This window comes from Rhodococcus zopfii NBRC 100606 = JCM 9919 (assembly GCF_001895025.1).
GTDB classification, from domain to species: domain Bacteria; phylum Actinomycetota; class Actinomycetes; order Mycobacteriales; family Mycobacteriaceae; genus Rhodococcus; species Rhodococcus zopfii.
Genome location: NZ_BCXI01000055.1, coordinates 1 through 42,517, shown reverse-complemented (window position 1 = coordinate 42,517; position 42,517 = coordinate 1). Strand labels below are relative to the sequence as shown.

The window sequence follows — 42,517 nt, the reverse complement described above, 5'->3', positions numbered from 1 at the left end:
TCGACGCTCGGGCGCGACGTCGGTGCCGGTCGGCATCGACGTCGTGTGCGTGGCGGTGCCGCGGTGGTCGAGCCATGACCTCGGAGGTAATCGACACCGCGACTCGTGGGGCCGCAGGCTGGGATCGACCCAGTCACCCCGCACGAGGAGCACGAACGTGACCACAGTCGCCGCACCACTGAGCGCCACGGCCCAGCATTGGATCGACCGGGTGCTCATCAACTCCCCGGTCGCGCAGCACCTCCGACTGCGGACCGTGCACGCACAGGTGGATCGGGTTCAGCTCGGCCTGGACTTCCGGGACGACCTCACCACGGTGCCCGGCGTACTGCACGGAGGTGTCATCGCCACCCTCGTCGACACCGCGGCCGCAGCGGCGTCGGCGAGCGGTATCGACGAGGCGGAGACGGCCACCGGCGGGGCCACCACCCACCTGAACATCACCTTCATCGCGCCGGCCACCGGCCGCCACCTGACTGCGAGCGCCGTCGTGAGCCACCGCACCGGGACGACCACTCACGCAGAGATCACCGTCCGGGACGAACACGACACGCTCATCGCCACCGCGACCGCGACCAGCCGGATCTTCCACTGAGCGCTGTTGCCGCACCGAGGGGCTGGGCGCCGCTGTGCCGCACCGCCGGCCGATCCCGCATACCTTGGTTGAATGACCCGTATGACCCGATCGCTCACCCCCGCGACCGCCGGCGAGGTGTTCGCACTCGTGCGTGCAGGCACCGCGACCACCCGAAGCGAGATCGGGCAGCTGACCGGCCTCTCCCGTACCGCGGTCGCCTCCCGGGTCTCGGCGTTGCAGGCACTCGGGCTGGTCGTCGAATGCGAGGAGGGTCCGTCCACGGGCGGCCGGCCGCCGGCGACGCTGACGTTCGGAGTCGATGCCGGCATCGTCCTGGTTGCCGCGATCGGCCGCAGCCGCACCCAGCTCGCCGTCTGCAACCTCGCCGGCGGGCTGTTGTGCACCGAGGATGTCGAGCAGGAAATCGGCAGCAACCCGGCCGAGCTGATGCCGCTCGTCGTCGCGCGCCTCGCGGCGTTGCGCGACACCCTGGGCCCCGAGCGGCCTCGCACCGTCGGAATCGGTGTCAATCTCCCCGGCACCGTCGACGTCGCCCGCGGCTGCAGCCGGAATTCGCCGACGATGGCCGGGTGGGACGGGGTGCCGCTGCAACCGTATTTCGCCGCGCTCGATGCCGTGCCGACTTTCGTGGACAACGACGCGAACGCCATGGTCCTGGCCGAACGCCTCGGCGAGCGGCGCAAGTTCCGCGACATGCTGCTCATCAAGGCGTCCACCGGGCTCCGTGCGGGCATCGTCTCCGGCGGGGTGCTGCAACGGGGTGCGGTGGGCGCGGTGGGCGAGATCGGCCATACGAAAATTGCTGCGGCACAAGGAGTTGTGTGCCGGTGCGGCAACATCGGTTGTGTCGAAGCCGTCGCCGGGGGCTGGGCACTGGTCCGTGACCTGGAAGCCCTGGGGCGCAGCGTCACCCACATCCGCGACGTCGTCGAACTCGCCGGAACGGGAGACACGGAGGCGCGCAGGTTGATCCGCGACAGCGGCAGGCGCATCGGCGAAGTGGTCGCCGGAGCCGTCAACCTCCTCGACCCCGAGGCGCTCGTCATCGGGGGAGACATCGCCGGGGCCTACGACATCTTCGTCGCGGGCATGCGTGAAACCCTCTACGGCAACGCGATTTCCACAGCAACACAGACGCTGCAGATCCTGCCCTGGGCGTACGGTGACCGGTCCGGGATGATCGGGTGCGCCTCCATGACGCTGGATCAGGTGCTCAGTGTCGGGGCGGTCGACCGCATGGTCGCGGGCCTCGTGCGGCGATGACCGACCGGCGCGTTCAGCTCATTTCGGCGCGCGCCCGATCGCTCAGCTCGATCAGCTGCACGTAGTTGCCGTCCGGGTCCACCACCGTGCCGAACCAGCTGCCGTCGCGGTCCTCGAGGGGCGACAGCCACGTCGCACCGAGGTCGTCGAGCCGCGCCGCGATCGCCGGAGCGTCGACGACCTCGACGTTGAGGATCAGCCGGCCGGGCTGGGGGTTCTCGCCGCCGACGTCGTCACGCCGGTCGAGCATGACGTAGAAGCCGTTGAAGTCGAGCACGTCGTACCCGGGCTCGCCCGGTGTGCGCTCGCACTTCGGCGACAGCGCCGCGACGTACCAGTCGCGCAGCCGTTCGGGATTGCTGCTGGACAGAAGGATGCTGCCGATCGTGGGTGCGCTCATGTCCCCTCCTCGTTTGCACGGGCACGGCCGGATGCCGTGACCTCGCACGAGGAACAGACCGGAGACCGGAGCGGAACTCATCGCGGCGGAGCCCGGGCTGCTCACCCGGAAGCGAACAGCCGCCGCCACCACGGCCTGTGCCCGGGGACGGACGACCCGGGCTGTGCCGTGGGCGGCTCCGCACGCTGTGCCGTGGGCGGCTCCGCACGCTGTGCCGTGGGCGGCTCCGCACGCAGGGCCGACGCGGCACGCCGATCCGCGCGCCACCTCCGCACCGTGTCGTCGGCGTCGACGAGGTGCAGCGGCACGGGCAGCCGGTCGGGTGCGCGCAGGCAGTCGGCGACGCGCCGGTTCAGCTCGGCGACAACTTCGCGCACACCGTCCTCGGTCGGGATGTCCCGCACGACCTCCGGCAGCCGTTCGATCTCCTTGCGCAGTTGCAGCGGGGGCGGCAGCAGCGCCTCGGCGGACAGTCCTTCCCGGCGCAGGTAGTCCTTGACCCACCACAGTTCGTCGTCGTCGTAGTGGGGAATCGGCTTGCCCGCGCCGGGCAGATTGTCGAAATCGCCGCGTTCCTGCGCGACGCGGATCTGCCGCTCGACCCACGACTCGAAGGTGACGTCCGGACGCTTGCGTTCGGTCATGCGGCCATTGTCCGCGCGCACGGCTTCGGTGTGCCCGCACGCGCAGGATCAGTCGGCGATGTCCTGGTATTCGGGATGCTTCTCGATGTAGGAGTGCACGAAGGGGCAGATCGGGACGATCCGCTTGCCGCGGTCGCGCACGTCGTCGAGTGCGAAGCGCACGAGCTTGCCGGACAACCCCTTGCCCGAGTAGGCGCCGTCAACCTCGGTGTGGTCGAACACGAGCTGGACGTCGCCGTCCGGGTGGTACTGGGTGTAGCCGATGACGGTGTCGCCGTCGCGGAGCTCGTATCGCTGCCGGTCCGCATTGTGGACGGCGATCACGGATGAGTCGCTCATCTTCCTCCCTAGCCGTTTCCGAGCAGGTGATTGCGCATCGCGGTGAAGGATTCGCCGAACCGCGTGACGTCTTCCTCGCTGAGCAGGTCGAACATACTCGAACGCACCGCCTCCACGTGGCCGGGGCTGGCCTCGGCGAGCTTGGCGGCACCTTCGTCGGTCAGTTCGGCGAGTGTGCCGCGCTTGTCCTCGGGGCATTCGACCCGGCGGACCCAGCCTGCGTCGACGAGACGGCTGATTGCGCGGGTGGCTCCGCTGCGGGTCGTGACCACGACATCGGCGAGGACGCTCATGCGCATGCGGCGGCCGGGCGCCTCGGACAGGGCGACGAGAAGTTCGAAGTCGGTGAGCGAAATCTTGGAATCGCGCGTCAGTTGCCGGTCGAGGGCCGCCATGAGCAGCCGCGTGGCGTCGAGATAGGCGCGCCAGGCGTGCTGCTCGCTGTCGTCGAGCCACCGCGGAGAATCCATACTGCCAGGATACGCGATATGGTTGCGCAGTCAACGACTGCGGCGGCCCTCGGGTCGGTCACTCCGGCGGGGAAACGTGCACGGAGATGTACAGCGGCTCACCCAGCTGCTCGAGCAGTCCGAGCTGCGTCTCCAGGTAGTCGATGTGTTCTTCCTCTTCGGCGAGGATGGACTCGAAGATGTTCGCCGACGTGATGTCGCTGACCGAGCGCATGTACTCGGCTCCCTTGCGCAGGCGGTCGCGTGCCTCGATCTCCACCTGCATGTCGGCCTCGAACATCTCCTTCACCGTCTGCCCGATGCGGATCGAACCGAGCCGCTGATAGTTGGGCAGTCCGTCGAGGAACAGGATGCGGTCGGTGAGCGTCTCGGCGTGGCGCATCTCCTCGAACGACTCGGCGCGTGTGTGGGACGCGAGCTTCGCCCAGCCGAGGTTGTCCTGCATCTTCGAGTGCAGGAAATACTGGTTGATCGCGGTGAGTTCGGCAGTCAACTGCTCGTTGAGAAACTCCAGGACCTTCTTGTCGCCCTTCACGGCACCTCCCGGGGTGGAACCATCGAGTTCACCGCCGGGTAGGGGCTGGCTACACGGCGGTCTCGAGTTCGATCGTCTCACTCTGACGCGCAGCCCGCAGGATCGCGGAGATATTGCGTACGCAACCGCCACAGTCGGTTCCGGCCCGGCATGCCGCGCTGATTTCCCGGGTGCAACGCGCGCCGGCGGCGATCTCGGCCTCGATGTGATTGTGAGTGAGAGCGTGGCAGCTGCAGACGTACATGGAGGCGACCAATCCGGAGCGACAAATACTTAGGTTCCCCAAACCTTACCGCACTAAGGTCTGGCTATCCTGTGATCGTAATCACATCGCGACGGAGATGCCTCGGCACAATGCCCAGCTCTCACCCAGGTTGGGATCAGAACTGTTGCTGCTGTTGCAGTTGCGACGACACGGAATGATTGATGCGCTGCAGGCCGCTGTTGGTCAGCCCCGGCAACTGCCCTTCGATCATCCGGACCACCGAACTGTCGTCGATCACCTTCTCGCTGGACTGGATGAGCACCGTCCCCGCTCCGGTGAAATCGAACTGCCGCTCCTCACCGGACTGCACACCGAACATGCGCGCCCCGGCCGCGACGTACCCGGTGACCCAGGCCTCGTCGAAGTGGTGGCTCGGCGACGGGCAGTCGGCCCAGCCCACCAGCGCCTCCGGATCCACCCGCAGCGGCGGCTCCGCGAAGATCACCGGCCCGTTCGACGACGCCAGGAATTTCCCCGTTCCGATCAACGTGAGGAAGCCCGGCACGATCGACTGGTTCAGCGACAACCCCGGCTCGAACGCGAGCAGGTTCGCGGCCCGGATGGTCAGGTTGCCGTCGTCGAGGTCGTAGGAGTTGATGTCGTAGCCGCGGTCGCCGAGGATCAGTTTCCCGTAGCCCTCGGCGACCACGTAGTCACCGAGGTGCAGAGGCGCCGAGAACTGCTGGGCCACCATGTGCAGCAGCTGCCCCTGCAGCCCGTGGGTGAGCGCGGTGAACTGGATCTGGCCGTAGTAGGCGATCATCGCGCCCTTCGACAGGAACCACGGGCTCTGCAGATCGATGCAGTACGCGTAGCCGTTGCCGGGCACGTTGTCGTTGCCGACGAGATGCGACGGATTCAGGACGACACTCAAAGCTTCTCCTCCGATGCCTGCACGTAGACGATGCCCTGTCCGGTGCACTCGAGTTGCAGACTCTCGCCGCCGGTGCGGCCGGCGTTGCGCCAGCTCATCGTCGACTTGAGGTCGGTGCGTACCGGGCCCAGCGCCGCGACGAACGATTGCGGATCGACGAACACCGGCGCCGGCCCGCCGACCTGCAGCTCGATGACCCCACCGTGGGCGAGCAGTACAGCCGCGCCGTAGCCGGACAGCTGGGTCGTGAACATTCCTGTGCCCGTGACCATTCCGGTGGCAGCGCCGCGCAGCGCACCGAGCAGGCCGCCGCCACCGCCACCCGCGGCCGCCGGTGCGGCGGACGCCTGCACGACCGCGCTCTGCAGGCCGGAGGTGTGCGCGAGCAGTCGCGACGCCTCGACCCGCAGTTCGCCCCCGGTGGACATGTCCACGATGTGGGTCTCGAGCCCGCGGAATCCGTAGTGCACGACCCCGTTGCCCTGCGCGATCATCGTCGACTCGTGTTCGCCCTGCATCATGCGTCCGGCCATGGACGCGATCCCGCCGAGGCCGCCGGGCATGCCGCCGCCACCGGGCACCTGATGCGGAGTGAAATGAACTGCGCCCGTGTAGAAGAGCATGGCGCCGCGGCGTGCGACGATCGGCCCCGACTGGTTCAGATCGACGCGGACGACCTTGTTGTTGACCTTCGTGAAAGTCATCGTCTTCTACCGTTCTGCCGGTTGAATGGACACGACACCCATCCCGTCCCACTTGAGCGAGAACGCCTCGCCGCTGCCCTGGCCGATCGCGGACCGCCAGGAGACGTCGGTGACGAACGACTGCGTCAACTGCCCCTTCGCGCAGACGAAGGCGTCCGGGTCGACGACGAGCGGGTACTGGGGCGAGACCTCGAGGTGGATCAGCGGCCCGCCCGCCGACAGCAGCGCGACCTGTCCGCTGCCGGTCACCGTCGTGGTGAACAGGCCCTGGCCGCTCATGCCGCCACGGACCCCCGCGAACGTGACGTTGGTGGTGAGGTTCCCGTTCAGCGCCAGCAGCTGCTCGGATTCGACCTGGAGCGTCTCGTTGTTCAGTTCGAGCACGGTCACGTTCCGGGCCTGGTGCGCGAGGTAGACGACGCCGGTGCCGCTGGCCTCCATCAGCGACAGTCCCTCGCCGGTCGCGCGCTGCCGCAGACCCGCGAGCACGCCCTCACCCCCGCCGAACCCGGCCGACTTGAAGGTCACCTGACCTTCGTAGGCCACCATGGACCCCGACAGCGCGCGGATGCTGGTGTTGCTCAATTGGGCCTCGATGACCCGTTTCGATTTCTCGAGCAGTCGCATGGCGCGAAACAATAGCGGGTGCGGCCCGGGTGTGCCCGGTCGGCTCCGTGCTGCCGGATGGACGCGTTGCGACACGACTCGGCCCCGGGCCGCGTGTGGCAGCCCGGGGCCGAATCTCGTCGTCTGCAGTGGGTGGTCTACAGGCCGATGTCCTTGGCGATGATCGTCTTCATGACCTCGCTGGTGCCGCCGTAGATGCGGCTGACACGCGTGTCGGCGTACAGGCGCGCGATCGGGTACTCGAGGATGTAGCCGTAGCCGCCGTGCAGCTGCAGGCACTTGTCGATGATCCGCCCGGCCGCCTCGGTGCCGAACAACTTCGCCCGGGCCGCGTCCGGCACGGTGAGCTCACCGCGGTCGTGCAGTTCGAGCGCGTTGTCGACCATCAGCTGGACCGCCTGCAGCTCCGTGGAGCATTCGGCGAGCACGAACTTCGTGTTCTGGAACGCGGCGACCGGCTTCCCGAACACCTTGCGGTCCTTGGTGTATGCAATGGCGTGCTGCACCGCGGCCGCCGCGGTCGCCGATGCGCCGAACGCGATGGTGAGGCGCTCCTGCGCGAGGTTGTGGGTCAGGTACTGGAAGCCCTTGCCCTCTTCGCCGAGCAGGTCCGCGACCGGGACCTTGACGTCGGAGTACGACAGCTCCGCGGTGTCGGAGGTCTTCAGGCCGATCTTGTTGAGCTTGCGGCCCACCGCGAATCCCTCGGTGGTGGTGTCGACGACGAGGATCGACAGGCCGGCACGCCGGTTCTCCGGATCGAACGGCGAGGTGCGGCACACCGTGAGGATGCGGTCGGCCAGGGCGCCGCCGGTGATGAAGGTCTTCGCGCCGTTGATCACGTAGTGCGAGCCGTCCTCCGACAGCTTCGCCGTGGTGGCGATGTTCGCCAGGTCGGATCCGGTACCCGGCTCCGTCATGGCGATCGCGAACATCAGGTCGCCGGAACAGAATCCGGGGATCCAGCGCTGCTTCTGCTCATCGGTTCCGTACTCCATGAGGTACGGCAGGATGAGATTCGAGTGCACCGAGTACGACCCGAAGGTGACACCGGCGGCCGAGCACTCCTCGGCGACAACCGCATTGAACTTGATGGACGACTCGCCGCCGCCGCCGAACTCCTCCGGCGCCTGGATGCCGAGGATGCCCAGTTCGCCGAGCCGGTTGTAGAACTTGCGCGGGGGATGCCCGTCGGCTTCCCACTCGTGGTAGACCGGTGCGACTTCTTTCGCGATGAAATCGCGCACCGTTTCCCGGAACGCCTCGTGATCTTCGTTGAACACCGTACGCTGCACGGTCGATCTCCCTCTCGTGTGGGCCGTTCGAATGCTGGGTCGAATTACAGTGCGTAGCTGCGCAGTACACCCTTGCTGATGATCGTCTTCTGGATCTCGCTGGTGCCTTCGCCGATGAGCAGGAACGGGGCCTCGCGCATGAGCCGCTCGATCTCGTATTCCTTGGAGTAGCCGTAGCCGCCGTGGATGCGGAAGCTCGCCTGGGTGACCTCCGAGCAGTACTCGCTGGTGAGGTACTTGGCCATCCCGGCGGCGACGTCGTTGCGCTCGCCCGAGTCCTTCAGGCGCGCGGCGTTGACCATCATCAGGTGGGCGGCCTCGACCTTGGTGGCCATCTCCGCGAGGGAGAACGCGATCGCCTGGTGCTGCGCGATGGGCTTGCCGAAGGTGGTGCGCTGCTGGGCGTACTGCGCGGCGAGCTCGAACGCGCGGATCGCGACACCGCACGCGCGGGCGGAGACGTTGACGCGGCCGACCTCGACACCGTCCATCATCTGGAAGAAGCCCTTGCCCGGGGTGCCGCCGAGGACGTCGGTGGCCTTGGCCCGGTAGTTGTCGAAGACGAGCTCGGTGGTGTCGATGCCCTTGTAGCCCATCTTGTCGATCTTGCCGGGGATGGTGACACCCGGGACCACCTCGCCGAAGCCGGCGGGCTTCTCGACCAGGAAGGTCGTCAGGTTCTGGTGCGGCTTGTCGGCACCTTCCTCCGTCTTGACCAGCGCGGCGACGAGCGTGGAGCTGCCCCCGTTGGTCAGCCACATCTTCTGCCCGTTGATGACGTAGTCGCCGTTGCCGTCGCGCTTGGCCTTGGTGCGGATCGCCGCGACGTCCGAGCCGAGCTCGGGCTCGGACATGGAGAAGGCGCCGCGGGTCTCGCCGGTGGCCATCTTCGGCAGGTAGTAGTTCTTCTGCTCATCGGTGCCGTGCTGGCGGAGCATGTACGCGACGATGAAGTGGGTGTTGATGACCCCGGATACGCTCATCCAGCCGCGGGCGAGTTCCTCGACGCACAACGCGTAGGTGAGCAGCGACTCGCCCAGGCCGCCGTACTCCTCGGGGATCATCAGGCCGAACAGGCCCATCTCCCGCATCTGGTCGACGATCGCCTGCGGGTAAGTGTCCGAATGCTCGAGTTCCTGTGCGTTCGGGATGATCTCGCGATCGACGAAGGTGCGGACGGTGTCCAGGATTTCGGTCTGGAACTCGGTCAGGCCGATCGTCTGGGCGAGGCGGGTCATGCGCGATCCTTTTCGTTGATGCGGACGGTGCCGGCGGCGGCGAGGGCGTCGACTTCGTCGTCGGTGAGGCCGAGGTGCTCGACGAGCACGTCGGCGGTGTCGTCGCCGTTGGCGGGGGCGGGGCGCACGGCCGGGTGCACGCCGTCGAACGACATGGGGGTACTCGCCGCGGAGTAGGTGCCGATACGCGGCTGCTCGAGCTCCTGGAACATCGGGTTGCCGGTCACGCGCGGGTCGGCGGCGAGCTCGGCGAAGCTGCGGTAGCGCTCGTGCAGGATGGAGGTGCCGTCGAGTGCGGCCTCGACCTCGGCGCCGGTGCGGGTGCCGAACCACGGTGCGAACAGGCCGTTCAGCACGGCGCGATGCTTGTAGCGTTCGCCTTCGTCGCGGAAGTCGGCGCCGAGCGCGGCTTCGACCGCGGCCACCGCGGCGGTGGTGCCGGTCAGCTCGGTCAGGTCTCGGAAGTGCCGGGGGGTCAGCGCGACGATCATGAACCGGGCCCCGTCGGAGGCGGCGAAGTCGGCGCCGTAGGTGCCGTAGACCGCATTGCCGACGCGGCCGCGGCCGGTCAGGCCCAGTTGCGCCTCGGCGATGTAGCCGAGATTGCCGACGGTTGCGAACGCGACGTCCTCGAGCGGAAGAACGATCTTGGTTCCGGCGCCGGTGATTTCGCGGCGGTACACCGCGGACGCGACGGACAGCGCGGCGTAGAGTCCGCACGCGACGTCCCAGGCGGGCAGCACGTGGTTGACGGGGCCGTCGAGGTTTTCGGGTCCGGTGACCTGAGGGAATCCGGCTGCGGCGTTGACGGTGTAGTCGACGGCGCCGGTGCCGTCGGCACGCCCGAGCACCTGCACGTGGATCAGGTCGGGGCGGATCGCGGCGAGCTCGTCGTAGTCCAGCCACGCGCGGCCGGCGGCGTTCGTGACGACGATCCCCGCGTCGATGATCAGGTCACGGATGAGCTTGTGCGCGTTCGGATCACGGAAGTCTGCGGCGAACGAGCGCTTGCCCTTGTTCAGGTTCGCCCAGTAGATCGACTCGCCGTCGCCGGTCAGCGGCCAGCGCTTGTAGTCGGCGGCCCCGCCGATCGGGTCGATGCGGATCACGTCGGCGCCGAGAGCGGCGAGGGTCATTCCGCACAACGGCGCGGCCACGAAGCTCGACACCTCGACCACGCGCACACCGGCCAGGGGTGCCGTGGACGACGGGAGCTCGTCGGTGGAAGCGGTGGAGTTCATGCGTTGCCTGTCCTCGTCACGAGGTCCGGGCACACGTGTCCCGAACCGATTGCCCCGTCAGAATGCAACACCTTTCGCGTGCGGGACCAGGACCGATCGGCTATCGGACGGTTAGCGCAGACCAATAAGCTGGGTCCCGGCACAGAGACGAGGTGCATACCGATATCAGATTCCGTTGTGGTCTTTCATAGGCAGCGGTGATCGGTCCGTTCACGGACTGCACTTTGCGGTCGGTGAGATGGGTCACGTTCAATGAGTCCGACGCCAGGCGTGACGTTCCACGTAGATGCCGGGGCACGTTCCCCGCGTCGCACCCTCCGAGTTCTGAAGGGACTCTCCAGTGACCACAGGCGAAATTGTGAACGGCAGATCGGGCACCCCCGATGCTGCCGGGGCGAAAGCCCCCGTCTTCAAGGTGACCCCCGGCCGTGCGTGGGGGATGACCGGGCTGGTCATCTTCCTCTACGTCGTCAACTACGCCGACAAGGCCGTGCTCGGCATCATCGCGCAGCCGCTGAAAACCGAGCTCGGACTCACGTCGTCGCAGATCGGCCTGGTCGGTTCGCTCTTCTTCGTGACGTTCACGATCGGCGGGTTCCTCGCGGGTCCGCTCAACAAGTACATGACCCTCCGGTGGGCGCTGCTCGCACTCGGCATCGTCTGGTCGGTCGTCATGCTCCCGCTCGTCGTCTCCGCGTCGCTCGCGATGCTGGTCGTGTGCCGAATGCTCCTCGGCCTCGCCGAGGGACCGAGTTCGGCCCTCATGCACACCGCCACCTACTCGTGGCACCCGCCGGCCAAGCGTGGCCTGCCGGGCGCGCTCCTCGCCGGTTCCGCGTCGGTCGCCAAGATCGCACTCGCACCCGTGCTCACGTTCATCACGGTCCAGTACGGCTGGAAGATGGCGCTGATCGCACTGTCGATCCTCGGTGCGGCATGGGTCCTGCTGTGGCTCACGGGCTGGAAGGAAGGCCCCTACACCGCGACCGCCGTCAAGGGTGGCGGCGCCGAGACCGCGTCGACCGAGCCGTCGGTTCCGTGGAAGAAGATCTTCCTCACCCGCACGTTCCTGAGCTGCGCTGCGCTCATCATCGTCATCTACGCACTGACCACCGTCGTCCTCACCTGGCTGCCGTCGTACTTCCAGGTGGGCCTCGGCTACAGCCAGATGCAAGCCGGCTCGATGTTCGCGTTGCCCTCCGTGATCGGCCTGTTCCTGATGGTGACCTCCGGCACGATCACCGACCGCCTGATCGGCAAGGGCTACAGCTCCCGCGTCGTGCGGATCATCGTGCCCTGCGTCGGCGTCCTCATCTGCGGTTCCGTGCTCATCTTCCTGCCGTACATCGGCACCCCGGCTCTCGCGGTCGCGGCGGTGTCCATCGGTTACGCCTTCGGCGCGATCGTCTTCCCGCTGATCAACGCAGCGATCTCCGAACTGTGCCCGCCGCAGCAGACCGCCGGCACGATGGGTGTGTTCCTCGCGCTCATGGCGATCGGTGGCCTCGTCGCCCCGTACGCGACCGGTGTGATCGTCGACAACGCCGAATCCCCGGCTGTCGGCTATGCCACGTCGTTCCAGGTCATCGGTGTCCTCGGTGCGATCGCAGCGATCCTGGTGCTGGTGTTCGCCAACCCGGAGCGCGACCGCAAGATCATCCGCGGCGAAGCCTGACGGGCACGGGCATAGCTTCCACCTAACGGAAGCTTCCGCCGAAAGACTTTCCCTCACCGGCCGGGTGCGTGGTCTCCTCGATGTGAGGACCACCACCCGGCCGGTCGTCGTTTCCCCTCACGGTTGCCCGGCAACCGTGTCCCGCAACAGCAAAGGACCGATTCGCATGCGCGATGCCGTGATCGTCGACGCCGTCCGGACTCCCATCGGGCGTCGTGGTGGCGCACTGTCCGAGATCCACCCCGTCAACCTGTCCGCACACGTGCTGACGGCGCTCGCCGAACGGACCGGCCTCGACCCCGCCACGATCGACGACGTCCAGTGGGGGTGCGTGAGCCAGGTCGGCGATCAGGCCGGAATCGTCTCGCGCAGCGCAGTGTTCGCGGCCGGATGGCCGGTCACCGTGCCCGCCACCACGATCAACCGCGCGTGCGGGTCGGCCCAGCAGGCCGTGTCCTTCGCGGCCGCGACCGTCATCTCCGGGCAGAACGACGTCGTGGTCGCCGGTGGTGTCGAGTCGATGAGCCGCGTGCCCATGGGCAGCGCCAGCAAGGACGGCCAGCATTTCCCGCAGAACGTGCGCGACCGCTTCGGTGTCGAGAGCTTCAGCCAGGGCATCGGCGCCGAGATGATGGCCGAGAAGTGGGGCTTCTCGCGCACCGCGCTCGACGAGTTCTCGCTGCGCTCGCACGAACTGTCCGCGATCGCCACCGCCGCGGGAGCCTTCGCCGGCCAGCTCGCCCCGGTCGGTGACCTCACCGCCGACGAGGGCATCCGCCGCGGCGGCACCCTCGAGTCGCTCGGCAAGCTCAAGACCGTGTTCAAGGAGGACGGTGTGATCCACGCCGGCAACTCCTCGCAGATCTCCGACGGTGCCGGCGCCCTGCTCATCACCACCAGCGAATACGCTGCGGCGCAGGGCTGGACCCCGCTGGCGCGGATCCACACCGCCGTCGTCGCCGCCGACGACCCGGTCGTCATGCTCACCGGCCCGATCCCCGCGACCGAGAAGGCACTGAAGCGTTCCGGTCTGACCATCGACGACATCGGCGCATTCGAGATCAACGAGGCGTTCGCGCCGGTGCCGCTCGCCTGGCAAGCCGAAACCGGCGCGAAGCTGGACCGTCTCAACCCGCTCGGCGGCGCCATCGGCGTCGGCCACCCGCTCGGCGGCTCCGGTGCGATCCTCCTGACGCGTCTCGTGCACCACATGCGCGACAACGGAATCCGTTACGGCCTGCAGTCCATGTGCGAGGCCGGCGGCATGGCGAACGCCACCATCCTCGAACTGCTCTGACCGACCCCGCATCGACCGAAGGAAATCGAACACCATGGAACTCAAGGGACTTTCGATCGCGATCACCGGTGGCGCCTCGGGCCTCGGCCTCGCCACCGCGCGCCGCGTCCTCGACGCGGGCGGCTCCGTCACCCTCATCGACCTGCCCGGCTCCAACGGCGCGGACGTCGCGGCCGAACTCGGTGACGGTGCGGTTTTCGCACCCGCCGATGTCACCGACGCCGACCAGTTCGCCGCTGCCCTGGACGTGGCGCACGAGCGCGGCGGACTGCGCGGCGTCGTCCACTGTGCCGGTGCCGGCCGCAAGATGCGCGTGCTCGACAAGGAAGGCAAGGCCGGGTCGCTCGAAGACTTCGAGTTCGTGATCCGGCTCAACCTCATCGGCTCGTTCAACGCGCTGCGCCTCGGTGCCGAGCGGATGGCACAGCTCGAGCCGATCGACGGTGAGCGCGGCGCGGTCGTCATGACCGCCTCGGTCGCGGCGTTCGAAGGGCAGATCGGGCAGATCAACTATTCGGCGTCGAAGGCGGGCATCGTCGGCATGACGATCGTCGCCGCCCGTGACCTGGCCAGCAAGGGCATCCGGGTCAACACGATCGCCCCCGGCATCATGGACACCCCGCTGCTCGCCCGTCTGCGCGAGGACGTGCGCGCGTCGCTCGAAGCGACCGTCCCGAACCCGTCCCGCCTGGGCCGCCCCGACGAATTCGGCCGCCTCGCCGCGTCGATCCTCGAGAACGGCTACATCAACGGCGAGACCATCCGCCTCGACGGTGCCATCCGCATGGCACCGCGGTAACGGCTGTATCGCAATGGATCTCGAGACACTCACCGAAAAGCACCTGGCCTACCCTCAGGTGTCCATGGCCGTGTGGGCGCCGAGCATGGGTGCGCGCTACGGGGATCGGCTCGCCGTCGTCGACGGTGACCGCACCTGCACATACCGCGAACTCGACGAGCGGTCCGCGCAGTTCGCGAACGCCCTCGCCGCCTCGGGGGTGCGTCCGCGCGATGTGGTGCTGCTGCACATCGGCAACTGCATCGAGTTCGTCGTCGCCTACTACGGCACGCTGCGGGCCGGCGCGACCGTCACCCCGGTCAACCCGCTGCAGCCGCAGCCGGGTCTGCGCCGCCAGATCGAGGAGACCGGCGCGGTCGTCGGTGTCAGCCAGCCCGCGCAGGCGCAGACCCTGCGGGACGCCGCCGAAGGCACGTCGCTCACGACGGTCGTCGTCGCCGGGGACGGTGTCGTCGCCGACGGCACGGTCGTCGGGTTCGACGCCTTCACGGCGGGGCAGCCCACCCGGTTCGCGCCGGCCGAGGTGACCGGCGACGACGTCGCGCACCTCGCCTTCACCGGCGGCACGACCGGCATCTCGAAGGGCGTGCGGGTGCTGCACCGCAACGTCGTCGGCAACGTCACCCAGATGTGCGCGTGGCGCGCGGGGCACGCCGTGGCGGAGACCCCCGACGGCCTGGTCACGCTCGAGCCGATCGAGGAACTCGACATCTACGGGGTCCAGCCCGGCAAGGGCTCGACGGTCGTGGTGTCGCCGCTGTTCCACGCGCACGCGCTGATCAACACGTCGTTCCTGCTGATGTGCGGGTTGACGCAGGTGATGGCGGGCCGCTTCGATCCCGCGCGCATGCTCGAGCTCATCGAGCGGCACGAGGCGAGCTATGTCACGGGCAGCCCCGCGATGTGGCATTCGCTCGCCACCCACCCGGATGTCGCCGTCCGCGACACCTCATCGGTGCGGGTCGTCTCGTCCGGTGCCGCGCCGATCGACCGCGGCACCCTCGACGCCCTGGTCGCGGCGTTCCCCAACGCGCGCGTCACCGAGGGCTACGGCCTGACCGAGGCGACGTGCGTGGTCACCGCCAATCCGCTGGGCGTCGGCACGGACTACCGCCTCGGCAGTGTCGGCATCCCGATCTTCGACACCGTGGTGCAGATCCGTGCGCAGGGCGACACGACCGAGGTCGTCGGGCCCGGTGAGCACGGTGTGCTGTGGGTGCGCGGACCGCAGGTCACCGACGGCTACCTGAATCATCCCGAGATCACTGCGCAGCAGTACGTCGACGGGTGGCTCGACACCGGTGACATCGCCTACCGGGACGAGGACGGCTACGTGTTCATCGCGGACCGCGCGAAGGACATGCTGATCTACAAGGGCTACAACGTGTATCCGCGTGAGCTCGAGGAGATCCTGGTCTCGCACCCGGCGGTGTCGACGGCGGCGGTGATCGGCCGCGACGTCGGGGCGGTCGGGCAGGAGCCGGTCGCGTTCGTGGTGCCCCGCGACGGCGCCGACATCGACGAGGTCGCGCTCATGGCATTCGTCGCGGAACAGGTGTTGCCCTACAAGAAGATCCGCGACGTCGTGGTGTTGGACGCGCTGCCGACGTCGGCGGCGGGCAAGATCCTCAAGACCGATTTGCGGTCGCGCCTGGCGGAGGTGTCGCAGCCGAGCTGACAGGCGAACCCCTCCCTTGTGCCCGAGCGAAAGGCACGCTCGGTCGGTTGACGGAGACGAACGATACATTCGCTCGGCCGAAGGGAAGGATGACGACAGCAGGATTGCCGGCGTCTCCGGCAGTGGCGGCGTCCCCGGTGGGGCGCCGCCACTCGGCGTCTCCGGGGGTGTTCCCACTCGGCGGAAATTACCGTACATTATTCCTCTAAAGTAAGCCTAAGCTGATTTGGGGACGACATGACCGACGACAACCGCACCGCAGGACCCGGCTCGGGAGAACTCCCACTCGCCGAACGCGACGCCGCACACGTGCCGGGACACTGGCTGCTCGCGCGGCTGGGCAAGCGGGTTCTGCGTCCGGGCGGCAAGGAACTGACCGAGCGGATGCTCGCCGACGCGCAGATCGGCGGGGCCGACGTCGTCGAACTCGCGCCCGGCCTCGGCCGCACCGCGCAGGACATCGTCGCCGCCGGGCCGAAGAGCTACACCGGCGTCGAATCCGATCCGCACGCAGCCGATCTGACCCGCCGCGCGATCTCCGGCAACGGGACGGTCGTATCCGGTGACGCCGCGAAGACCGGCCTCGGTGATTCGTCGGTCGACGTCGTCGTCGGCGAGGCCATGCTGACGATGCAGACGGACAAGCACAAGGCGGAGATCGCCGCCGAGGCGCACCGGGTGCTGCGCGCCGGCGGCCGCTACGTCATCCACGAACTCGCGATCGAACCGGACAGCGTCGACGACGAGGTCAAGACCGAGATCCGAAAGGCGCTGGCGCGCTCCATCAAGGTCAACGCCCGCCCGCTGACCGCGCAGGAGTGGAAGGACCTGCTCGCCGAGGCCGGATTCGAGGTGGACGTCGTCGGCTTCGCCCCGATGAAGTTGCTGGACCCGTCGCGGATCGTCGCCGACGAGGGTGTGCTCGGCACACTGAAATTCGTCTCCAACGTGCTGCGCGACTCCGACGCCCGCGCCCGCGTGCTGCAGATGCGGTCCGTGTTCACCAAGTATCGCGACCATCTCGTCGCGATCGAGGTCGTCGCCCGGAAGGCCGCCTGAGGCCGACCCCCCTATACGACACCGCCCCGGTGTTGTCCGTGTGAGCGAACGGCGCCGGGGCGGTGTGTTGTTCTGTTAGAGCAGGATTCAGCCGCGCTGGGCCTGCTTGACGAGTCCGCCGCCGATGATCAGGCGCTGGATCTCGCTGGTGCCCTCGTACAGGCGCAGCAGGCGCACGTCACGGTAGATCCGCTCGACGGGAACCTCGCGCATGTAACCGGTGCCGCCGTGGATCTGCACCGCGAGATCCGCGACCTTGCCGACCATTTCGGTGCAGTACAGCTTCGCGACCGACGGAGCGATGCGACGATCGGTGTCCTCGACCCACGCCCGCGCGGCGTCGCGCACGAGCGCGCGGCCGGCCATCACACCGGTCTGCTGATCGGCGATCATCGCCTGCACCAGCTGGAAGTTGCCGATCGGGTTGCCGCCCTGGGTAGCGGTGGCCGCGTACGCGACCGACTCGTCGAGCGCGCGCTGCGCCTGGCCGACGGACAGCGCCGCGATGTGCACGCGACCGCGGGCGAGCGACACCATCGCCGCCTTGTAGCCGACGTCCTCGCTGCCGCCGACCAGCGCCGACGCGGGCACACGCACGTCGGTGAACGCGACGTCCGAGGTCCAGGCGCCTTCCTGGCCCATCTTGCGGTCCTTGGTGCCGACCTGCACCCCCGGAGTGTCCGCGGGAACGAGGAACACCGCGATGCCGGTGCCGTTCTCGTCGGCGGGACGGGTGCGGGCGAACACGACGAACAGGTTCGCCAGCGGCGCATTGGTGATGAAACGCTTCTCGCCGTTGATCACCCAGTCGTCGCCGTCCCGCACCGCCTTGGTGCGCAGGCCCGACGGATTGGACCCGGCGCCGGGTTCGGTGAGCGCGAACGAAGCGACGACCTCACCGGACGCGATGCCCTCGAGCCACTGCGCTTTCTGCTCGTCGGTGCCGAAGTTGACGAGGACCTGACCGGCGATCCCGTTGTTGGTGCCGAACATCGAACGCAGCGACAGCGTCGTGTAGCCGAGCTCCATGGCCAGCTCCGCGTCCTGCTGCAGGTTCAGGCCGAGGCCGCCCCACGCCTGGGGGATTGCGTATCCGAACAGCCCCATCTCCTTGGCGGCGTTGCGGATATCGTCCGGGATCGCGTTGGTGTCGGCGATCTCCTGTTCACGGGGGACCACAACGTTCCGCACGAAAGCGCGCGTCTGAGCGAGGATCTCCCGGAAGTCGTCGTCGTCGACCTCGGGGGCCGGCGCGGACGTGGTGGCTGTCGACGAAGTGGTCATGGCATCAACCATCGATCGTTCCGCTCGATGTGTCCAATACGAATGAGGTATCTCCACATAGGCACTGTCGATGATTCCGGCGGGGTCTGCGGGGCGGTTCCGCCGCTATATTCGGACCATCAACTCGTGCGGAGCGTCCGCACCCGCCGCTCGTGTGCCTTCCACCGGACCGTCCCGGAAGGTCGCATGCCGAAAGGATTCGCATGTCTTTGCTGGAGAACCGTACTGCCGTGATCACCGGTGGCGCCCAGGGCATTGGTTTCGCGATCGCCCAGTCGTTCGTCGAGCAGGGCGCCAAGGTCGTCATCGGCGACCTCGACCTCGATGCCGCGACCGCGGCGGCCGAGAAGCTCGGCGGCCGTGACGTCGCGCGTGCGGTGAAGGCGAATGTCGTCGAGTCCGCCGACTGGGACACCCTCCTCGCCGAGGCCGTCGACGGATTCGGCTCGCTCGATGTCGTCGTCAACAACGCCGGCATCACCCGTGACGCGACGATGCGGACGATGACCGAGGAGGATTTCGACCTGGTGATCTCGGTGCACCTGAAGGGCACCTGGCACGGCACCCGCAAGGCGTCGGCGATCATGCGTGAAGCCAAGCGCGGTGCGATCGTGAACATCTCGTCGTTGTCCGGCAAGGTGGGCATGGTCGGTCAGGCCAACTACTCCGCCGCGAAGGCCGGCATCGTGGGCCTGACGAAGGCAGCCGCGAAGGAGATGGCGCATCACGGCGTCCGCGTCAACGCGATCCAGCCGGGCTTGATCCGTTCCGCGATGACCGAGGCGATGCCGCAGAAGGCCTGGGATCAGAAGATGAGCGAGATCCCCATGGGCCGTCCGGGCGAGGTCGACGAAATTGCTTCTGTTGCACTGTTCCTCGCGTCCGACATGTCCTCGTACATGACCGGAACGGTCCTCGAGGTCACCGGCGGCCGCTTCATGTGATCGCGTCCCGCGACACCACCCTCCCTCTCGAAAGGTCATCATGCGCGACGTAGTCATCTGTGAACCGGTTCGTACCCCGATCGGCCGCTACGGCGGAATGTTCAAGTCCCTCACCGCAGTCGACCTCGGTGTCGCCGCCCTGAAGGGTCTGCTCGAACGGACCGGGATCGCACCGGACGCGATCGAGGACGTCATCCTCGGCCACTGCAACGGCAACAGTGAGGCGCCCGCGATCGGCCGCGTCGTCGCCCTCGACGCCGGGCTGCCGATCACCGTGCCGGGCATGCACATCGACCGTCGTTGCGGCTCCGGCCTGCAGGCCGTGATCCAGGCCGCGTTCCAGGTGGGCAACGGCGACAACGACGTCGTGGTCGCCGGTGGCGCCGAGTCGATGTCCAACGCCGCGTTCTACTCCGTCGACATGCGCTGGGGAGGTGCCCGCACCGGTGTGCGGATGCACGACGGCCTGGCCCGGGCTCGTGAGACGGCCGGCGGCAAGTTCTACCCGGTGCCCGGCGGCATGATCGAGACCGCGGAGAACCTGCGCCGCGAGTACTCGATCTCCCGTGCCGAGCAGGACGAACTCGCCCTGCACTCGCACCTGCGGGCGGTCGCCGCCCAGCGCAGCGGGATCCTGGCCGAGGAGATCGTCCCGGTCACCGTGCCCAGCCGCAAGGGTGATCAGGTCATCGACACCGACGAGCATCCGCGCGCCGACATCAGCCTCGGGACGCTCGCCGCCCTGAAGCCGATCATGGGCAAGCAGGACGCCGAGGCCACCGTCACCGCCGGCAACGCCAGCGGCCAGAACGACGCCGCGTCGATGGCGATCGTCACCACCCCGGAGAAGGCCGCCGAGCTGGGTCTGACCCCGCTCGTGAAGATCGTCTCGTGGGGACTGGCGGGCGTTGCGCCGAAGGTCATGGGCATCGGCCCGGTCCCCGCGACCGAGAAGGCCCTCGCCAAGGCCGGCATCACCCTCGCCGACCTCGACGTCATCGAGCTGAACGAGGCCTTCGCGGCCCAGGCGCTCGCCGTCACCCGCGAGTGGAAGTTCGCCCCGTCGGACTTCGAGCGCACGAACATCCACGGATCCGGCATCTCGCTCGGCCACCCGGTCGGCGCGACCGGTGGCCGCATGCTCGCGACCCTCGCGCGCGAACTGCATCGTCGCGACGGCCGCTACGCACTCGAGACGATGTGCATCGGCGGTGGGCAGGGCCTGGCCGCGATCTTCGAGCGCGTGGCCTGATCCGGGGCAGGTAGCCCGGTCAGGCGTTCGCCGACCGCACCAGGTCGACGAACGCCTGACCGACCGCCGACAGCGAGGCGGGATCGAACACCAACCCGAACGCGCGGGTGAACGTGGGTTCGCAGGGCCGCACAACTGCGATGTCCTGCACGGATTCGGCGAGATTGCGTTCCACCAGCGATCCACCCAGGCCGGCCAGCACCATCGGGAGCCGCGCCTCGCGATGATCGGTCACCACCCCGACGTCGAGGCGGACACCGGCCCGCCGCATCGCGGAGTCGATATCGTCGCTCATCGCCCCGCCGCCGCGCGGCACCAGCACCATGGGAATGTCGGGCATGGCGGCGAGCGCAACGGGGCCTTCCGGAAGTTCGGTGCCCGGCGGATACGCCAGCCAGTACTCCTGCTCGCCGAGCGCGACGACCTCGAGACCGTAGCCCCCCTCGATCGGGAGGTGGGAAACCACGAATTCGCAGTGACCGTCACGGATGAGCGCGGCGGCGGTCTCCTCGCTGCGGAACTCACCGAACCGGACCGCCACCCGGGGGTGGGCGCTGCGGAACTGTGCGACGAGATCCACGATCGGGTCGATCGCCAGCGCCGGGAACACCACCATGTCGAGACGGCCGCTGATCTCCCCGTCGAGGGACGTGAACAGGTCCTCCACCCCGCCCACGTCGCGCAGGATCTGGCGGCTCGGACCGATGAGGCTGTGCCCGGCCGCGGTGAGCACCATCCCGCGCCCGATCCGGTGGAACAGCTGCACGCCGAGTTCGCGTTCGAGGCTGCGCAGGGCCTGCGAGACCGTCGGCTGCGCGACTCCGAGTGCGGCCGCCGCGCCGTTGATGCCGTCGTTCTCCACCACGGCGAGGAAGTACTCGATCTGTCGGAATTCCATGTGCGGCTACGCTCCCGTCGCCCGGTTGGTGGCGACCGCGAGGAACGCAGCGGCCGCCGGGGACGGTTCCCCGGCGCGCAGCACGAGACCGACCGGTCGCGACAACGGCGGATCGAGCGAGCGCACTTCGGCGGTGGGCATCTGCGCTTCGGCGACCTGCCGGGGCACAATCGTCGCCCCGGTTCCGCGCATCACCAGTTCCCACGTTGCCGAGGGATGCGCGCAGTCGACCGCGATGTCGAGATCGTTGCCGTCGGAGAGATCCCCGGACAGCGCGACGTCGGACCGATTGGTGAGGTCGACGATGAGGGGGATCGTGGACACGGCGGAGCGAGGCACCGGGTCCGGAAGGTTCCCGGCGAGCTTCGGCGGTATCGCGAGGACCAGTTCCTGTTCGACGATCGGAATCGTGATCATGCCTGCGTGTTCGACGGAAAGATCGGTCACACCGATCTCCGCCTCGCCGCGCCGCAGCGCGGTGTGTACACCGGCCGGACCGTCGGTGGCCACGACCCGCACGAGGATTCCGGGATAGCGGCTGCGGAAGCGCTGCACCATCTCGATGACGGGATGGATGGAGAACGCCGAGAAGGTCACGATCTCGATGCGGCCGGCGGCGAGTTCCCGGACCGCGGCAACCTTGTTCTTCGCGCGGTCCACATCGGCGAGGATGCGGCGCGCGGCGACCTCGAAGGACCGGCCCTCGTCGGTCAGGCTCAGACGCCGGCCGGTGCGGTCGAACAGGGTTGTGCCCAGACGGCGTTCGAGCGTGCGGATCGCCTGCGACAGCGAAGGCTGCGAAATATACAGGGACTGCGCCGCTTTCGTGATCCCACCGTGGTCGACGACAGCGACGAAGTAGGTCACGAGATGCAGGTCCACCTCGCTATCCTATGCGATCACGTGACCTGCCAGTCACCGGTGAACGTCGGCGGACGTTTCTCGACGAATGCGCGGATCGCGCCGGGAGCGTCGGTCGCGTGGTTGACCGCCTGGGCCCGGGCCTCGTTGTCGAGGGCTTCGCGCAGCGTCGACGCCGAACCCTGCTCGAGCAGACGTGCCGACAGACTCACCGCGATCGGAGGTGCCTGCGCCAGCCTGACGGCCAGTTCGGCCGCTCGGGAACCGAGTTCGGCGGGCTCGACCAGTTCGGTCACCAGCCCCAGCGCGAACGCTTCGTCGGCGTCGACGATGTCGGCGAGCATGACCAGCCGTTTCGCCTGGTGCAGGCCGACGAGCCGGGGCAGGATCCAGGAGCCGCCGAAGTCCACGGACAGGCCGCGGCGAGCGAAGATCTGACTGAACTTCGCGGTGCGGGACGCGACGACGACATCGCACAGCAGCGCCAGGTTCCAGCCGGCGCCGACCGCATATCCCTCGACCGAGGCAACCACCGGTTTCGAGAACTCCGCGACCGCCAGTGCTGCCGTGTTGATCTCCCGCATGCGGTCGAGCGGATGCATGCTGCCGCGCCGGTCCATGTCGGCGCCGGTGCAGAAGTTGCCGCCCGCGCCGGTGAGCACGACCGCACGCACCGACTCGTCGCGCTGCAGCTCGTGGAAGGCTTCGCGCAGCGCCACCCACGAGTCGAGCGTCATGGCGTTCTTGCGCTCGGGACGGTCGAGCGTGACGGTCGCGACGGCCCCGTCCCGCTCGATCACGATGCCGGACAAGGTCACTCGCCCTTCCAGACGGGGGCGCGCTTCTCGGCGAACGCGCGGGCGCCTTCCTGGGCGTCGGCGGACGCGAACACCGGGTCGATGAACTTGCGCTGCGCCACGAACGCGTCGGGGTCGGTGTAGTTGGCGGCCATCGACACGACCTGCTTGGTCGCACGGACGGCGAGGGGGCCGTTCGCGGCGACACGCGCGGCGAGTTCCTTCGCGACCGCCAGGGCTTCCCCGGGCTCGGTGATCCGGTTGACGAGACCGTGACGGTGCGCGACCTCCGCCGTGAGCGGATCGCCGGTGATCGCCATTTCCATGGCCAGCGGGTAGGGGAGGATCTTCGGCAGGCGCAGCAGTCCGCCCGCGGCGGCCGCCAGCCCGCGCTTGACCTCGGGAATTCCGAACTTCGCCTCGCGTGAGGCGACGATCAGGTCGGCGGACAGGGCGAGCTCGCAGCCACCGGCCAGCGCCCAGCCCTCGACGGCGGCGATGAGCGGCTTGGTCGGCGGCGCTTCGGTGAGACCACCGAAACCGCGCCCCGGGATCGACGGACGCTCACCGCGCGCGAACGCTTTCAGATCCATTCCGGCACAGAATGTTCCGCCGGCGCCGGTGAGAATGCCGATGATCAGGTCGGCACGGGCCTCGAACTCGTCGATTGCGGCGGCCAGCGCCTTCGAGACCTCCAGGTCGACAGCGTTCTTCGCCTCGGGCCGGTTCAGTGTGAAAACGGCGACGCCGTCGGAGAATTCGGTCAGGACAACGCTCATGTCAATTTTCCTTCGTGTCTGTGCGGACGAGTGACCATCGTGCGGGAACACCGCTGTCGGAACGGATGTCGCCGCGGTCGGCGAGAACGATGAGGTGCGCTTGAGTTTCGCGGACGGCGAGCCGTAACAATCGGGGCGACATCACGTCGATCGGCCGCGACCACGTGATACGCGTGGTGACGTCCCACGCGGTGGATTCCGGGTGTGCGTCGACCGCCGATCGGATCTCGTCGAGCCGTTCGTCGTGGTGTGCCATCAGCTGGCGTGCGCGGTCGGTGACACCGCGGAACCGGTATTCGTGGGCGGGCAGCACCTCGCAGTCCGGCAACGCGGTAGTGGCGTGCAGCGACAGGAGATAGCGGTGGAGCGGGTTCTCCAGCTCGCCGGGCCCCGACGAGATGTTCGGGCTGATCCGCGGCAGCATGTGGTCACCGCTGAACAACAGATCGTGATCCCGGTCGAGGAACGCGAGGTGCCCGGGGGTGTGGCCCGGCGTCCAGACCGCTTCGATGTTCCATCCGGGCAGGTCGAGCCGGTCGCCGCCGGAGAGCACCACGTCGGCGGACTCACCGGCCGGAAACCGCACGAGTTCGAAGCGCGGTGCCTCGACGACCTCGTCCGGTGCGCCGAGTTCCGTCAGGTCCACCCGCCACGCCTCGACGTCCGCGGCGACATCGTCCGCGGTGAAGTGTCCGAGTGCCGTGGCCTCGGCCGCGTGCATCGCGATCGCGGCGCCGGTGGTCTCCCGCAGTCGTGGGGCGAGACCGAAGTGGTCGGGATGCAGGTGGGTGATCGCCGCGTAGCGAACGTCGGTGATGTGGTGGCCGGTCCGCGCGACGCCGTCGACGAGTGCCTGCCAGGACTCCTCGGTGTCCATGCCCAGGTCGATCAGGGCGAGACCGTCGTCGAGTGCGAGCGCGTAGGACAGGACGTAGCGCAGCGGATTGTTCGGCATCGGAACGGGAATCGACCACACACCCGGCCGGACCTGTTCGACCGGTGGCAGTCGTTTCGCCGCCCACGCCTCACGTTGGACGGTCCCGACGTCCTCGGTGACGATCACGACGCCGACGCTTCCCGCTCGCCCAGGGTGTCCCGGAGGGTGCGTTTGAGGATCTTGCCGCTCGCGTTGCGGGGGAGTTCGGCCACGATGTGGATCCGCTGCGGTTTCTTGTACGACGCGAGCCGCCCGGCCGTGAACGCGACGAGTTCCTCCTCCGTGGGACGTTCGGCGCCGTCGATCAGGCGCACCACGGCCGTGACCGCCTCACCCCAGCGTTCGTCGGGAAGACCGACGACGGCGACCTCGGCGACGGCGGGATGCTCGGCCAGCACCGCCTCGACCTCGACGGGGTACACGTTCTCACCGCCTGTGATGATCATGTCCTTCACACGGTCGGTGACGAACAGGTAGCCGTCCTCGTCGATGTGCCCGGCGTCGCCGGTGCGCAGGAACCCGTCCTCGGTGTACAGCGCGGCGTTCTCGGCGTCGCGCTTCCAGTAACCCGAGACGTTGTTGCGCGACCGCGACACGATCTCCCCGGTCGCACCCTGCGGGAGCGGTTCACCGGTGACGATGTCGCGGATCTGCACCTCGGTGCCCGGAAGCGGCGTGCCGGCGGACCGCAGCAGGTCGGTACGCGGCCCGTGCGGGTCGTGATCGTCGGCGCGCAACGCAGTGAGCGCACCCATCGTCTCGGTCATCCCGTACCGCTGCACGAGCCGGCACCCGAGCGTGTCCATGGTGCGCGCGAGCAGGGTCGGCGTGATCGGGGATGCCCCGTAGGCGATCAGCTTCAGGCTCGACAGGTCGTAGTCGGCGAGGTCGGGAAGTTCGAGGAGCATGCCGATCGCGGAGGGCACGAGAAATGCGTGGGTGACACCGTTCTCGGCGATCGCCGCCGCCACCGTCGCGGGCCGCATCTCGCCGAGCAGCACCAGGTGCAGACCCGCCGACAGCGACGTGCTGATCCATCCGCTCCCGGCGATGTGGAACAGCGGCAACGCATTCAACGAGACCGAATCGTCCTCGAACTCGTACAGCTCGAAGTTCTCCGGAACGTTGTAGAGGTTGCGATGAACGGCCACAACCCCTTTCGGATTACCGGTGGTGCCGGAAGTGTAGAGCTGCAGGACCGGGGTCTCGGGGTCGTCGCCCAGACCTGGGTCGGTGTCGTCCCCCGACTCCACGAGCTGATTCCATGTGCGGGCACCGGCGAGCGGAGCCTCGTCGCCGACGACGACGATGCGTACACCCGGCAACGCGTCGGCGACCGCCTGTGCGGCAGCCACGAAATCCGCCTCGACCACGAGCACGCCGATCTCGGCGTCGGCCGCGATCCAGGCGATCTCGTCGGGGTTGAGCCGCCAGTTGATCGGGGTGAAGACGAGCCCGGCCTTCGCGCAACCGACGAATGCCGCCACGCCGGGCAGGCCCATACGGAGCAGGGCACCGACGCGTCCCGGCGGGGAGGCCAGCGATGTCAGCGCCGTCGCCACCCGGTTGGTGTACGAGTCGAACTCGGCATAGGTGAGCGTCGTGTCTCCGGCCGTGACCGCCGGGGCCGACGGCTGCGAGAGAACCAACTGCCGGATGCGGTTGGGAAGGTGTAGTTCGCTCACGAGGCACTCCTGATCGACATCTGCCCACGCGGACGAGGGGTCCGGGGGCTTCAGTCGATCACGACCGTGACGGTCGCTACAAAGACAAGGAACCGCATGAAACGATAGGGCAAACCTATGTGCTTCGGTGCGGTAACGATCGGTGCATCCGGCCGTCCCGGGCAGGTACCTGCTCGCGGATGTGTACGCCTTCGCGGTCGAGTTCGGCCGCGATGTCGTCCCGGGTGTGCATCGACCCGACGGTCGCGCACGGTGCGAGTAGCGGAACCGCCGTGTGGACGATGGTGTCGTCGTAGACGGCGATCAGGTTGTATCCGCCGCCGCCGTCTGCGCCTCGGTGGGCATCAGCGGGAGCCGACAGATCGGCCGAGTAAGCGACCGCCGTCGCGGTGGACACCGGGATACCCGCGAACATGCCACTGGAGGTGTAGTGCACGTGGCCGGACACGATCGAACGCACGTCGGTGCCGCGCACCACATCGGCGAGACGCCACTGATCGCACAGTTCCCACAGCACCGCGCGTTCGACGGTCACCGGTAGCGGCGGGTGGTGGATCGAGAGGATCGTGCCGTGTTCTGCCGGTGTCGACAGTTCGTCGGCGAGCCACTGTGCCTGCCCTGCCGTGACCTCACCGCGGGATTCGCCGGGAATGCTGGAGTCGAGGCAGATCACCCGCAGGCCGTTCACGTCGTGCACCGCGTCGACGGGCTCCGCGGTGGGTGCGGCGTCGAGAAGGTTCACACGGAACGCGGCTCGCTCGTCGTGGTTGCCCATCGTCCACAGCACCGGCACGCCCATGGCGGCGGCGGCCGGCCCGACGACCTCGCGCAGGCGCCGGTACGCGCCCGGATCACCCGCATCGGTCAGATCACCGGTCAGGAGCAGTGCGTCCACGGGGGTTCCCGTGCCCGCGACGGCGGCGAGGACCTCGGTCAGCTTCTGCTCGCAGTCCACGACGCCGTGCAGCGGAACGGAGTCCGCGGTGAAGTGCGTGTCGCTGATCTGGACGAGTGTGTGGGTGGGACGTGGATACTCCGCGATCCGGAACGTCTCGGTCATGAACGAAGTCAACGCCGCGCATGCTGCATACCGAGGTACACGCGGTTGCGGTCCGGTGACGGGCAGCCGAAGTCGCCGCACGGTAGTCGTCCTGAGCGAAGTCAGCAGGCCCCGAGCGTATCCACGATGCGCGCCGCAGTCGCCTCCGGCGGAACGACGTCGGGGGTGAAGTGCCAGTCGCTTCCGGTCCACGGATCGGCGAAGTGTCCTTCGGGGGCCGCCGGCAGATGCTGTGAATTCTTGTGCAGCACCCGGAACGCGGGATCGTCGATCATCGTGTCGGACGAGCCGGCGATCACTATCGAGACCTGCTGCGCGCCCGCGACCTGGACGAGCCGGAGGACCTGCACGAGGTCGTCGCTGCTGTAGCCGTGCGGGACACCGGTGAGGACGAGAACTCGCGCGCGCGGGCGGGGCGCAGCGCAGTCGGTGGACGCCGCGAGGGCTTCCAGTTCGGCACTGTCGGCCAGGCCCTTCAGTTTCGGTGCGACACCGCCGACATCGAGAACCGGAGGCCCCGCGAACACGGGGGCGGTCAACTCGCCGAGTTCGGCGAAAGCGCCACCGGGGTCGACGAGGTCGAGCCGGGTCCCGGGTTGCGCGGCGAGCAGGCGCAGGACGAGTGCCGTGACGACCTGTCGAGACGCCGCATCGTCGCCGTCGATCCACAGCGGGCGAGACAACGGCAACGGCACGCACAAGGGCACACGCAGGGAGCCGCGTTCGGGCGCGGAAAGTTCACCGACGCGGATTCCGTCGCCCGGTGTGGGCGAGGTGTGCCATCCGGGCGAATCCCACGATGCCAGGGACGGCGGGAGCGCAGCGTCGACGATGCGCAGTTCCTCGGTGAGCCGGGCACTGTCGTCCCGATGCCGGCTCTCCGCGGCCGTCTGGAGTTCCTGGCAGCGCCGATGTGCTTGCGCGCGTGCCTCTTCCGCGGCCGGTCCGGTTCGGGTCGCGGGATCGGCGACCGCGGCCGAGAGTTCGTCGTCGAGGCGGTGCTGCGCGTACTCGAAGGCCGACAGATACGCCGCCGCGGATCGGGACGAGTCCTCGAAGATCTTCCACAGCCATTCGAACGACGGCGAGGCACCGCCGAGCGACGGCACCTCGGCAGGTGCGGGCTGCTCGATGGGGGTGGGTTCGTCGTCGACGTCGACACCGTGGGCGGTGAACATTTCGGCCATTCCCCCGGCATAGCCCTGCCCCAGCGCGCGCAGTTTCCAATACCCGTTGTGCCGGTAGAGCTCCCAGCACAGCAGTGCCGTCGCGCCGCCGGACGGCGGCACACGGAACGCGGCGAACCGAGCGCCCGACCCGTCGGCCAGCGAGGTGGAGACCGGCAGCGCCGATTCGGCACCGACCGCGCACAGCACCCGAGCACCCGCGCGCAGGCCGTCCAGTTCGACGACGATCGCGTCGCCGTCGAGCCGGACACCCGCGGTGTGCGGCTGGTTGTAGAACACGACGTCCTGCGACGACGCCACCTTCAGGTGGTCGTCGACGACGAGCGCACACAGGTCCAGCGGTGTCGACGCGGTCGCCGTGAAGCGGACCGAGGATGCCGCGAGCGGGGCGTTCTGCCCCGCCCGGAACTCGACGGCCACCGGCTACGTCGCCAGGAACCGGCCGAGTTGCGGCGCCGCCTCACCCGGGTGCTTGGCCTGGATGCCCTCGCCGATCGCCTGCAGCTTCCACTCCGGTCCCTGCCGGTACACCTTCGCCATCACCATGCCGGTGAACGGCATGCCGCCCTGCAGCGTGTAGCGGGCCAGTTCGGCGTTGGTGGTGCCGTCGACGAGACGGCAGAACGCGTTCCGAACCTGCTCGAACGTGTGGCCCTTGTACGAGGTGACGATGAACATCAGGGTGTTGACGTGCGGCGGCACCCGCGTCAGGTCGACGAGCACGACCTCGTCGTCGCCGGCACCCTCACCGGTGAGGTTGTCGCCCTGGTGCTGGATCGATCCGTCCTTCGACGTCAGCTGACCGTAGTACGCGACGTCGACGATGTTGTGGTCGGCGAACAGGACCGCCGAGGCGTCCAGGTCGATGTCCGCGGAGCGGTTGCCGAACAGGCCGCGCTTCTCGACCGGATCCCATCCGAGACCCATGCGCAGGAAGGTCAGCGCCACGCCGCCCTCCTTGCGCAAAGTCACCCGCTGGCCCTTGACGAGGCTGACCGGCCGGTTCTTGGTGAGACTCACCTCGGCGGGCGGAGCAGCCGGGGCGGGTGCCTGCTGGGCGGGTGCGGGTTGACCGTACGGCTGGGGCGGTGCGGCCTGGCCGTAGGGCTGCGGAGGCGGGGCCTGCGCGTACTGCGGCTGTGCTGCGGGCTCACCGTAAGGCTGAGGAGGCGCGGGCTGCGCATACTGCTGCGCCGGCTGGGTGTACGGCTGCTGAGGCGGTGCCGGCTGGGCCGGGGGTGTCGGCGGGGCGGGCTGCGGTGCCGGAGTCGGTGCTGCGGGTGCGTCGTCGACCGACACGCCGTGGTCGGTGACCAGCGCGGCGAAACCACCGGCGTAGCCCTGTCCGACGGCCCGGACCTTCCATGCGCCCTGACGCCGGTACAGCTCGAGGGCGATGACGATCGATTCGCTGCTCAGACCCTCGATGCGGTACTCGTACAGCACCGCGCCGGTGGCGTCGGCGACGCGCGCGGTGGGCGGCGCGAACCGGCCGAACGTGCTCGACGCGTCGTCGAGCGTGATCACGGCCCGGACCTGTGCGATGTCGGCGGGGATCGCACCGAGCGACACCGCCAGCGAGGCGGCCTGGCCGGGCGCCCCGGGAACCAGACGCACGCCCGGACCGGTGGGCTGGTTGAAGAACACGAAGTCGGCGTCCGACCGGACCTTCCCGTCGGCCTTCACGAGCAGGGCGGACAGATCGGCCGGGGTGGTCAACTCGAGGGAGACGACCACATCGGAGGCGGTGATGGGGCCGTTCTGGCCCTTGGCGAGCGAAGTGGTCACGTCAATCGTCCTCACTGGGTGGGCGGCGCCGGCAGGCGGCACTGGTGGGCGGTTGGGATCGGTCGAGCTCGGTCCCCACTCTACGAACCGGACGGCATCCGGGTGGAACCGGCAAACCAGGCGAGGATCTCCTCGCCGGCGGTGACGCCGGCTTCCTCGGTGACGGTGACGGTCGGGTGCTGCCAGTTCAACGTCTCGAGTTCACCGTGGCACGGCCGGATCGCCGCGTCGGCCGCCTCGAGCATCGGTGCGTCGAGGGCACCGTCCCCGGCGGCGAACACCGGCGAGTCCTCGCTGAGCACGCCGTCGGCGACGAGCCGGCGGTGCACCTCGGCGACCGCGTGGCTCTTGCACACGCTGTCGGGGACCGTGTAGATCTTCCGGCCCTGCTGGGACGCGCCCCAGCCGTGGGCGCGGCACCACTCGTCCCACTCGGCGAGAAACTCGGCGGGCTGTACGTCGACGTCGACGACGAGATAGCAGAACAGGTCGTCGGCGATCCGCAGCTTGCGCACCCAGTCCGGTGAGATTCGGGCACGCAGCGCGGTGAGCACCTCGTCGAGACCGGCGCCGCCGGCACGCACCGCGGTGTCGAGCCCGCCGCGCCAGACGGGATCCGGTTCGCCGTCGACCAGGATCGCGCCACCGTTGCTGGTGATCGCGTACCGCCACGGCCCGCCCGGCAGTGCGATGCGCCGGAACTGCGCCGGGGTGCGGGTGGTCGTCGGGACCAGTTGTGCCGTGGTGCTCAGCTCCCGCAAGCGCTGCGCGGACCTTTCCGTGAGGTACGACAGCGGCGCACCCTCGTGGTATTCGACGCACAGCAGGTCACCGCGGTCGAGTTGGGCCCGCGTCATCGCCGCGCGCGAATAGATCAGTGTGCGGTCGAGATCCGAGGCGATCAGTGCTGTCACGGCAGATCCTTGATCAGGCCCATGCAGGAATAGGCGAGGTCGGGGACCTCCTCGACCGGAACATCGCGCGCCGCGGCGAGCATCCGGATGTGGGCGTGCTCGGCGGCGTCGGCCTCGCGCACGAGAACCTTCCACGGCACCCGCCGCAGCAGCACCCGCGTCGTTTCCCCCACACCGGGTTTGACGAAATTCACGGTGGAGATCCCGTATCGGGCTCGGATCAGTTCCACCGACGCCCAGCCCGCCCAGGTCGGGGTGCGGTCGGAGTCCATCACGCGGCGGGCATCGGCGACCGCGGTCTCGCGGTCGCCGAATTCGGCGCACACCGCGTCGATCAGCGTCTCGGACACGTCCTCGCCGGCGAGGTCCGCGTAGAACTTCGCGCCGTGGAACTCACCCGGCCCGATCAGGGTGTCGTTGAGGACCGTTCGTGAGATCAGCCCGGAAACGGTGGAATTCAGGCACGCGGAGGCGATGAGGAAGTCGTCGCGGGTGCCGTAGGTGCGCACGCACCGGCCCGGGTCGGCCAGGACCGCCAAATCGTCGGACAGCGCAGGGCCACCCGCCGCCGCGTACTCGGCGAGCGCTGCGGACAACTCGCGGGCGATCGCGCCCTTACCGGTCCATCCGTCGACGAAGACCACCGACGCCGGATCGTGCCGCGCGGTGATGTGGTCGAGCGCGGCGGCGTCGATTCCGCGCCCCCGCACGATCGAAACCGCATAGTGCGGCAACGACAGTCCGTGATGGTGCTGCGCCCACCGCCGGATCAGGATGCCGATCGGGGTGCCGGCACGGGCCAGCGACACGAGCGTCGGATTCGGGCCACGTTCTGCGAGAAGGAGTTCGGTGACGGTGCCGACCGCCCGCGCCAGTCGCCCGGAGGTCTCGGCGAGCACCTTGTCGAACAGTTCGCGGTAGGCCGCGTCGGGCCGGTACTCGACCGGCAGCGACTCGGCGTAGTGCGCCAGCCCCGCCTGGATGCGCTGTTCCCGCGCGGCGACATCGGCTTCGAGGTCGACGCGCGAGAGGTCCTTGAGCAACCAGGTCACGTCGTCCGGTGCGTACGAGCCGAACCCGGGTCCGGTCAACGGTGCCGTCACAGCGCCTCCCTGCTGATGCGAAGCGCGACCGGGTCGGTCGCGGGAATCACCGCGACGACAACGTCCTCGCCGGCTTCGGTGAGGACATCGACGAGCCCTCCGGTCGCGCGGAGCCGATCGGTGTCCGCGGGGCTGTCGACCACGAGCACGAGCGCGGGCCGCCGCTCGGCGTCCGGCCACTGCGCGTTGTACAGGTAGCGGGGCACCTCGGTTTCGTGTGTCTCGGGTACGTGTTCCGGTGCGAGGAAAGTGAATCCGCGGCGCAGCGGATATCCGGGGACGTCGAGGACGTAGCCGGGGGAGCGGGTCGTGGTCTGGAATCGGGTGACGGTTCCGCGGGTCGCGAGAGCATCGGCGAGCCGCAGCGGCAGGTACATCAGTTCCTCGTGCCCGATCACCATGGCCGGGCGCCCCGGCTCGAGGGCGGCGGCGAGGGCATCGGCGGCGGTGGCGATCGCGGTATCGAAGGCCGCGGTGTCGGCGCTCAGGAAGCCGTGCCGCCCGCCATCGGGAACCGTTGCCGGCCAGGGCAGATCGACGAAAGCCGCGGTGCCGCGATGCGGCGCCTGCGGGTTCAGGGCCGGGTCGGGCAGGGCGGTCACCCGCTCGGTGGTGCCCTCGGGTATCACGGCGCGGCCGGCCGCGAGCGACACGTGCTCGATCCGTACGCCGAGGTCGGCGGCGGCCTCCGAGACCCCGCGCCGGTGTTCCTCGGCGCGCATGTCGACGAGGGAGGCGATCACGTACCGGGTGCGCGGGTGGTGCCGGTGCAGCGCGCGAATCGCGTCGAGTGCGGTTGTTCCGGTGGAGATCTCGTCGTCGACGAGCACGAGCGGAGCCGAGTTCGCGAACAGGTCCGGCGAGGTCGGCTGGAGCAGATGGAAGGTCGCGTGGGAGTGCCCCTCCTCGAACCCGGCGAACGTGTCGGCGCCCGGAACGTTCCGGCGGGTGGAATGCAGATAGCAGGCCGCGCCGATGCGCGCGGCCACGCAGTGACCCAGGCCGGTCGCGGTCTCCGCGAAGCCCAGCACGACCGCCGTCGAGGCGTCCTCGCCGAGCAGTTCGGCCACCAGATCGCCGAGCCGGTCGCCGGCGGCGAGCACGACGGCGGGATCGGTCGGCACGTGCTTGCCCAGCACGGTGGACACCAACAGGTGCGCGCGGCGCGGATTGCGGCGCAGCCCGGGGTGGACCAGCTCCGGCACCCGGTATCCCGCGGGCGAATCGTGGTGATGCAACATCAGGCCGAACTCTTTTGTCGCCCAAGGAATCCGAAAGTCCTCGACGACGCCGTCCGGCGCGACGGCGCTCACCGGTGCACCAGTGCGGTCAGCAGGTCCACGAACGTGACTCCTTTGTTGGTGACACCGAACACCGATGCGCGCAGCACCGTCTGCTGCGCCCACGTGCGGTGCGGGCGGCGTTCGTTCATCTTGTTGCGGTAACCGGACGCGCGCACCCCGCCGGCGTCGCCGCCGAGGACGTCGACGGCGTCGTGGTACTCCTCGTGGGTCACCGCGGACAGTGCGTTTACCGCCGCCACGTGTGACGGATGGATCACCGTCTTGCCCTGAATGCCGTTCGCACGGTCCAGGGCGATCTCCCGGAGCAGCCCGTCGAGGTCGCGGCTGACGAGCTGCTGACGGAACACCACCGCATCGTGTTCCTCGAACGGGGTGGCGCGCAGCATCGGCCGGAACATGCGCTCGTGGTCGGCGAAGTACTCCCACACGGGCCCGGTGATCACGAACCCGGTGCCGTCGGTGCGGCCCAGATAGTTCACGACATCCGCGATGACGTCGACGACGACCCGCACGTCGTAGATCGTGAGGTCGCGGTCGCGGCGGATCCCGAACGTACCGCACATGTCGGTTGCGCCGATCCGCACGGCCAGCACGCGGTGCCGGTGTTCGGCGAGCAGCTCCGCAACGCCCTGCAGTTCGTGGTCGCGGGTCTGACGGTGGACGAGCTCGCTGGACTCGAGCACCGGCATCGCATACAGGTGCTTGCCCAGCCGCTCCGACGCGGCGGACACCGCCTCGAGGAACGCGCGCCCGGTCTCCGCGCCGAACTTCGGCAACACGAAACCGGTGAGGGCGCCGACACCCGCGCCGAGCCCGGAGGCGATGCGCTCGACACCGTCGGGTGTGCGGACCCGCACGAACAGCAGCATGCTCGCGGCGTCCGTGCCGGCCAACCGGTCGAGCGTGTCGACGGTGTTGCGCAGCCCTTCCTCCACCTCGTCGTCGGCGACGGCGTCCTCCAGGTCCAGAACCATCGAGGTCACACCCTCGGCGGCGCGACGCACGACGGTCGCGGCCAGATCCGGGCGGGTCGCAGGCACGTACAGGGTCGCACCGAGCGCGAGCGCGAGGCGTTCGCGGTCGTCGCTGTCGTCGAACGGTTGGGGGTGGTGGAGGAACAGGGCGTCCCGAGTCTCCGGATCCAGGTGCCGGAAGTGGCGTGTGCCGCGCACCTCCGTGAAGGTCCCCCCGCTCATGAGCTGTCCGTCCGTCCTCTCATTCGTTGCACCACGCCGGTGATGAAGTCCGTCACCGCGTCCAGGTCGCGCACATACGCCCAGTAGTCCGGGTGGATACCCGTCAGCGAATCGACGGCTCTGTCGATCCGGGCGAGTTGTGCGTCGAGTACCGAGCCCCATTCTGCGGTCATGCCACGCTGCACCGCGAGGTGCTGCGCGTCACGCAGCCGGAATCGGACGGCCTCGACCTTCGCATCGGGATTCTCCCGTACGGCGCGCAGGGTCGCGAGTCGACCGGTGACGGCGTCGACGTTCTGCTCGGCGACCGACAGCTGTGATCGCGCTGCAGTGGCGTGATCGAGGGCCTGCTCGGGTTGACCTGCCGACAACGCCGCACGGGCCGCGGCCAGGCTCTCCTCGGCTTTCGTGAGCATTTCGGCGGCGCGCCGGTCGTTGCCGGCCAGATCCGCGGAGCTTGCCGCGTTGAACTCGCGCAGCAGTGCCGAGTACGCCGGGGCGAGACCCGCCGACCGGGTGCGGACCGCGCCGATCCGGGTGGTGACGGACGCCACAGCGTTCCGGGCCCGGTCTGCCTGTGCGGGTGCCTGGGCGAGAACCTGCCGCAGCGCCGCCGCGGCCTGCTCGACCTGCGCGGCCCGCTCCCGCATCGCAACGGCCCCGGTGGCCGCGCCGAGCGCACCGGTAGCGGCATCGAGCGCGCGCGCCGCTGCCTGCACCGACGGATAGCCGGTGAACCGGGCGTTTTCCGGCAGCTGCAGGGCCTGCTCGGCGGCCCGAGCCTCGGCGCGTGCCCGCTGCGCGAGTTGCGGTGTGGCCGCGGCCACCGTCATCGCATGGTCGAGATGGCCCCGATGGGACCCGTAGAATTCATCCAGAGTTCTTGTTGCGGAAGTGATTCGCTGGATCGCCTGCTCGTATTCGGCGGCGCTCGCCAGACGCTCTTCCGGCTCGGTCCGGGCGAGATGCAGATAGATTTCGGCGGCGTCGTAACACGCCTCGCGGATCGGTGTCCACGTGCGGATCAGGCCCCGTTCCGGTTCCAGTTCGTGCGATGCGGTGACCGCAGCCTCCGCGATCGACTGCCGTCGGTCCATGTCGAGGAACGCCGCCACCATCGTGTCGTGGGCGCGGCGGGCTGCGGGATCTTCGGTAGGGCCACCCCCGAAGAGGCGGCGTGTGAATCGGCTCGCCACGACCCGAATGGTACTGGTCGGCGCGCCGCGGGCGCCGGACCGGTGAGGAGGTAGGAGCGCAGGCGCGGATATCCGTTTAGGCTGAAAGAACACGCGCAAATCGGGCGGGTCCATTCGGACGCGCCGACCCACGATCGATCGAAAGGACCCCGCATGGGTGTCAGCTTGACCAAGGGCGGCAATGTTTCCCTCACCAAGGAAGCGCCGAACCTGACCGCTGTGGCCGTCGGCCTCGGCTGGGACGTCCGTACGACGACCGGCACCGACTTCGACCTCGACGCCAGCGCCATCGCGACCGGTGCCGACAAGAAGGCCATCTCCGACCAGCACTTCGTGTTCTTCAACAACCTGAAGACGCCGGACGGCTCCATCGAGCACGCCGGCGACAACCGCACCGGTGAGGGTGAGGGCGACGACGAGGCCATCAACGTCGACCTTGCGGCGGTCCCTGCCAACATCGAGAGCATCTACTTCCCCGTGTCGATCTACGACGCGGAAACCCGCAGCCAGTCGTTCGGCCAGGTCCGCAACGCCTACATCCGCGTCGTCGACCGTTCGAACGGCAACGAGCTGGCCCGCTACGACCTCACCGAGGACGCTTCCACCGAGACCGCCATGGTGTTCGGTGAGCTCTACCGGCACGGTGCCGAGTGGAAGTTCCGCGCCGTCGGCCAGGGCTACGCGTCCGGCCTGGCGGGCATCGCCCGCGACTACGGCGTCAACGTCTGATTCACCGACTGCACGATCCGGCCCCGGACACGACCGTCGGGGCCGGACTCGTCTCTCCTGTTTGCAGTACCTCGCTGCATCGACCTGACTACTGAGAAGAAAGGCCGCAGTCGTGTTACTGCGAATATTCGGGGCGTCGTTCGCCGTCACCGTCGTCTCACTCGTGGTCGCCTTCCTCTACGGCGGCCCCCAGGCACTGTTCCTGTGCGTGATCCTCGGCATCCTCGAGGTGTCGCTCTCGTTCGACAACGCGGTCATCAACGCGACCGTGCTGCAGCGGATGAGCGATTTCTGGCAGAAGATCTTCCTCACCGTCGGCATCCTCATCGCCGTGTTCGGCATGCGCCTGGTGTTCCCGCTGGTCATCGTGTGGGCCGCGTCGGGCCTCGGACCGGTCGAGGCGCTGAACCTCGCGCTCAACCCGCCCGCCGACGGTGCCGCGTACTTCCCCGACGGCAGCCCCAGCTACGAAACACTCATCACGGACGCGCATCCGCAGATCGCGGCGTTCGGCGGCATGTTCCTGCTGATGCTGTTCCTGCACTTCATTCTCGAGGAACGTGACATCCACTGGTTGCGGTGGATCGAACGTCCCCTCGGGAAGGCCGGCAAGCTCGATCAGCTCGAGGTCGTCATCGCGTCGGTGCTGCTGCTGATCACCGCCACGGTGATCGCGCCCGACGACAAGGTGTCGACGGTGATGATCGCCGGCGTGCTCGGCATGATCACCTACATCGCGGTCAACGGGCTCGGCGAGATGTTCCACATCCCCGGGGAAGGTGAGGAGTCCGCCGGCGGGCCGTCCGGTCTGGCCAAGGCCACCGGTAAGGCCGGCTTCTTCCTGTTCCTCTACCTCGAGGTCCTCGACGCGTCGTTCTCGTTCGACGGCGTGATCGGCGCGTTCGCGATCACGTCCGACCCGATCATCATCGCCCTGGGCCTCGGCTTCATCGGCGCGATGTTCGTCCGTTCGATCACGATCTTCCTGGTGCGCAAGGGCACCCTGTCGGAATATGTGTACCTCGAGCACGGCGCCCACTGGGCGATCGGTGCGCTCGCGCTGATCCTCCTGTACTCGATCGGCACGCACGTCCCCGAGGTGATCACCGGCCTGGTCGGCATCGCACTGATCGGTGCGGCCTTCGCGTCGAGCATCTACCGCAACCGCAAGGAAAAGGCCCAGGAGGCCCTCGCTTCCTCCTGACCTTTTCCCGGCCCACCCGCGTCACCTGGTGAGGGGATCCATCATTCGGCTATCCGGGTGATGGATCCCCTCACCGGCTTTCTCTGCGACCGGTGTCAGGCGATCGGTGCCAGCGGCGCGTTCGCGCGATCGAATTCGGGGACGACGAAGTCGATGTCGTAGGAGGTCGTCGTATCGTTTCCGGCGAAGACCTCACGCACGATCCGGCCCTTGTCGTCGATCCACAATTCGATGGACGGAGGAGTCTGCTCGATCATGATTCGGCGCATTTCCTCGGCGCTCGGGGTCCCGGGGCCGGTGGGAAGCGAATCGGAGAAGGTCGCGAGGAGCGCGTCTGCGTAGGCCGCCACATCCAACGTGGCGGAGAACCGGGTGACGTCGACCGCGTCCACGCTGTCGGTGCCTTTCTCCTCCGCATCGATGGTGAATTCGGCCAGGAGGGCACTGCCTTGTTGTCGATCCCGAACCAGGTCCCGGATGAGGAACATCTGACCGGTTTCGTCCGATGCGACGTCGACGCGATACCAGACATCGGGCTCGACCGACGATGCGCCGGCATCCGGCACATCCGTGAACTGCATGAACAGGTCATCGCCTTCGAACAGCACCTGAATCGGCCCGCGGGGCGAATTCGGTACCTGCCCGAGAATGATGTCGTGTGCGGTATCGATGGTCGTGGTGATGGTGGTCCCCTGCGCCGCGATCTCGCCGCGCTGCACCTCTTGGCCCGCCGTGATCTCGAATGCGGCGCGGACCTTGTCGAGAGCGGTCTCTGCCGAGGTATAGGCGCCGGCCGCAGCCGTGCCGGTCGACGTGGCGTCTTCTTCGCTGGAGCATCCGGCGCCGACGAGCACTGCGGAGACCGCGAGCACCGCGCCGGCCGTACGAAGACGTTTCGATGCGAACATGTTCGAACTACTCCCCTGGTCGCTACGAGCGCTCACTCGGCGCCCACAGCCTGGGATGCTATCCCGACGCGACGGCATCACCCGCACCGCGTTACGCCCATCGCCGGGCTATTGCGGGAAGATGCCCTCGCGCAGCAGTGTTTCCGCGTCGGCGAAAGCGCGGGCGCGACGCGTGACGGTGGGAGGGCCCGGCGGGTTGCCGTTCCACCGGTCGAACAGCGTGCTCAGGCTCAACACCAGCCGCTCCGGCGAGCGCCACGCACTCCATCGTCCGAATTCGTTGCTGCGCGCGAGTTCTCGCGCCGTCTGCCGCACGGAACTCCCGCGCGCATGATGATCGCGGCCGGCGTCGCGCAGCCACCACCAGTAGTCGCGGAGCGCCCGCAGGTCGTCGACGGTGCCCGTCGGCCCGTGACCGGGAACGTACACCGCGGCGTCCCACCGGATGAGACGGTCAAGGGCGGCGAGCCAGTTGTCGAGCGGGCCGTTCCACAGGATCGGGGTCGAAGCGACGAACAGGAGGTCGCCGGTGAAGACCACGCCGGCGTCGGTCACGTGCGCGACGACGTCGCCGGCGGTGTGGCACGGGCCGAGCCGTTCGAGCTCGACGGTTCGATCACCGACCGTCAGCCGGTGGGTCGTGTGGAAGGTGCGGTCAGGCAAACGCGGTGTGCGACGGGGGAATCGGGCATCGGACCGCACCCGCGCAACGTAGGCCGCGGCCGCACCCACCGGTCCCGGAACGCGGCCGATCAACGCGCCGGTGGTCGCCAGCGCCGTCAGCGCGGCGGGCGGCAGGTCCTCGTGCATCGCGTCCAGCGACGCCGCGCTGGTGGTGATTCGCGCCGCCGACGGCAGCGTGTCGTTCCCCCACCAGTGGTCCCCGTCGGAATGAGTGTTGACCGCCTCGGTGACGGGAGCCGCGGCGACGAGCGGTCGTTGCACCTCGGAAATACGTTTCGCCCCACCCGCCGGTCGGACGCATGAACGCCCACACCCCGTCGCCGATCTGCGTCAGCCCACCCTGTTCCATTTCCGCCCCCTGGTCGCCGTGGAGCATCCACGCTACCCACCCTCGGTGCCGGAGGGTTTCGGCCGGCGAGCGTTCGGGTAATCGCGTGCGACCCCGGGTGTCGAGGAGAGGTGGATGTGACGTGAAGCCGGCGACCGTTCTGGGAACCACAGCGGCGACGGCGGTCACCGCCTTCGCCGGGTCCCTCGCCTCCCGGGAGGCGAACTCCCGGTGGTACCGCAGCCTGCGCAAGCCGTCGTTCCAGCCGCCGGCAGCGGCGTTCCCCATCGTCTGGACCGCGTTGTACGCCGACATCGCGGTCACCTCCGCGGCGGCGATCGACGAACTGACCGAGCGTCGCGAACTCGGCGCGCGGCGGAAGTACGTCACCGCGCTCGCCGTGAATCTCGTACTCAACGGCTCGTGGTCGTGGGTGTTCTTCAAGGCGGGACGGCTCGTCCCGGCGACGGTGGTGGCGGCACTGCTCGCCGCCAGCAGCGCCGACCTCGTACGACGTACCGCCGACGCGGTGCCCCTCGCGGGGGCGGCGATGTCGCCGTATGCGGCGTGGACCGGGTTCGCGACGGTCCTGAGCGGGCGGATCGCCCAATTGAACGGGTGACTCCGGGCGCCGACAGACGCAGTTCGGGCATACGCGATGATGGGAACATGCTCGAAACACCCGTGATGATCGGCATCGTCTCCATCTGCATCGGATTCGTGTTCTTCATGCTCGCCGCGACCGGCACCAGGAGCAAGTGGGACAAGAAGGTGACGATCACGCTGTTCGCCGTCGCGATCGTGTTCATGACGGTCGTTCCGGTGATCGGCGCCGTCGGTTTCGCAGCCTGACCGGAAGTCCTCAGGGGCACGTGAGCGTCTCGCGCAGCACCGCGGCGAACTTCTCGGGCTGCTCCATGAATCCGGCGTGGCCTCCCGGAAACTCCTTCGGCGCCAAGGCAAGTGCCTCGGCCAGAGCGACCGATGTCGCGTACGTTTCGAGCCCCCGCGACTCGGCGCCGATACCGACCACGAGGCGGGCAGGCGCCGCCGCCAATGCGGCGAGGTCGGGCAGATAACGGGTGGTACCCCGGATCTCGTGGGCGAAGAAGCGGGCGCCGTCGGCGAGGTCCTGTTCCGGCGACTCTCCCGGCGGGGGACCGGCGGGTTGTGCGTCGGGCCCGGCATCGCCGGCATCCTCGAATCCGGCGAAGTCCATGAACGCGGCCCACGCCGCGGCGAGACCGTCACGGCGGAAGGTGTCGATCATCGCGTCGACCGCCGCGCGTCGTTCCGCGGCGTCGGGAAGCAGCTCGGGCAATGGTGGTTCGTGCGCGACCAGGGTGCGGACCCGGTCGGGGTACAGCGTCGCGACTGCAAGACCGGTGACGGCGCCTCCGCTGGTGCCGAACACGTCCGCGGACTCGGTGCCGAGTGTGTCGAGCACGGCGACGAGGTCGGCGGCACGCAGGTCGGGTGTGGAGTCGGTGTGCGGGTCGTCGAGGATGCTGCGGCCGATGCCGCGGGGATCGTGGGTGACGACGGTGTGATCGTGCGCGAGCGCCGCGGCCAGCGAGGTCAGGGCGGCTGCCCCCATCGGGGCGCCGGTGAGGATCAGCAGTGGGCCGGCACCACGGATTTCGCAGTGCAGCCGGCCGCCGGACACGGGAACGGTGTGGGTGATGGTCATGCCGGAACAGACCCGCGAGAATTCGTTTTCTCATCGCACGCCGATAAGTGACCGAAGTTGTCCGCATTCGCTTCTACCGTGGGATACGTCTTCAAACCGATGGAAAGGGCAGCAGAACATGGCCGACAATTCCCGGTCCGGAGAGCGTGCGGACATCCTCGGCATCCTCGCGGAGCAGCGCGAGATGTTGCTGATCACCGCCCGCAACCTGAACGACGAGCAGGCCCGTACGCGCAGCACGGTCAGTGATCTCACGGTCGGCGGGCTGATCAAGCACGTGACGGCGACGGAGAAAACCTGGATCGAGACGATCCGCAATCTCGACGACACCACCACGTTCGACATGGACTCGGCGATGGAGCAGTACTACATGCGCGACGACGAAACGCTCGCCGGCCTGCTCGGGTCGTACGCTGCCGTCGCGCGGGACACCGAACAGTTCGTTCTGGCACTCGACGATCTCGACCTGCAGGTACCGTTGCCCACCGCGCCGTGGGCGCCGGAGCGGGAATGGTGGAGCGCGCGAAAGGTGCTGTTGCACATCATCCGTGAGACCGCCCATCACAGCGGCCATGCGGACATCATCCGCGAGTCGCTCGACGGCGCGAACAGCACGATGCAGCGCGGCGCCGACGCCGGCATGACCTTCGACTAGACGAACCCGATACGGCGGATGTGTGCGACGCCTTCTCCCCGCATGCCGCCCGGCAGCGACCCTGGTGAGGTCGCTGCCGGGCGGTGGCCGGACGGTGTGGGTCAGCTCGCGGTGGCGGTGACTTCCGTTCGGG

At 68.5% G+C, this 42,517-nt stretch carries 44 protein-coding genes; 14 read left to right on the top strand and 30 right to left on the bottom strand.

Annotation, left to right across the window (positions count from 1 at the left end; all coding sequences use genetic code 11):
- Positions 1-157: 157 nt before the first annotated feature.
- Both RZ1_RS26775 and RZ1_RS26770 read left to right on the top strand, forming a co-directional pair.
- Positions 158-595 carry a PaaI family thioesterase gene (locus RZ1_RS26775; protein WP_072815664.1) on the top strand — a complete coding sequence of 146 codons (438 nt, stop codon included), beginning with the start codon at positions 158-160 and terminating at the stop codon, positions 593-595.
- 81 nt (positions 596-676) lie between these two features.
- Positions 677-1,861 carry an ROK family transcriptional regulator gene (locus tag RZ1_RS26770; protein WP_072815662.1) on the top strand — a complete coding sequence of 395 codons (1,185 nt, stop codon included), beginning with the start codon at positions 677-679 and terminating at the stop codon, positions 1,859-1,861.
- A gap of 13 nt (positions 1,862-1,874) precedes the next feature.
- On the opposite strand, the gene RZ1_RS26765 is transcribed toward RZ1_RS26770, so the two are convergent.
- The 12 genes from RZ1_RS26765 to RZ1_RS26710 form a co-directional block, all read right to left on the bottom strand.
- Entirely contained in the window at positions 1,875-2,261 is a 387-nt protein-coding gene (locus RZ1_RS26765) for a VOC family protein (protein WP_072815661.1), read from the bottom strand.
- A 101-nt stretch (positions 2,262-2,362) separates the two neighbouring features.
- Positions 2,363-2,905 carry a DnaJ family domain-containing protein gene (locus RZ1_RS26760; RefSeq protein WP_083583933.1) on the bottom strand — a complete coding sequence of 181 codons (543 nt, stop codon included), beginning with the start codon at positions 2,903-2,905 and terminating at the stop codon, positions 2,363-2,365.
- A gap of 48 nt (positions 2,906-2,953) precedes the next feature.
- Positions 2,954-3,244: a GNAT family N-acetyltransferase gene (locus RZ1_RS26755; protein WP_072815659.1), complete on the bottom strand. Its 291-nt coding sequence runs from the start codon at positions 3,242-3,244 to the stop codon at positions 2,954-2,956.
- A gap of 8 nt (positions 3,245-3,252) precedes the next feature.
- A complete protein-coding gene (locus RZ1_RS26750; protein ID WP_072815658.1) occupies positions 3,253-3,714 on the bottom strand; it encodes a MarR family winged helix-turn-helix transcriptional regulator in 462 nt (153 codons plus the stop codon).
- 58 nt (positions 3,715-3,772) lie between these two features.
- Positions 3,773-4,249, bottom strand: a complete 477-nt coding sequence (gene bfr / locus RZ1_RS26745; RefSeq protein ID WP_072815657.1) for a bacterioferritin — start codon at positions 4,247-4,249, stop codon at positions 3,773-3,775.
- A gap of 49 nt (positions 4,250-4,298) precedes the next feature.
- Positions 4,299-4,493, bottom strand: coding sequence for a (2Fe-2S)-binding protein (locus tag RZ1_RS26740; RefSeq protein ID WP_072815656.1), 195 nt, complete (start codon positions 4,491-4,493; stop codon positions 4,299-4,301).
- Between the two features lie 136 nt (positions 4,494-4,629).
- Entirely contained in the window at positions 4,630-5,388 is a 759-nt protein-coding gene (locus RZ1_RS26735) for an AIM24 family protein (RefSeq protein ID WP_072815655.1), read from the bottom strand.
- Complete coding sequence (locus tag RZ1_RS26730) at positions 5,385-6,092, bottom strand: AIM24 family protein (RefSeq protein WP_072815654.1); 708 nt, start codon at positions 6,090-6,092, stop codon at positions 5,385-5,387. Before RZ1_RS26730 ends, RZ1_RS26735 begins: the two co-directional genes overlap by 4 nt.
- 6 nt (positions 6,093-6,098) lie before the next feature.
- A complete protein-coding gene (locus RZ1_RS26725; protein WP_072815653.1) occupies positions 6,099-6,719 on the bottom strand; it encodes an AIM24 family protein in 621 nt (206 codons plus the stop codon).
- Positions 6,720-6,856: 137 nt separating this feature from the next.
- On the bottom strand, positions 6,857-8,014 hold the full coding sequence (locus tag RZ1_RS26720) for an acyl-CoA dehydrogenase family protein (RefSeq protein ID WP_072815652.1): 1,158 nt from the start codon (positions 8,012-8,014) through the stop codon (positions 6,857-6,859).
- A gap of 44 nt (positions 8,015-8,058) precedes the next feature.
- The gene (locus tag RZ1_RS26715; RefSeq protein WP_072815651.1) at positions 8,059-9,252 is read right to left on the bottom strand and encodes an acyl-CoA dehydrogenase family protein; all 1,194 of its coding nucleotides are present in this window, start codon (positions 9,250-9,252) and stop codon (positions 8,059-8,061) included.
- Positions 9,249-10,493 carry a CoA transferase gene (locus RZ1_RS26710; protein ID WP_072815650.1) on the bottom strand — a complete coding sequence of 415 codons (1,245 nt, stop codon included), beginning with the start codon at positions 10,491-10,493 and terminating at the stop codon, positions 9,249-9,251. Before RZ1_RS26710 ends, RZ1_RS26715 begins: the two co-directional genes overlap by 4 nt.
- A 340-nt stretch (positions 10,494-10,833) precedes the next feature.
- Between RZ1_RS26710 and RZ1_RS26705 the strand changes: the two genes are divergently transcribed.
- From RZ1_RS26705 to RZ1_RS26685, 5 genes are all read left to right on the top strand, one after another.
- Positions 10,834-12,168, top strand: coding sequence for an MFS transporter (locus RZ1_RS26705; protein ID WP_072815649.1), 1,335 nt, complete (start codon positions 10,834-10,836; stop codon positions 12,166-12,168).
- Positions 12,169-12,334: 166 nt separating this feature from the next.
- Positions 12,335-13,465, top strand: coding sequence for a thiolase family protein (locus tag RZ1_RS26700; protein WP_072815648.1), 1,131 nt, complete (start codon positions 12,335-12,337; stop codon positions 13,463-13,465).
- 34 nt (positions 13,466-13,499) lie between these two features.
- Positions 13,500-14,264 carry an SDR family NAD(P)-dependent oxidoreductase gene (locus RZ1_RS26695; RefSeq protein ID WP_072815647.1) on the top strand — a complete coding sequence of 255 codons (765 nt, stop codon included), beginning with the start codon at positions 13,500-13,502 and terminating at the stop codon, positions 14,262-14,264.
- A 13-nt stretch (positions 14,265-14,277) separates the two neighbouring features.
- The gene (locus tag RZ1_RS26690; protein ID WP_072815646.1) at positions 14,278-15,942 is read left to right on the top strand and encodes a class I adenylate-forming enzyme family protein; all 1,665 of its coding nucleotides are present in this window, start codon (positions 14,278-14,280) and stop codon (positions 15,940-15,942) included.
- Between the two features lie 237 nt (positions 15,943-16,179).
- Positions 16,180-17,001: a class I SAM-dependent methyltransferase gene (locus RZ1_RS26685; protein ID WP_072815645.1), complete on the top strand. Its 822-nt coding sequence runs from the start codon at positions 16,180-16,182 to the stop codon at positions 16,999-17,001.
- An 87-nt stretch (positions 17,002-17,088) separates the two neighbouring features.
- Here the strand turns inward: RZ1_RS26685 and RZ1_RS26680 are convergent, their stop codons facing one another.
- Positions 17,089-18,285: an acyl-CoA dehydrogenase family protein gene (locus tag RZ1_RS26680; protein WP_072815644.1), complete on the bottom strand. Its 1,197-nt coding sequence runs from the start codon at positions 18,283-18,285 to the stop codon at positions 17,089-17,091.
- Positions 18,286-18,488: 203 nt separating this feature from the next.
- Here RZ1_RS26680 and fabG point away from each other — a divergent pair, with 203 nt between their 5' ends.
- Positions 18,489-19,229 (top strand): 3-oxoacyl-ACP reductase FabG, encoded by a 741-nt coding sequence (gene fabG / locus RZ1_RS26675; protein ID WP_072815643.1) that lies wholly within the window; start codon positions 18,489-18,491, stop codon positions 19,227-19,229.
- 40 nt (positions 19,230-19,269) lie between these two features.
- Positions 19,270-20,481, top strand: a complete 1,212-nt coding sequence (locus RZ1_RS26670; RefSeq protein WP_072815642.1) for an acetyl-CoA C-acetyltransferase — start codon at positions 19,270-19,272, stop codon at positions 20,479-20,481.
- A 19-nt stretch (positions 20,482-20,500) separates the two neighbouring features.
- Here RZ1_RS26670 and RZ1_RS26665 read toward each other — a convergent pair whose 3' ends face one another.
- From RZ1_RS26665 to RZ1_RS26600, 14 genes are all read right to left on the bottom strand, one after another.
- A complete protein-coding gene (locus RZ1_RS26665) occupies positions 20,501-21,379 on the bottom strand; it encodes a LysR family transcriptional regulator (RefSeq protein ID WP_072815641.1) in 879 nt (292 codons plus the stop codon).
- Positions 21,380-21,385: 6 nt separating this feature from the next.
- The gene (locus RZ1_RS26660) at positions 21,386-22,261 is read right to left on the bottom strand and encodes a LysR family transcriptional regulator (RefSeq protein WP_072815640.1); all 876 of its coding nucleotides are present in this window, start codon (positions 22,259-22,261) and stop codon (positions 21,386-21,388) included.
- Between the two features lie 17 nt (positions 22,262-22,278).
- The gene (locus RZ1_RS26655; protein WP_072815639.1) at positions 22,279-23,058 is read right to left on the bottom strand and encodes an enoyl-CoA hydratase/isomerase family protein; all 780 of its coding nucleotides are present in this window, start codon (positions 23,056-23,058) and stop codon (positions 22,279-22,281) included.
- Complete coding sequence (locus tag RZ1_RS26650) at positions 23,055-23,816, bottom strand: crotonase/enoyl-CoA hydratase family protein (protein ID WP_072815638.1); 762 nt, start codon at positions 23,814-23,816, stop codon at positions 23,055-23,057. The genes RZ1_RS26655 and RZ1_RS26650 overlap by 4 nt, the downstream gene beginning before the upstream one ends.
- A 1-nt stretch (position 23,817) precedes the next feature.
- The gene (locus RZ1_RS26645) at positions 23,818-24,879 is read right to left on the bottom strand and encodes an MBL fold metallo-hydrolase (RefSeq protein WP_072815637.1); all 1,062 of its coding nucleotides are present in this window, start codon (positions 24,877-24,879) and stop codon (positions 23,818-23,820) included.
- A complete protein-coding gene (locus RZ1_RS26640) occupies positions 24,876-26,438 on the bottom strand; it encodes a long-chain-fatty-acid--CoA ligase (RefSeq protein WP_072815636.1) in 1,563 nt (520 codons plus the stop codon). The genes RZ1_RS26645 and RZ1_RS26640 overlap by 4 nt, the downstream gene beginning before the upstream one ends.
- Before the next feature lie 115 nt (positions 26,439-26,553).
- A complete protein-coding gene (locus RZ1_RS26635; protein ID WP_072815635.1) occupies positions 26,554-27,498 on the bottom strand; it encodes a metallophosphoesterase in 945 nt (314 codons plus the stop codon).
- Between the two features lie 101 nt (positions 27,499-27,599).
- Positions 27,600-29,105 carry a TerD family protein gene (locus tag RZ1_RS26630; protein WP_072815634.1) on the bottom strand — a complete coding sequence of 502 codons (1,506 nt, stop codon included), beginning with the start codon at positions 29,103-29,105 and terminating at the stop codon, positions 27,600-27,602.
- Positions 29,106-29,108: 3 nt separating this feature from the next.
- A complete protein-coding gene (locus RZ1_RS26625; RefSeq protein WP_072815633.1) occupies positions 29,109-30,473 on the bottom strand; it encodes a TerD family protein in 1,365 nt (454 codons plus the stop codon).
- Positions 30,474-30,553: 80 nt separating this feature from the next.
- Positions 30,554-31,387: an HAD family hydrolase gene (locus RZ1_RS26620; RefSeq protein ID WP_072815632.1), complete on the bottom strand. Its 834-nt coding sequence runs from the start codon at positions 31,385-31,387 to the stop codon at positions 30,554-30,556.
- On the bottom strand, positions 31,384-32,490 hold the full coding sequence (locus RZ1_RS26615; protein ID WP_072815631.1) for a cysteine protease StiP family protein: 1,107 nt from the start codon (positions 32,488-32,490) through the stop codon (positions 31,384-31,386). Before RZ1_RS26615 ends, RZ1_RS26620 begins: the two co-directional genes overlap by 4 nt.
- On the bottom strand, positions 32,487-33,731 hold the full coding sequence (locus RZ1_RS26610) for a phosphoribosyltransferase family protein (protein ID WP_072815666.1): 1,245 nt from the start codon (positions 33,729-33,731) through the stop codon (positions 32,487-32,489). The genes RZ1_RS26615 and RZ1_RS26610 overlap by 4 nt, the downstream gene beginning before the upstream one ends.
- Positions 33,732-33,799: 68 nt before the next feature.
- Complete coding sequence (locus RZ1_RS26605; RefSeq protein WP_072815630.1) at positions 33,800-34,990, bottom strand: HpcH/HpaI aldolase/citrate lyase family protein; 1,191 nt, start codon at positions 34,988-34,990, stop codon at positions 33,800-33,802.
- Positions 34,987-36,108: a hypothetical protein gene (locus tag RZ1_RS26600; protein ID WP_072815629.1), complete on the bottom strand. Its 1,122-nt coding sequence runs from the start codon at positions 36,106-36,108 to the stop codon at positions 34,987-34,989. Before RZ1_RS26600 ends, RZ1_RS26605 begins: the two co-directional genes overlap by 4 nt.
- Before the next feature lie 231 nt (positions 36,109-36,339).
- Between RZ1_RS26600 and RZ1_RS26595 the strand changes: the two genes are divergently transcribed.
- Positions 36,340-36,915, top strand: a complete 576-nt coding sequence (locus RZ1_RS26595) for a TerD family protein (RefSeq protein WP_072815628.1) — start codon at positions 36,340-36,342, stop codon at positions 36,913-36,915.
- A gap of 112 nt (positions 36,916-37,027) precedes the next feature.
- Complete coding sequence (locus RZ1_RS26590) at positions 37,028-38,119, top strand: DUF475 domain-containing protein (protein WP_072815627.1); 1,092 nt, start codon at positions 37,028-37,030, stop codon at positions 38,117-38,119.
- A gap of 95 nt (positions 38,120-38,214) precedes the next feature.
- Here the strand turns inward: RZ1_RS26590 and RZ1_RS26585 are convergent, their stop codons facing one another.
- Together RZ1_RS26585 and RZ1_RS26580 are read right to left on the bottom strand one after the other, a co-directional pair.
- On the bottom strand, positions 38,215-39,027 hold the full coding sequence (locus RZ1_RS26585) for a hypothetical protein (RefSeq protein ID WP_072815626.1): 813 nt from the start codon (positions 39,025-39,027) through the stop codon (positions 38,215-38,217).
- A 108-nt stretch (positions 39,028-39,135) separates the two neighbouring features.
- The gene (locus tag RZ1_RS26580) at positions 39,136-39,972 is read right to left on the bottom strand and encodes an MBL fold metallo-hydrolase (protein WP_307718292.1); all 837 of its coding nucleotides are present in this window, start codon (positions 39,970-39,972) and stop codon (positions 39,136-39,138) included.
- Positions 39,973-40,181: 209 nt separating this feature from the next.
- Here RZ1_RS26580 and RZ1_RS26575 point away from each other — a divergent pair, with 209 nt between their 5' ends.
- Together RZ1_RS26575 and RZ1_RS26570 are read left to right on the top strand one after the other, a co-directional pair.
- On the top strand, positions 40,182-40,661 hold the full coding sequence (locus RZ1_RS26575) for a TspO/MBR family protein (RefSeq protein ID WP_072815625.1): 480 nt from the start codon (positions 40,182-40,184) through the stop codon (positions 40,659-40,661).
- 47 nt (positions 40,662-40,708) lie between these two features.
- Complete coding sequence (locus RZ1_RS26570) at positions 40,709-40,891, top strand: hypothetical protein (RefSeq protein ID WP_072815624.1); 183 nt, start codon at positions 40,709-40,711, stop codon at positions 40,889-40,891.
- Between the two features lie 10 nt (positions 40,892-40,901).
- On the opposite strand, the gene RZ1_RS26565 is transcribed toward RZ1_RS26570, so the two are convergent.
- Positions 40,902-41,729 (bottom strand): alpha/beta fold hydrolase, encoded by an 828-nt coding sequence (locus tag RZ1_RS26565; RefSeq protein ID WP_072815623.1) that lies wholly within the window; start codon positions 41,727-41,729, stop codon positions 40,902-40,904.
- A gap of 118 nt (positions 41,730-41,847) precedes the next feature.
- Between RZ1_RS26565 and RZ1_RS26560 the strand changes: the two genes are divergently transcribed.
- Positions 41,848-42,384 carry a DinB family protein gene (locus RZ1_RS26560; protein ID WP_072815622.1) on the top strand — a complete coding sequence of 179 codons (537 nt, stop codon included), beginning with the start codon at positions 41,848-41,850 and terminating at the stop codon, positions 42,382-42,384.
- Positions 42,385-42,517: the final 133 nt, after the last annotated feature.

Coding starts and splice junctions, on each gene's coding strand:
- RZ1_RS26770 (WP_072815662.1), top strand. CDS start 677: ATGACCCGATCGCTCACCCCCGCGACCGCCGGCGAGGTGTTCGCACTC.
- RZ1_RS26765 (WP_072815661.1), bottom strand. CDS start 2,261: ATGAGCGCACCCACGATCGGCAGCATCCTTCTGTCCAGCAGCAATCCC.
- RZ1_RS26760 (WP_083583933.1), bottom strand. CDS start 2,905: ATGACCGAACGCAAGCGTCCGGACGTCACCTTCGAGTCGTGGGTCGAG.
- RZ1_RS26755 (WP_072815659.1), bottom strand. CDS start 3,244: ATGAGCGACTCATCCGTGATCGCCGTCCACAATGCGGACCGGCAGCGA.
- RZ1_RS26750 (WP_072815658.1), bottom strand. CDS start 3,714: ATGGATTCTCCGCGGTGGCTCGACGACAGCGAGCAGCACGCCTGGCGC.
- RZ1_RS26740 (WP_072815656.1), bottom strand. CDS start 4,493: ATGTACGTCTGCAGCTGCCACGCTCTCACTCACAATCACATCGAGGCC.
- RZ1_RS26730 (WP_072815654.1), bottom strand. CDS start 6,092: ATGACTTTCACGAAGGTCAACAACAAGGTCGTCCGCGTCGATCTGAAC.
- RZ1_RS26725 (WP_072815653.1), bottom strand. CDS start 6,719: ATGCGACTGCTCGAGAAATCGAAACGGGTCATCGAGGCCCAATTGAGC.
- RZ1_RS26715 (WP_072815651.1), bottom strand. CDS start 9,252: ATGACCCGCCTCGCCCAGACGATCGGCCTGACCGAGTTCCAGACCGAA.
- RZ1_RS26710 (WP_072815650.1), bottom strand. CDS start 10,493: ATGAACTCCACCGCTTCCACCGACGAGCTCCCGTCGTCCACGGCACCC.
- RZ1_RS26700 (WP_072815648.1), top strand. CDS start 12,335: ATGCGCGATGCCGTGATCGTCGACGCCGTCCGGACTCCCATCGGGCGT.
- RZ1_RS26695 (WP_072815647.1), top strand. CDS start 13,500: ATGGAACTCAAGGGACTTTCGATCGCGATCACCGGTGGCGCCTCGGGC.
- RZ1_RS26690 (WP_072815646.1), top strand. CDS start 14,278: ATGGATCTCGAGACACTCACCGAAAAGCACCTGGCCTACCCTCAGGTG.
- RZ1_RS26685 (WP_072815645.1), top strand. CDS start 16,180: ATGACCGACGACAACCGCACCGCAGGACCCGGCTCGGGAGAACTCCCA.
- RZ1_RS26680 (WP_072815644.1), bottom strand. CDS start 18,285: ATGACCACTTCGTCGACAGCCACCACGTCCGCGCCGGCCCCCGAGGTC.
- fabG (WP_072815643.1), top strand. CDS start 18,489: ATGTCTTTGCTGGAGAACCGTACTGCCGTGATCACCGGTGGCGCCCAG.
- RZ1_RS26670 (WP_072815642.1), top strand. CDS start 19,270: ATGCGCGACGTAGTCATCTGTGAACCGGTTCGTACCCCGATCGGCCGC.
- RZ1_RS26665 (WP_072815641.1), bottom strand. CDS start 21,379: ATGGAATTCCGACAGATCGAGTACTTCCTCGCCGTGGTGGAGAACGAC.
- RZ1_RS26650 (WP_072815638.1), bottom strand. CDS start 23,816: ATGAGCGTTGTCCTGACCGAATTCTCCGACGGCGTCGCCGTTTTCACA.
- RZ1_RS26635 (WP_072815635.1), bottom strand. CDS start 27,498: ATGACCGAGACGTTCCGGATCGCGGAGTATCCACGTCCCACCCACACA.
- RZ1_RS26610 (WP_072815666.1), bottom strand. CDS start 33,731: ATGTTGCATCACCACGATTCGCCCGCGGGATACCGGGTGCCGGAGCTG.
- RZ1_RS26605 (WP_072815630.1), bottom strand. CDS start 34,990: ATGAGCGGGGGGACCTTCACGGAGGTGCGCGGCACACGCCACTTCCGG.
- RZ1_RS26600 (WP_072815629.1), bottom strand. CDS start 36,108: ATGGTGGCGGCGTTCCTCGACATGGACCGACGGCAGTCGATCGCGGAG.
- RZ1_RS26595 (WP_072815628.1), top strand. CDS start 36,340: ATGGGTGTCAGCTTGACCAAGGGCGGCAATGTTTCCCTCACCAAGGAA.
- RZ1_RS26585 (WP_072815626.1), bottom strand. CDS start 39,027: ATGTTCGCATCGAAACGTCTTCGTACGGCCGGCGCGGTGCTCGCGGTC.
- RZ1_RS26570 (WP_072815624.1), top strand. CDS start 40,709: ATGCTCGAAACACCCGTGATGATCGGCATCGTCTCCATCTGCATCGGA.
- RZ1_RS26565 (WP_072815623.1), bottom strand. CDS start 41,729: ATGACCATCACCCACACCGTTCCCGTGTCCGGCGGCCGGCTGCACTGC.
- RZ1_RS26560 (WP_072815622.1), top strand. CDS start 41,848: ATGGCCGACAATTCCCGGTCCGGAGAGCGTGCGGACATCCTCGGCATC.